The 57,671-nt window shown below is 72.0% G+C and carries 52 protein-coding genes (1 of these 52 running past the window's edge); 30 read left to right on the top strand and 22 right to left on the bottom strand.

From position 1 onward, the window contains the following. Both FHN55_RS12495 and FHN55_RS12490 read left to right on the top strand, forming a co-directional pair. Nucleotides 1-201, top strand: the end of a protein-coding gene (locus FHN55_RS12495; RefSeq protein ID WP_139712656.1) for a universal stress protein. It extends 210 nt beyond the left edge of the window; 201 of the gene's 411 nt are visible here — the last part of the coding sequence; its start codon lies beyond the left edge, outside the window; the stop codon is at nt 199-201. 124 nt (nt 202-325) lie between these two features. Continuing rightward, nucleotides 326-1,768 carry a sugar porter family MFS transporter gene (locus FHN55_RS12490; protein WP_257570926.1) on the top strand — a complete coding sequence of 481 codons (1,443 nt, stop codon included), beginning with the start codon at nt 326-328 and terminating at the stop codon, nt 1,766-1,768. On the opposite strand, the gene FHN55_RS12485 is transcribed toward FHN55_RS12490, so the two are convergent. Next, a complete protein-coding gene (locus tag FHN55_RS12485) occupies nt 1,758-2,543 on the bottom strand; it encodes a TIM barrel protein (RefSeq protein ID WP_139712655.1) in 786 nt (261 codons plus the stop codon). The two genes, FHN55_RS12490 and FHN55_RS12485, sit on opposite strands and share 11 nt — an antisense overlap. Further along, entirely contained in the window at nt 2,540-3,562 is a 1,023-nt protein-coding gene (locus FHN55_RS12480; RefSeq protein WP_257570925.1) for a LacI family DNA-binding transcriptional regulator, read from the bottom strand. Before FHN55_RS12480 ends, FHN55_RS12485 begins: the two co-directional genes overlap by 4 nt. 97 nt (nt 3,563-3,659) lie before the next feature. Between FHN55_RS12480 and FHN55_RS12475 the strand changes: the two genes are divergently transcribed. Further along, complete coding sequence (locus FHN55_RS12475) at nt 3,660-4,859, top strand: Gfo/Idh/MocA family protein (protein WP_139712653.1); 1,200 nt, start codon at nt 3,660-3,662, stop codon at nt 4,857-4,859. A gap of 29 nt (nt 4,860-4,888) precedes the next feature. Continuing rightward, on the top strand, nt 4,889-5,902 hold the full coding sequence (locus tag FHN55_RS12470; RefSeq protein ID WP_139712652.1) for a sugar phosphate isomerase/epimerase: 1,014 nt from the start codon (nt 4,889-4,891) through the stop codon (nt 5,900-5,902). Nucleotides 5,903-5,956: 54 nt separating this feature from the next. Here FHN55_RS12470 and FHN55_RS12465 read toward each other — a convergent pair whose 3' ends face one another. Next, the gene (locus FHN55_RS12465) at nt 5,957-6,997 is read right to left on the bottom strand and encodes a LacI family DNA-binding transcriptional regulator (protein WP_139712651.1); all 1,041 of its coding nucleotides are present in this window, start codon (nt 6,995-6,997) and stop codon (nt 5,957-5,959) included. Between the two features lie 143 nt (nt 6,998-7,140). On the opposite strand from FHN55_RS12465, the gene FHN55_RS12460 reads away from it, so the two are divergent. The 7 genes from FHN55_RS12460 to FHN55_RS12430 all read left to right on the top strand — a co-directional run bounded on the left by FHN55_RS12460 (nt 7,141) and on the right by FHN55_RS12430 (nt 14,951). Further along, nucleotides 7,141-8,355 carry a phytanoyl-CoA dioxygenase family protein gene (locus tag FHN55_RS12460; RefSeq protein WP_139712650.1) on the top strand — a complete coding sequence of 405 codons (1,215 nt, stop codon included), beginning with the start codon at nt 7,141-7,143 and terminating at the stop codon, nt 8,353-8,355. Nucleotides 8,356-8,509: 154 nt separating this feature from the next. Beyond that, nucleotides 8,510-9,553, top strand: a complete 1,044-nt coding sequence (locus FHN55_RS12455; RefSeq protein WP_139712649.1) for a Gfo/Idh/MocA family oxidoreductase — start codon at nt 8,510-8,512, stop codon at nt 9,551-9,553. A 5-nt stretch (nt 9,554-9,558) separates the two neighbouring features. Beyond that, on the top strand, nt 9,559-10,464 hold the full coding sequence (locus FHN55_RS12450) for a sugar phosphate isomerase/epimerase (RefSeq protein WP_139712648.1): 906 nt from the start codon (nt 9,559-9,561) through the stop codon (nt 10,462-10,464). Nucleotides 10,465-10,586: 122 nt separating this feature from the next. Next, nucleotides 10,587-11,597: a LacI family DNA-binding transcriptional regulator gene (locus FHN55_RS12445; protein WP_257570924.1), complete on the top strand. Its 1,011-nt coding sequence runs from the start codon at nt 10,587-10,589 to the stop codon at nt 11,595-11,597. 71 nt (nt 11,598-11,668) lie between these two features. Continuing rightward, on the top strand, nt 11,669-12,874 hold the full coding sequence (locus FHN55_RS12440) for a Gfo/Idh/MocA family protein (RefSeq protein WP_373995730.1): 1,206 nt from the start codon (nt 11,669-11,671) through the stop codon (nt 12,872-12,874). Continuing rightward, a complete protein-coding gene (locus FHN55_RS12435; protein ID WP_257570923.1) occupies nt 12,871-13,902 on the top strand; it encodes a Gfo/Idh/MocA family protein in 1,032 nt (343 codons plus the stop codon). The genes FHN55_RS12440 and FHN55_RS12435 overlap by 4 nt, the downstream gene beginning before the upstream one ends. Further along, nucleotides 13,899-14,951 carry a Gfo/Idh/MocA family protein gene (locus FHN55_RS12430; protein ID WP_257570922.1) on the top strand — a complete coding sequence of 351 codons (1,053 nt, stop codon included), beginning with the start codon at nt 13,899-13,901 and terminating at the stop codon, nt 14,949-14,951. The genes FHN55_RS12435 and FHN55_RS12430 overlap by 4 nt, the downstream gene beginning before the upstream one ends. Before the next feature lie 263 nt (nt 14,952-15,214). On the opposite strand, the gene FHN55_RS12425 is transcribed toward FHN55_RS12430, so the two are convergent. The 5 genes from FHN55_RS12425 to FHN55_RS12405 form a co-directional block, all read right to left on the bottom strand. After that, a complete protein-coding gene (locus tag FHN55_RS12425) occupies nt 15,215-15,448 on the bottom strand; it encodes a hypothetical protein (protein WP_139712645.1) in 234 nt (77 codons plus the stop codon). Between the two features lie 571 nt (nt 15,449-16,019). Further along, nucleotides 16,020-16,322: a hypothetical protein gene (locus FHN55_RS12420; RefSeq protein WP_139712644.1), complete on the bottom strand. Its 303-nt coding sequence runs from the start codon at nt 16,320-16,322 to the stop codon at nt 16,020-16,022. Nucleotides 16,323-16,372: 50 nt separating this feature from the next. After that, entirely contained in the window at nt 16,373-17,770 is a 1,398-nt protein-coding gene (locus tag FHN55_RS12415) for a hypothetical protein (RefSeq protein ID WP_139712643.1), read from the bottom strand. Nucleotides 17,771-17,855: 85 nt separating this feature from the next. Further along, complete coding sequence (locus tag FHN55_RS12410; protein ID WP_139712642.1) at nt 17,856-19,157, bottom strand: hypothetical protein; 1,302 nt, start codon at nt 19,155-19,157, stop codon at nt 17,856-17,858. A 119-nt stretch (nt 19,158-19,276) separates the two neighbouring features. Continuing rightward, nucleotides 19,277-19,651 carry a hypothetical protein gene (locus FHN55_RS12405; RefSeq protein ID WP_139712641.1) on the bottom strand — a complete coding sequence of 125 codons (375 nt, stop codon included), beginning with the start codon at nt 19,649-19,651 and terminating at the stop codon, nt 19,277-19,279. A gap of 446 nt (nt 19,652-20,097) precedes the next feature. Here FHN55_RS12405 and FHN55_RS22735 point away from each other — a divergent pair, with 446 nt between their 5' ends. The 4 genes from FHN55_RS22735 to FHN55_RS12385 all read left to right on the top strand — a co-directional run bounded on the left by FHN55_RS22735 (nt 20,098) and on the right by FHN55_RS12385 (nt 24,217). Then, nucleotides 20,098-20,439 carry a hypothetical protein gene (locus FHN55_RS22735; RefSeq protein WP_180357810.1) on the top strand — a complete coding sequence of 114 codons (342 nt, stop codon included), beginning with the start codon at nt 20,098-20,100 and terminating at the stop codon, nt 20,437-20,439. Nucleotides 20,440-20,581: 142 nt separating this feature from the next. Next, entirely contained in the window at nt 20,582-21,859 is a 1,278-nt protein-coding gene (locus FHN55_RS12395) for a relaxase/mobilization nuclease domain-containing protein (protein WP_139712640.1), read from the top strand. Continuing rightward, the gene (locus FHN55_RS12390; RefSeq protein WP_139712639.1) at nt 21,856-23,286 is read left to right on the top strand and encodes a toprim domain-containing protein; all 1,431 of its coding nucleotides are present in this window, start codon (nt 21,856-21,858) and stop codon (nt 23,284-23,286) included. The genes FHN55_RS12395 and FHN55_RS12390 overlap by 4 nt, the downstream gene beginning before the upstream one ends. A gap of 70 nt (nt 23,287-23,356) precedes the next feature. Then, complete coding sequence (locus tag FHN55_RS12385; protein WP_139712638.1) at nt 23,357-24,217, top strand: PIN domain-containing protein; 861 nt, start codon at nt 23,357-23,359, stop codon at nt 24,215-24,217. A 5-nt stretch (nt 24,218-24,222) separates the two neighbouring features. Here the strand turns inward: FHN55_RS12385 and FHN55_RS22730 are convergent, their stop codons facing one another. The 6 genes from FHN55_RS22730 to FHN55_RS23765 all read right to left on the bottom strand — a co-directional run bounded on the left by FHN55_RS22730 (nt 24,223) and on the right by FHN55_RS23765 (nt 31,029). Then, on the bottom strand, nt 24,223-24,498 hold the full coding sequence (locus FHN55_RS22730) for a DUF4913 domain-containing protein (RefSeq protein WP_180357809.1): 276 nt from the start codon (nt 24,496-24,498) through the stop codon (nt 24,223-24,225). Nucleotides 24,499-24,625: 127 nt separating this feature from the next. Beyond that, complete coding sequence (locus FHN55_RS12375) at nt 24,626-26,515, bottom strand: type IV secretory system conjugative DNA transfer family protein (RefSeq protein WP_139712636.1); 1,890 nt, start codon at nt 26,513-26,515, stop codon at nt 24,626-24,628. After that, a complete protein-coding gene (locus FHN55_RS12370; RefSeq protein ID WP_218974618.1) occupies nt 26,512-27,888 on the bottom strand; it encodes a hypothetical protein in 1,377 nt (458 codons plus the stop codon). Before FHN55_RS12370 ends, FHN55_RS12375 begins: the two co-directional genes overlap by 4 nt. Nucleotides 27,889-27,950: 62 nt before the next feature. Then, nucleotides 27,951-29,501 carry an SCO6880 family protein gene (locus FHN55_RS12365; protein WP_218974617.1) on the bottom strand — a complete coding sequence of 517 codons (1,551 nt, stop codon included), beginning with the start codon at nt 29,499-29,501 and terminating at the stop codon, nt 27,951-27,953. After that, on the bottom strand, nt 29,498-30,742 hold the full coding sequence (locus FHN55_RS12360; RefSeq protein WP_139712634.1) for a hypothetical protein: 1,245 nt from the start codon (nt 30,740-30,742) through the stop codon (nt 29,498-29,500). The genes FHN55_RS12365 and FHN55_RS12360 overlap by 4 nt, the downstream gene beginning before the upstream one ends. Then, nucleotides 30,739-31,029 carry a hypothetical protein gene (locus FHN55_RS23765; RefSeq protein WP_139712633.1) on the bottom strand — a complete coding sequence of 97 codons (291 nt, stop codon included), beginning with the start codon at nt 31,027-31,029 and terminating at the stop codon, nt 30,739-30,741. The genes FHN55_RS12360 and FHN55_RS23765 overlap by 4 nt, the downstream gene beginning before the upstream one ends. 419 nt (nt 31,030-31,448) lie before the next feature. Between FHN55_RS23765 and FHN55_RS12350 the strand changes: the two genes are divergently transcribed. The 13 genes from FHN55_RS12350 to FHN55_RS12290 all read left to right on the top strand — a co-directional run bounded on the left by FHN55_RS12350 (nt 31,449) and on the right by FHN55_RS12290 (nt 43,526). Further along, entirely contained in the window at nt 31,449-32,150 is a 702-nt protein-coding gene (locus FHN55_RS12350; protein ID WP_139712632.1) for an SAF domain-containing protein, read from the top strand. After that, entirely contained in the window at nt 32,150-32,959 is an 810-nt protein-coding gene (locus tag FHN55_RS12345; RefSeq protein WP_139712631.1) for a CpsD/CapB family tyrosine-protein kinase, read from the top strand. Before FHN55_RS12350 ends, FHN55_RS12345 begins: the two co-directional genes overlap by 1 nt. Continuing rightward, entirely contained in the window at nt 32,952-34,601 is a 1,650-nt protein-coding gene (locus tag FHN55_RS12340; RefSeq protein ID WP_139712630.1) for a CpaF family protein, read from the top strand. Before FHN55_RS12345 ends, FHN55_RS12340 begins: the two co-directional genes overlap by 8 nt. A 110-nt stretch (nt 34,602-34,711) precedes the next feature. Continuing rightward, on the top strand, nt 34,712-35,524 hold the full coding sequence (locus FHN55_RS12335) for a type II secretion system F family protein (protein ID WP_139712629.1): 813 nt from the start codon (nt 34,712-34,714) through the stop codon (nt 35,522-35,524). Next, a complete protein-coding gene (locus FHN55_RS12330) occupies nt 35,525-36,403 on the top strand; it encodes a type II secretion system F family protein (protein WP_139712628.1) in 879 nt (292 codons plus the stop codon). It begins immediately after the preceding gene. A gap of 103 nt (nt 36,404-36,506) precedes the next feature. Beyond that, nucleotides 36,507-36,719 carry a hypothetical protein gene (locus FHN55_RS12325; protein WP_139712627.1) on the top strand — a complete coding sequence of 71 codons (213 nt, stop codon included), beginning with the start codon at nt 36,507-36,509 and terminating at the stop codon, nt 36,717-36,719. An 88-nt stretch (nt 36,720-36,807) separates the two neighbouring features. Further along, the gene (locus FHN55_RS12320) at nt 36,808-37,194 is read left to right on the top strand and encodes a TadE family protein (protein ID WP_257570932.1); all 387 of its coding nucleotides are present in this window, start codon (nt 36,808-36,810) and stop codon (nt 37,192-37,194) included. After that, on the top strand, nt 37,191-37,673 hold the full coding sequence (locus FHN55_RS12315; RefSeq protein ID WP_139712625.1) for a TadE/TadG family type IV pilus assembly protein: 483 nt from the start codon (nt 37,191-37,193) through the stop codon (nt 37,671-37,673). The genes FHN55_RS12320 and FHN55_RS12315 overlap by 4 nt, the downstream gene beginning before the upstream one ends. A gap of 74 nt (nt 37,674-37,747) precedes the next feature. Continuing rightward, on the top strand, nt 37,748-38,131 hold the full coding sequence (locus tag FHN55_RS12310; protein WP_180357807.1) for a pilus assembly protein TadG-related protein: 384 nt from the start codon (nt 37,748-37,750) through the stop codon (nt 38,129-38,131). Nucleotides 38,132-39,309: 1,178 nt separating this feature from the next. After that, entirely contained in the window at nt 39,310-41,208 is a 1,899-nt protein-coding gene (locus FHN55_RS22725) for a bacterial transcriptional activator domain-containing protein (protein WP_180357806.1), read from the top strand. Further along, complete coding sequence (locus FHN55_RS12300; RefSeq protein ID WP_139712622.1) at nt 41,195-41,788, top strand: hypothetical protein; 594 nt, start codon at nt 41,195-41,197, stop codon at nt 41,786-41,788. Before FHN55_RS22725 ends, FHN55_RS12300 begins: the two co-directional genes overlap by 14 nt. Continuing rightward, nucleotides 41,785-42,723 carry a hypothetical protein gene (locus FHN55_RS12295; protein WP_139712621.1) on the top strand — a complete coding sequence of 313 codons (939 nt, stop codon included), beginning with the start codon at nt 41,785-41,787 and terminating at the stop codon, nt 42,721-42,723. The genes FHN55_RS12300 and FHN55_RS12295 overlap by 4 nt, the downstream gene beginning before the upstream one ends. A 254-nt stretch (nt 42,724-42,977) precedes the next feature. After that, complete coding sequence (locus FHN55_RS12290; protein ID WP_139712620.1) at nt 42,978-43,526, top strand: hypothetical protein; 549 nt, start codon at nt 42,978-42,980, stop codon at nt 43,524-43,526. Between the two features lie 120 nt (nt 43,527-43,646). Here FHN55_RS12290 and FHN55_RS12285 read toward each other — a convergent pair whose 3' ends face one another. From FHN55_RS12285 to ychF, 8 genes are all read right to left on the bottom strand, one after another. Next, complete coding sequence (locus FHN55_RS12285) at nt 43,647-44,786, bottom strand: exonuclease domain-containing protein (RefSeq protein ID WP_180357805.1); 1,140 nt, start codon at nt 44,784-44,786, stop codon at nt 43,647-43,649. Further along, complete coding sequence (locus FHN55_RS12280) at nt 44,786-45,433, bottom strand: hypothetical protein (RefSeq protein ID WP_139712618.1); 648 nt, start codon at nt 45,431-45,433, stop codon at nt 44,786-44,788. The genes FHN55_RS12285 and FHN55_RS12280 overlap by 1 nt, the downstream gene beginning before the upstream one ends. Before the next feature lie 159 nt (nt 45,434-45,592). After that, a complete protein-coding gene (locus FHN55_RS12275) occupies nt 45,593-47,899 on the bottom strand; it encodes a DEAD/DEAH box helicase (RefSeq protein ID WP_139712617.1) in 2,307 nt (768 codons plus the stop codon). 4 nt (nt 47,900-47,903) lie between these two features. After that, on the bottom strand, nt 47,904-49,316 hold the full coding sequence (locus tag FHN55_RS12270; protein WP_139712616.1) for an ATP-binding protein: 1,413 nt from the start codon (nt 49,314-49,316) through the stop codon (nt 47,904-47,906). Beyond that, nucleotides 49,313-51,607: a TerB N-terminal domain-containing protein gene (locus FHN55_RS12265; RefSeq protein WP_257570931.1), complete on the bottom strand. Its 2,295-nt coding sequence runs from the start codon at nt 51,605-51,607 to the stop codon at nt 49,313-49,315. Before FHN55_RS12265 ends, FHN55_RS12270 begins: the two co-directional genes overlap by 4 nt. A 373-nt stretch (nt 51,608-51,980) precedes the next feature. Continuing rightward, nucleotides 51,981-52,481 carry a hypothetical protein gene (locus FHN55_RS12260; RefSeq protein WP_139712614.1) on the bottom strand — a complete coding sequence of 167 codons (501 nt, stop codon included), beginning with the start codon at nt 52,479-52,481 and terminating at the stop codon, nt 51,981-51,983. Further along, the gene (locus FHN55_RS12255) at nt 52,481-52,924 is read right to left on the bottom strand and encodes a Panacea domain-containing protein (RefSeq protein ID WP_139712613.1); all 444 of its coding nucleotides are present in this window, start codon (nt 52,922-52,924) and stop codon (nt 52,481-52,483) included. The genes FHN55_RS12260 and FHN55_RS12255 overlap by 1 nt, the downstream gene beginning before the upstream one ends. Before the next feature lie 328 nt (nt 52,925-53,252). Further along, nucleotides 53,253-54,338, bottom strand: coding sequence for a redox-regulated ATPase YchF (gene ychF, locus FHN55_RS12250; protein WP_139712612.1), 1,086 nt, complete (start codon nt 54,336-54,338; stop codon nt 53,253-53,255). Between the two features lie 127 nt (nt 54,339-54,465). On the opposite strand from ychF, the gene FHN55_RS12245 reads away from it, so the two are divergent. Then, nucleotides 54,466-55,701, top strand: a complete 1,236-nt coding sequence (locus FHN55_RS12245; RefSeq protein WP_139712611.1) for a DNA recombination protein RmuC — start codon at nt 54,466-54,468, stop codon at nt 55,699-55,701. Between the two features lie 69 nt (nt 55,702-55,770). Continuing rightward, nucleotides 55,771-57,585: a glycoside hydrolase family 15 protein gene (locus tag FHN55_RS12240; protein ID WP_139712610.1), complete on the top strand. Its 1,815-nt coding sequence runs from the start codon at nt 55,771-55,773 to the stop codon at nt 57,583-57,585. Nucleotides 57,586-57,671: the final 86 nt, after the last annotated feature.

The raw sequence follows: 57,671 nt of genomic DNA, 5'->3' as shown, positions 1-57,671 counted from the left end.
GAGGTGCGGCAGGAACCGCGCCACGAGCCCGCGGAAGCGCTCCTGGACGTGGCGGCGGAGGTGGGGGCGCGGTGCATCGTCATCGGGCTGCGACCGCGGTCAATGGTCTCCAAGCTGCTGCTCGGCAGCACCGCGCAGCAGGTCCTGCTCCACGCCCCCTGCCCCGTGGTCGTGGTCAAGGCCGAGGCCGAGCCGTCCTGACCCTGGTCCACTTTGACGGGTTGACCTGACAAATACGGCGACGTACGGTCCCTCTTGCCGCTGGCGCCCCGGGCCCGGCGGCGCCGGGGCGCCCAGCGCCCGAGCCGATGCGCGAGGGAGCGCCATGACGACGATGTCCGCCCGACGGGGCCCGCAGGGGCCCGGCACCGGTCACGGCGCCTTCCTGGTGCGCCTGACCGCCATCGCCACCCTCGGTGGCCTGCTGTTCGGCTACGACACCGGCGTCATCGCCGGTGCGCTGCTGACCATGCCTGACGACCTGGGGCTCACCACCGTGCAGACGGCGACGGTGGTCACCGTCCTGCTGCTGCCGGGTGCTGCGCTCGGCGCGCTGTTCGCCGGCCGGATCGCGGACCGCATCGGGCGGCGCACCACCCTGCTGCTCTGCGGGGTCGTCTTCCTGCTGGGGGCCCTGGGCTGCGCCCTCGCCCCGGGGTTCGGCGTGCTGGTGGCCTCCCGCCTGGTGCTGGGCCTCGGCGTCGGCGCCGCCGCGGTGATCTGCCCGGTCTACCTGGCCGAGATGGCCCCCGCCGAGAAGCGCGCCCGCATCGTCACCATCAACGAGCTGATGATCGTCACCGGACAGCTCCTCGCGTTCGCCACCAACGCCGCCATCGGCGCCCTCGTGGACCACCCCGGCAACTGGCGCGTGATGCTCGGCGTCGCCGCCGTGCCGGCGGTGGGGCTGCTCGTGGGCATGCTGGTGCTGCCGGAGTCGCCGCGCTGGCTGGCCCTGCGCGGGCGCACCGACGAGGCGCACGCCGTGCTGCTCCGCAGCCGCCCGGCCGCCGAGGCTGACCGCGAGCTCACGGAGATCGCGCACCTGGCCACCGAGGACAGGGCGGCGGCGCGGACGACCATCAGGGCCGTGCTGCGCGAGAACCCGTGGATGCGCCGGCTCCTGTGGATTGGCGTCGGGCTCGCCGCCGTCCAGCAGGCCACCGGCATCAACACCGTCAACTACTACGGGACGCAGATCCTCGCCGACACCGGCCTGGGCGACCAGGTCGCCCTGGTCTCCACCATCGCCATCGGCGTGACCTCGGTGACCATGACGCTGCTCGGCATCTGGCTGCTCGGCTTCGTCAGCCGCCGGCGCATGCTGCTCACCGGCTTCGCCGGCGTCGTCGGGTCGCAGGTGGTGCTCGCCCTCGTCTTCCTGCTGCCCCAGTCGACCGCGCGCAGCTTCGTCATCCTCGGCGCGATGCTGGTCTTCGTCGCCTTCGTCCAGTGCTTCATCGGCACCGGCATCTGGCTCATGCTCTCGGAGATCTTCCCGCTGGCCGTCCGCGGCTTCGCCATGGGCCTGTCCGTGTTCGTGCTGTGGGTCGTCAACGGGGCCATCTCCTTCGCCTTCGAGCCGACCACCGAGGCCCTGGGCACGACCACGACGTTCCTGCTCTTCGCCGCGGTCAACGTCGCGTCCCTGTTCTTCGTCCTCCGGTGCGCCCCTGAGACGAGGGGGCACACGCTGGAGTCGCTGGAAGAGCACCTGCGCACACCGGCGGGCGGCCTGCCCGCGGTCCAGCCGCCGGTCAGGGGGTGAACGCCCGGCGGAAGTCCTCCAGCGCGGCCTCGTCATCCCCACGGGCGAACGCCTCCAGCGCCACGACCCCGTCGTAGCCCAGGCGGTGCAGCGCCGCAGCCACAGCCGGGTAGTGCACCTCACCGGTGCCCGGTTGACACCGACCGGGCACGTCGGCCACCTGCACCTCGCCGACGAGCGGCAGGGCGCGCTCCACGAGCTGGACGAGGTTCCCCTCACCAATCTGGGCGTGGTAGAGGTCGAGGTTCAGGCGCAGGAAGGGCGAAGCCACCGCCTCCACCAGGGCGATCGTGTCCGCGGCCCTGGCGAAGGGCACACCAGGGTGGTCGACGGCGGTGTTGAGGTTCTCCAGCACGAAGACCCGCCCGTGCTCCTCCCCCAGCGCCGCGAGCGCCTCGAGGGTGCGCACGGCGCGCAGCCACATGGTGGGCGTCGCCCCACCGGGGCCGACGGGGACGACGGGCAGCCCGTCACCGTCGAGCCCGGTGCCGTGCACGTTGAGCCTCTCGACGCCCAGTTGCTCGGCGGCCCTGAGCGACTGGCGCGCGGTGGCGAGCAGCCGCGCGGCACCGTCGTCGTCGGCCAGGGCGCCCTCGAGGTAGCCGGTCATCGACGAGTACCACGCACCCCTCTCGCGCAGGGCCGCCAGCGCGCCCAGGTCCTTGCCGCACCAGTCCCACAGCACGGTGCCGAACCCGAGCTCCGTGATGCGTCGCACCCGCTGCTCGAACGGCACGTCGAGCATGACCATCTCCGCGCAGACCGCCAGCCTCATCGTCCTCGTTCCTCGTCGTCCCGGGTGGCAGTGGTGGCGCGCACGCGCAGGCGCGGCTCGACGATGACGTCGACCGGCTGCTCCCGCCCCCCGTCGAGGCGCTCCACCGCGAGGCGCACGGCTGCGGCTGCGAGCGCCGGAGGGTCCTGGCCCACCGACGTCAGCCCCACGTGGCCCAGTCGGGCGAGCGGGCTGTCGTCGTAGCCGACCACCGAGAGCGCACCCGGCACGTCAGTGCCCGTCCGGCGCAGCGCGTCGAGCAGGCCGAGCGCCACGCGGTCGTTGGCGGCGAGCACGCCGCTCGCCCCGCTGGCGAGGACGGCGGGCGCCGCTGCGGCGCCCGCGTCCTCGCTGAAGGCGCCGTCCACCACGGTGGTGCCGATCCCCCGCCGCAGGGCCGCTGCGAGGAAGCCCTCGCGGCGCTCCCCGGCCACCTCACCGGACCCGCCGGTGACGTGCGCGAGCCGGGTGTGCCCGAGGTTGGCGAGGTGCGCGACGGCGAGCTCGGTGCCGTCCGCCTCGTCGACCCTGACGACGTCGAGCCCGGGCGCCCGCCGGCCGACGAGCACCACCGGCGTCCGGGCGTCCAGGGCCGTGAGCTGGTCGGCGGGCAGCTCGGTGCCGAGCAGGAGCAGCGCCTCGCAGCGGGAGTCGAGCAGGACGTCGACAGCGCCTGACTCCCCGGCCCGCTCCGTGGCCGGGTGCAGCAGCACCTGGTAGCCGGCGTCGTCGGCGGCGTCCTGCAGGGCCTCGGCGAGCTCGGCGTGGAAGGTGTTGCGGATCGTCAGGACAACCCCGAGCAGGCGCGTGCGACGAGCGGCCAGGCGGCTGGCGGCCCGGTCCGCGCGGTAGCCGAGGTCCGCCGCCGCAGCGCGGACCCGCTGCACGGAGGCGGCGCTCGGGCCAGCGGCGCCGCGCAGCGCCAGCGACGCCGTGCCGGGGGACACCCCGGCACGGGCGGCGACGTCGGCCAGCGTGGGGCGGCGCGACTGGTCTCCGGGTCCTGAGCTGCTCGACACACCCACCCCCTTGACGGATGACGGCGACGGTGGTGATGCTAGCCGAGTCTTAAAGCGTTTTAAACGCTGGCTCAGTCCGGTGCAGAGAGGCACGCCCATGACCACTCCCCCCTCCTCGATCGGTGTCGCCGTCATCGGCGCCGGCATGGCCGGCCGCGCCCACGTCGCGGGCTACCGCGCCGCTGGCTCCCTCTACGGCGGCGGCCTGCCCGAGGTGCGCCTCGTGGCGGTCGCCGACGCCCACGCCCCCTTCGCGGAGTCCGTCGCCCGCCGCTGGGGGTACGCGAAGGCCGTCACCAGCTGGCAGGAGGTGGCTGAGGACCCCGAGGTCGACGCCGTCAGCGTGGTGGTGGCGAACTCCCTGCACCGCGAGGTGGTCGAGGGGCTTCTCGCTGCTGGGAAGCACGTGCTGTGCGAGAAGCCCCTCGCGCCCTCCGTCGAGGACGCCGAGGCGATGGTCGCCGCCGCCGAGCGCGCGGCCGCTGAGCACGGGTCGGTCTCCGGCGTGGGCTTCACCTTCCGCCGCTCCCCCGCCATCAGCGCCGTCCAGCGACTCGTGTCCAGCGGCTCGATCGGTGCGCTGCGGCACGTCGACGGCCATTACTGGTGCGACTACGCCGTCGACCCCGACGCCCCCATGAGCTGGCGCTACCGCGGCGGCCCGGGCACCGGGGCGCTGGCGGACATCGGCAGCCATCTGGTCGACCTCGCCGAGTTCCTCGGCGGCCCGGTCACCTCGGTGCGGGGCACGACGTTCACCACGGTCACCACCTCGCGGCCGACGCCCCTCGGCGTCGTCGTCGGGCACGCGAGGGGCGCCGTCTCCGACGAGCGCGCACCCGTGGAGAATGAGGACCTCGTGAGCTTCACCGCCACGCTCGCCTCTGGCGCCACCGCCACGCTGACCGCCTCGCGCATCTCCCACGGGCACGCCAACGGCCTCGGCTTCTCGGTGTTCTGCGACCGCGGGGCTGCGGTCTTCGACCTCGAGCGCCCCGCCGAGCTGCTCGTCTCCGACGACTCCGCCCTGCAGGGCCTGGGCGGCTACCGCCAGGTGCTGGTCGGACCTGAGCACCCCTACGTCGCGGGCGGGCTCGCGATGGACTTCCCGAGCGTCGGCCACGGGCAGAACGACTTCTTCACGTTCCAGTGCCGCGCGTTCCTGGAGCAGGTCGCCGGGACCGGCGAGACACCACCCCTGCTGCCGCTCTCCCACGGCCTGCACAACCTGCGCGTCCTCGACGCGGTCACCCGCGCTGCGCAGCAGCCGGGCACCACCGTCGACGTCGACGCCTGACACCCACCACCCACGAGAGGACCGGACCCATGGAGATCGGCGTCTACACCGCCGTCCTGCACGACCTCGACCTGCGCTCCGCGCTGGCCACCGCCAAGGAGCTCGGCCTGGAGGGCGTGGAGGTGAACGCCGGTGGCTTCGTCGGCACGCCGCACCTGCCGGTCGACGCGGTCCTGTCCTCGGACACCGCGCGTGACGAGTACCTGGGCCTCTTCGAGGAGGCCGGCGTCCACCTGAACGGGCTCAACGTCAACGGCAACGCACTGCACGTGAACCCCGCTGTGCGCGCCAAGCACGCGGGCGACCTGGTGCGCTCGGTCGAGTTGGCCCGGCGGCTCGGTCAGCAGCGCGTGGTCTGCATGTCGGGGCTGCCTGGGGGTGCACCGGGAGCCGTGGCACCCACGTGGATCGTTAACCCCTGGGACTCCTCCTGGCTCGACGCCCTCGAGCACCAGTGGTCGGTCGCGGTGCCCTTCTGGCGGGAGCTCGACCGGCGCGCTGCCGACGCGGACGTGCACCTGTGCATCGAGATGCACCCGCAGAACCTCGTCTTCAACCCCTCCACGCTGGAGCGGCTGGTCGAGCAGACCGGGGCCACGCACGTCGGCGCCGAGATGGACCCCTCGCACCTGTTCTGGCAGCAGATCGACCCGGTCGCCGCGATCCGCCACCTCGGCCCGCTCGTGCGCCACGCGGCGGCCAAGGACGTGCGGACCAACCCGGCCGCAGCCATCCACGGGGTGCTCGACGACAGGTTCCGGCGGTTGCGGCCCGACGAGGCGCGCGTCGGGCTGGGCACCGGCCCGCTCACCGACGGCGACCACTACGTCAACGAGTGGCCGTCCGACTCCGCCTGGGACTTCGTGGCGGTCGGCAACGGCCACGGCGTCGAGTTCTGGACCGAGTTCCTGCGGGCGCTGCACGAGGTCGACCCGGAGATGAAGGTGAACATCGAGCACGAGGACACCGCGCTCGAACGGATCGAGGGCCTGCAGGTGGCCGCCACCACCCTGGCGGAGGCACGCAGCGCCGCGGGGGTCTGATGGCCGCGGGCGGGCACGAGCCAGCGGTCCCTGCGGCGGCACCTGGCTCGTGCATCACCGCAGCGGGACGTTGAAGCGCGTCACCACCTGCACGGGCGCCGCCCACGAGCGCACCGGTCCTGGCAGGCCCCCGCGCGACTGCAGCAGCACGCGCGCTGCCCGCCGCAGGTGCGTGCGGAGGTCGTGGTGGAGCACCACGGAGACCCGTCCGCTGCGCAGGAGAGCGAGGTGCTCGGCCGCCAGGTCGTGCACGACGACCGCGAGCGGCTCGTGGCCGTGCTGCACGAGCGTGTCGAGCACGGCGGTGACGCCGCCGGCCCCGGCGTACATCGCGTAGACGGCTCGAACGCCACCGCCGTCTCCCTCGTGGAGGGTCGTGCGCAGGTCCTCGACGACGGCGTGGGCGCGGGTCTCGTCGTCGCGGACCTCGAGCACGCGGCGCGACCCCAGCACCTCGGCGAAGCCCGCGGCGCGCTCGTCCTCGCCGAGGTCCGCACCGCTGCTGCGCACCACCAGGACCGCCGGCGCCCTGGCCCGGGCGGCGGCCGGGCCGAGCCACTGGTCGACCAGGTGGGCAGCGGTCCGACCGGCACCGCGGTTGTCCGGGCCGACGTAGGCCGTGCGCGGCGAGCCCGGTAGGTCGGTCACCAGCGTCACCACCGGGACACCGGCTGCTTTGAGCGCGGCCACGGCTCCGACGACACCGGGGTGCTGCGGCGCCTTGAGCACCACGCCGTCGGAGCGGGCGCCCGCGGCCTTGCGGAGCGCCGCCAGCACGGGTGCAGGACCAGCGCCCTGGAGGAGGTGGAAGCGGGCGCGGACGACGGCGGGCCGCAGACCCGGCAGCTCCGCCTCGAGCGCGGTGCGCACCTCCACCGAGAAGCGCAGCGGGGCCTGGACCACCACGTCGAGCACCCACGTGCGCCCGCCGAGCTGCAGCTGGTCGGCCTGTCGCTGCAGGTCCGCGATGGCCCGCTCCACCTGCCGGGCGGTCGAGGGCCGCACGCCGTCACGGCCGTGCAGGACCCTGTCGACGGTGGCCTCCGACAGGCCCGCCTGGGCGGCGATCTCGCGCACGCGGAAGGGGTGGCGCACCCGCACAGCACACCACGTCGGCTGAGGGGTTCTTGAGGGGTCCGCCCCTCCGGGTGGGCGTCTGCCGGGCCTAGCGTCGCTGTCAGCGGCGGACCTCCCCGCGCACCACGCCCCACAGCTCGACGACGAGAAGAGGCACCCCCGTGACCGCCACCCCGCTCCGCCCCAGCGCCCCGGCGCGCACCACCGTCGCCACGGGCTGGTACTCCCCCGCCGACTGCTCCCTGGACGACTTCCGCGCGGTCGTGGAGGCCGGCCTGGCCGAGACGTCACTCGACGACTACCCGTACGCCGACGCCCTGGAGCAGGGGGTGCTGGTCTACGGCGCGCGGCTGCGCGAGCACACCACCACTCCCGAGGGCCGCCGCGACGTGCAGGCCGAGCTGGCGCGGGCGCTGGCCGACGGCCCCGGCATCGTCGTCGTCAAGAAGGCCTTCGACACCGGCGTCGTCGACCGCGCCACGGACGTGTTCCGCGCGATGATCGAGGAGCAGGAGGCAGCCGGTGCGGTCGTCGGCGACCACTTCGCCAAGCCCGGCGCCAACGACAGGATCTGGGGTGCGCTGGACAAGTTCGCCGTCCGCGACCCCGGGGCCTTCGCCGCCTACTACGCCAACGACGTGCTGGCGCTGGTCAGCGAGGCGTGGCTCGGCCGCGGCTACCAGGTCACCTCGCAGGTCAACGTGGTCAACCCCGGCGGGCAGGCGCAGACGGCGCACCGCGACTACCACCTGGGCTTCATGGACCAGGACCAGGCGGCGGGCTTCCCTGCCCAGGTGCACGTCCTCTCGCCGGTCCTGACGCTGCAGGGCGCCGTGGCGCACGTCGACATGCCCGTCGAGACCGGTCCGACGCTGTACCTGCCCCACTCCCACAAGTACCCGGCCGGCTACATCGCCTTCCACCAGCCCGAGTTCACCGCGCACTTCCTCGAGCACTCCGTCCAGCTGCCGCTGGCCAAGGGCGACGCCGCGTTCTTCAACCCGGCGCTCTTCCACGGGGCCGGCAGCAACGCCAGCACCGACGTGCGCCGCATGGCCAACCTCCTGCAGGTCTCCTCCGGCTTCGGCCGGGCGATGGAGGTCGTCGACAGGTCGGCGATGGTCGCGGCGCTCTTCGAGACCTTGCGCGGGCTGAAGGCGGCGGGCGCCGACGAGCGGTCGCTGCGCAACGTCGTGGCGGCCTCCGCGGAGGGCTACGCCTTCCCGACCAACCTCGACCGCGACCAGCCGATCGGCGGCCTGGCCCCTCAGACCCAGGCCGAGCTGGTCTGGCAGGCGCTGTCGCAGGGTTGGGAGCGCGCGGCGCTGGTCGAGGCGCTCGACGCCGCCGGGGAGCGTCGAAGTTCCGCTGTCTGAGGCACGCCCGACTGCGGTCGTGGGCGTCGCGAGCGCCAGCCGACGCCGCGCCCGCGACAACGACCGGCGATGCTTGACGGTATGACCTGACAACTCGCTAGCATCACGGCGCGGCGTCGTGCCGCCCGGATCTCGACGACGAGGAGCACCACCGGTGACCAGCCCCAGCACTCCCACCAGCTCGGCGGTCGACCGGCCGGTTCGGATCGCGCTGATCGGCAGCGGCCGCATCGGCCAGGTGCACGCCCTGGGCGTGCACCGCTCGGAGGGCGCCGCGCTCCAAGTCGTCGCCGACCCGTTCATCGCGGGAGCGGAGTCGCTGGTGGCCAGGTTCGGCGGACGAGCGACCGCCGACGCCCTCGCGGCCATCACCGCAGACGACGTCGACGCCGTCGTGGTCGCCTCCCCCACGTCCACGCACGTCGACCTCATCGCCGCCTGCCTCGACGCCGGCAAGCCGGTGCTGTGCGAGAAGCCGATCGACCTCGACATCGCCCGCGTCGACGGCCTGCGCGAGCGCGCCGCACAGGCGTCGGTGCCGGTGGCGCTCGGCTTCAACCGCCGCTTCGACCCGCACTTCGCCGAGCTGCACCGCCGCGTGCAGGCCGGGGAGATCGGTCCCCTCGAGCAGCTGACCATCACCAGCCGCGACCCGGCGCCAGCTCCCGAGGACTACATCAGGGCGTCCGGCGGCATCTTCCGCGACATGACCATCCACGACTTCGACACCGCCCGCTGGTTCGTGCCGGACGTCGTGGCGGTCACCGCGGTGGGCCTGCGGCAGTTCTCCGACGTCACCGCGAGGCACGACGACTACGACGGCGCCGTCGTCACGCTGGTCGGCGCCGGCGGTCAGTCGGTGAGCATCACCAACTCCCGCCACTGCGCCGCCGGCTACGACCAGCGGCTGGAGGCCACTGGTCCGCTGGGCACCCTCACCGTCGGCAACGCCACCGACACCCTCGTCAGATCCTCCACCGGGGCCTCGGGAGACTCCAGCGCCCCGTTCCAGACCTTCTTCCTCGAGCGCTACAGCCAGGCGTACTCCGCGGAGCTGGAGGCGTTCCTCTCCGCGGTGCGGGGAGGACCGATGACCAGCCCGGGCTTCGAGGACGGACGCGCCGCGCTGGTGCTCGCCGACGCCGCGGGCGCCTCGGCCCGCGAGGGCCGCACCGTGCGCGTCGACCTGTCGGCCTGACGCCGGTGGGCTCCACGACCCGCCACGAGCTGGTCGCCACCTGCTGGACGAGCGCCGGCGACGTGGTGCCGGCCGCGCCCGATGAACGCAGTCCCCTGCCGCTCGCCGAGCGCGTCCGCGCCGTCGCCGACACCGGGTGGGTCGGCCTGGGACTGCTGCACGCCGACCTCGAGGCCCTCGGCGCCAGCTGCCTCGGCGAGCTGGCAGACCTCCTGCGCCGCGAGGGCCTGGGCCACGTGGAGGTCGAGCTGCTCGACGGCTGGTGGGCCGGCGAGGACGACCACGGGTGGCGGACCCGCTGGGAGCTGCTGCTTGCGGCGGCGGGCGCGCTCGGGGCAGCGCACGTCAAGGTGACCCCACCGCCCGTGGAGCACACCGACGACCTCGTGCCGCGCCTGCGGGAGCTCGCCGAGGAGGCCGGGGCGGTCGGCACGCGGCTCGCCCTCGAGCCGCTGCCGTGGACCGCGGTGGCGAGCGTCCCCGCCGGGGTGGAGCTCGCCCTCGCCGTCGACCGCCCGGCGCTGGGCGTGTGCGTGGACGCCTGGCACGTCTTCCGCGCCGGCACCTCGCTGGAGGAGCTGGCCGCGGCCCTGGAGCGGGGCGGGCGGGCGGTGGTCGTCGCCGTGGAGCTCGACGACGCCGACCCCGGCGTCGTGGGGACCCTCTTCGAGGACACCCGCGACCGCCGCCGCTACTGCGGTGAGGGCTCCTTCGACCTGGCCGGCTTCGTCCGCGTGCTCCGCGCGGCGGGCTTCGACGGCCCGTGGGGCGTCGAGGCGCTCTCCGCCGAGCACCGCGCCCAGCCCCTGAGGGAGGGGCTCGTGCGAGCCCGCGACACCGCGCTCGCCGTGCTGGCGGGCTCCACCGACGTCGAGCCTGCGCCCGCCCCTCCCACCACGGGGCCCCGATGACCGACCTCGAGACCCCTGGCGCGCCGACCGCAAGGGGCACGGGGGACGCGGTCCGGAGCAGTCGCATCCGAGCGGCTGACCGGCGCAGCGGCGTCGCTGGGTCTCCGGCACACTCGTCGTCCGTGCCGAGACCACCGACGATTCGCGACGTCGCCGCGCGCGCCGGGGTGTCGAAGTCGCTGGTGTCGCTGGTCATCAACGGCTCGCCCCTGGTGCGGGAGGAGAAGCGCGCTGCGGTCCTGGCCGCCGTCGAGGAGCTCGGCTTCCGACCGAGCGCGACCGCCCGCAACCTCAGCTCGCGGCGCACCGGTGTCGTCGGCGTGCTCGTGCACGACCTGCGCAACCCGTGGTACGCGGAGGCGCTGGAGGCCGTCAACGCCCGGCTGCACACGGCTGGGGCGACCATGCTCCTGGGCGACGCCCGCCTGGACGCCGCCGCTGACGAGCGGGTGCTGCACACCTTCGTCGACCTGCGCCTCGACGGGCTGGTGCTCGTGGGCTCCCTCGACCCCACTCCCGCGGTGCTCGAGGCGGCGAAGCGGCTCCCGACCGTGGTCGCGGGAGCCCGCGACGTCGACCTCCCCGACGTCGACGTGAGCGTGCAGGACGACCTCGCCGGTGGCGGGTTGGCCGCGGAGCACCTACTGGCGCTGGGCCACCGGCGACTGGCCCACCTGGCCGGCAGCACCGGCGCGGTGATGCGCCTGCGCGAGAAGGGCTTCACCGACGTCATCAACGGGACCGCAGTCGACCTCGAGGTGGTGCGCACCGCCATGACCGAGGACTCCGGCTACCTGGCCGCGCTGGAGCTGCTGGGCCGCCCCGCCGACGAGCGGCCCACGGCCGTCTTCGCCGCTGCCGACGTCGCGGCGCTGGGCGTCCTGCGCGCAGCCGCCCAGCACCGGTTGCGGGTACCTGAGGACGTCTCCGTGGTCGGCTTCGACGACGTCGCGCTCGCTCGCCTGCCCGGCACGTCCCTCACCACCGTGGACGCCAGCAGCGCCACCGTCGGCGCCACGGCGGTCGACCTGCTCCTCGACCGGGTCGCGGACCGGTCGCGGGAGCGCCGCACCGTCGTGGCACCCGTCTCGCTGACGCCGCGCCACACGACTGCGCCGCCGCCGAGCCGTTGACGCCACTACTGCTGGTCCGCCAGGATCAGCAATGTTTGGACCGGTCCAAGTCTTGAGCTGAGGAGTCGATGGTGACGAGCGCAGCGCCGCGCCCGCTGGGGGTGGCCGTGGTGGGCTTCGGGTGGATGGGCAGGGTGCACGCCCAGTCCTACGCGCGGGTGACCCACCACTTCCCCGACCTGGGCGTGCGCCCGGAGCTGGTGGTCGTGGCCGACGAGGTGCCCGGCCGCGCCGAAGCCGCCGCGGCCCAGTACGGGTTCGCCTCCGCCGTGCAGGACTGGCACGAGGTGCTCACCGAGCCACGCGTCGAGGCCGTCAGCGTGACGGCGCCGAACTTCTTCCACCGCGAGATCGGCGCCGCGGTGGCCGCCGCGGGCAAGCACCTGTGGATCGAGAAGCCGGTCGGGGTGGGCGCGGCCGACGCCACAGCCGTCCGGGACGCCGTGGGTTCCGCGGGGGTGCGGGCGGCCGTTGGCTTCAACTACCGCTGGGCGCCCGCGGTGCAGGAGGCGCGAGCGAGGATCGCCGCGGGCGCGATCGGCGAGGTGGAGGGCGTGCGCATCCGCCTGCTCTCGGACTACGCCGCCGACCCGGCGGGCGCGCTGAGCTGGCGCTACTCCCGGGAGCGAGGGGGCGCCGGGGTGCTGGGAGACCTGGCCTCCCACGGCGTCGACCTGGCCCGCTACCTGGTCGGTGAGATCAACGCCGTGGTCGCCGACACCGCGGTCTTCATCCCCCGGCGGGCGGTGCCGTCGGCGGCGACCTCCGGGCACCAGCGCGTGGTCCTGGGCGAGAGCACCGCGATGGGCGACGTGGAGAACGAGGACGCCGTGACGGCCCTGCTGCGGTTCGCCTCCGGTGCGCGCGGCGTGCTCGAGGCCAGCCGCGTCGCCGTCGGTGAGCAGAACACCTACGGCTTCGAGGTGGCGGGCAACCACGGCGTGCTCCGCTGGGACTTCCGCCGGATGGGTGAGCTTAGCGTGAGCGGCGGCCGGGCCGGCGACGGCTCGGTGCTCTACCAGGACGCGCCCACCCAGACGCTCTTCGTCGGCCCCGGGCACGGCGACCACGCCGCCTTTCAGCCGGGTGCCGCGATCGCCATGGGCTACGACGACCTCAAGGTCGTCGAGGCCGCGCGCTTCCTGCGCGCCGTCGCCGACCCGGCGCTCCCCGCCGAGCGCGGGCCCGCGACGCTGGACGACGCCGTCGCCAGCGCCCGCGCCCTGGACGCGATGAGCCGCTCGGTGACCAGCGGAGCGTGGGAGCCGCTCGCGTGAGCGCAGGCACCAGGCCCCTGCGGGTGGGCGTCGTCGGGTGCGGCGTCATGGGGACCGATCACGCCCGTCTGCTGGCGCGGCAGGTGTCGGGTGCGGTGCTCACCCGGCTCACCGACCTCGACGCCGGGCGTGCCCGCTCGCTCGCCACCGAGCTGGGCGCTCGGACGAGCGCGGACGGCCCTTCGCTCATCGCTGAGGACGACGTCGACGCCGTCGTCGTCGCGTCCGCGGACGCCACCCACTCCGCGCTGGTGCTGGCTGCTGCGGCGGCCGGCAAGCCGGTGCTGTGCGAGAAGCCCCTGGCGCCGTCGCTCCAAGAGGCGGCACGGGTGGTCCGCTCGCTGGAGGCGGACGGCGCCGAGCGGCTCGTCACGCTGGGGTTCATGCGCCGGGTCGACCCAGCGCACGTCGAGCTGCGCGACGCGCTGCGCAGCGGCGCCGTAGGGACCCCGCTGCTCGTCCACGGCACCAGCCGCGGCGTCAGCGCCGGTCCGGGCGCCACGAGCGAGGGCCTCATCACCGGGTCCTTCGTCCACGAGGCCGACTCGGTGCCATGGCTTCTCGGCTCTCCGGTCACCCACGTGTGCTGGCAGGCACCGCGCCGCAGCGCAGGAGGCCCAGAGCTGCAGGACCCGCAGCTGCTGCTCCTGCGCACCGCCGACGGCGTGCTCACCACTGTGGACGTGCTCCTGGGGGCCCGCTACGGGTACGACATCTGCTGCGAAGTGGTCGGCGACGCCGGTGCCGTCGCGCTGTCCGGGGCCACGCACGCCACCTCCCTGACCACCCGGTCAGCGGACCTGCTGCGGACCAGCGCCTACGCCGCCGACTGGCGCCCTCGGTTCGCTGAGGCGTACCGGCGCGAGCTGCAGGCGTGGGTGGACGGTGTGCACGGCCTCCCGGCGCCTGCCCTCGCCACCGCCCGGGACGGGTTGGTGGCGGCCGCTGTCTGCGACGCAGCCGTCGGCTCGATGCGCGCTGCCGTCGACGGCGCGGGTCCGTGGGTGCCCGTGGTGGTGCCCGCGTGAGCGCGCTCGGCACTGCCCTGCCCACCGCGCTGCCCGAACCGCGCACTCCCGACCCGGTGATGGCCCCGGCACTGCGCTGGGGCGTCATGGGGACCGGGTGGATCGTCGAGAGGTTCGTTGCGGCGGTGCGGGCGGGAACGCGCCAGCGGGTCACCGCCATCGGGTCCCGCAGCGGCGACCGCGCCCGGGCCGCCGCGCAGCGGCTGGGGGTCGAGCGCACCTGGGGCAGCCGGGCTGAGCTGGTCGCCGACCCGGCCGTCGACGTCGTCTACGTGGCCACCGGCCACGCGGACCACCTCGCCGGTGCGCTCGCCGCCCTGGAAGCGGGCAAGCCGGTGCTGGTCGAGAAGCCCCTGGCCCTGGACGCCGCGCAGGGGCAGCGGATCGCCGACGCCGCCCGCTCCGCGGGCGTCTTCTGCGCCGAAGCGCTGTGGAGCTCCTACCTCCCGCGGTGGGACGTGGTGCGCCAGCTGCTCGACGACGGCACCCTCGGAGCGGTGAGCGCCGTCGACGCCGACCTCGGCGAGCACTTCGACCCCGGGCACCGCGTCTTCGATTCGGAGCAGCACGGCGGACCCCTGCTCGACCTGGCCACCTACCCGCTCGCGCTGGCCACGTGGGTGCTCGGCGAGGTCACTGCCGCCACCGCCACGGGGGTGCCCCACGCCAGTGGCGTGTTGGGGCAGGTAGGCGCCGTTCTGCAGCACGGCGAAGCGCTCTCGTCGGTGCACACCACGCTGCTGGGAGACACCCCGACGACGGCGCACGTGGTCGGCGAGCGCGCCACGCTGCGCCTGCCGGGTCCCTTCTACGCCTCCGGCGACGTCGTCCTCGTCCCCGCCGGTGGGTCAGGGGCGCGCCCGACCCCGGTGGTCCGCCGTGAGCCTGAGACCGGGCACGCCGGCCTGCACTGGCAGGCGGCTGAGGTCGCGCGGTGCGTGGACGCCGGGCTCACCGAGACACCCCTGCGCTCGCTCGACGCCTCGCTGGCCACGCTGCGCGCCCTCGACGCCGTGCAGGCAGCCGTCCACGGCGTCGCCGCCCAGTGACCTGTGGCGGGGTCTGGGCGTCCACTCGGCTCCGGGTGACCGGAGCGCCGTCGATGCGGTCCTCAGCGCCTCCGCGCCGTGCCCGTGGCCAACGAGCCGCAGGGTCCTCGTGGGGGCGGCGCCGACACCGTGCCTGCGGCAGTGCGAGCTCGAAGTGCAGGTGCCAGGCGTCATCGACTACCAACTTTTTCTCATCTCACGTCTCGAGGCCACCATCCCGAGTACCGATTGACGATCGCCATCTCCGGCAGATGGACCTGCGGCTAGCGAGGTGGAAGGAGCACGCCTCCGGCGTTCATTTGATCCCACTCGAACTCCAGGCCACCCAGTGTGCGCGCTGCCGCAAAGGTGCATATCGCTGCGAGGACCATCACGGAGATCACCGGAACGGCCACCCGGGCGGGCTGCCGGCCGCGCAAGATCGCATAGACCGTGAGCACGGCAGCCAGGTTGACCACCACGATGCCCATCAAGAGCATCGACATGCCAGCGACCATGGTGTGGTCCTCCTGTTCTCGGCTCGCTCGTCACTGCGTCAGCGAGTAGTCAACGCCGCAGAAACTGATCATCCCTCCTGCCCTTATGCGCGTGGTGCACCAGGGCGGGACGGGTCATCCAGGCAGTACACCTGGCCGTCTCGTCGTCGTACCAGTGATGGCCACCAGACGCCTCGACGAGGCCGTTGAGGTGCCGAGTCGTCTCGGTGGCCGACTCCTCTCCGGACGGCTCATCGGCGCCAGGCCCGCTGTCTTCACGGCTTGTGTTCAAGTCGCGTTTGACCCGTTCGGTGGCCCGTCTCACTTTGCTGCGTCGAATGACACAGCGCGAAGCGCCCGGGCCGCTCTCGTGACGGCGCCAGCCACGGACCGACGTGCCGCTCCCAACCAACGCCGGCCAGCCACCACTCCCCCGTCCACGGCCGCTCTTCGGTGAGGGAACACCGCCGGTGAGGCGCCTCGACCGTCGTAGGGACGCGCCCCGAGTCTCGCGCGGCGAACTGCTCCGCGGACCTCGCCGACGACGCAGCAGGCGCCGACTCTGACGGGCTGGCGCCTGCTGCGGGGGTCGCTACGGCTGTGGCTCGGGTCCGAGGCGCTCATAGGGGAGGAGCTGCTCGGCGACCAGCCACTGCTGCAGCAGCTCATGCCGAGGCGAGGTATGAGCGACGTAGATCTGCCAGCCCGCGCCCACCCGGCGGCGGTCGATGACGATGCCGGGGTAGTCCGCCTCGGAGCCGACGACCCACACGAACGGGTTGCCCGCCGGGCGGCGCTGGCGCATCGCCTCCTCCGCGGCAAGGCGCTGCTCGGTGTTGGCGGCGACCAGCCACGCGGGCAGCGGTGCCCCCTTCTTCGCCATCCCTCCGGCCACGGCTGTGATGCTGGTCTTCGCCACCGACACCGGGAGGCCGCGCGGGTGAGTCAGCCTTGCTGGAGCCTGGCGATGAGCGCATCGAGCCGCGCGACCAGCTCGTCGATGTCTGCCTGCTCGACGGCCGGCGTCGCACCGGCCGGCGGGACCGTCTCCGGAGCGGTGGCGGGCCGTGAAGCCGTTGCAGACGCGGTGGCCTCGTCCTCGTCCTCGGCCTCGTCCTGGGTCGCGGCCGGCTCCTCGGCGGGACGGCTGGGCTCGGCTGCGCGGTCGCCGGAGGTCGCGTCGACGGCCTCGACGTAGGCCTGCGCGGACTCGGGCATCCGCGTGGCGTCGGAGAAGAGCTGGAAGTTGCCGTCGTCCTGGGGTGCGTTGAAGAGGATCTCGTAGGCCAGCTGCCCCGGGCCGTTGCCGGCGTTCGCGGCGAACCAGTCGACCATCCCGGTGACGTAGGCGCTCTCATCGCCCATCTCCGCGCGGCCGGACCACTCCGGCACGGCCAGCGGCACGCCCCACTCGGCGGCCTGCTCGCTGTAGGCGTCCAGCCCGACCGGGATGCCGTCGTCGCCGCGGGCGTCGAGCTGGGCCTCGAAGTCGGCTGCGGAGGTGATGGTCGGCCAGCCGTTGTAGGTGTCCACACCGAGCACGTCGGCCTGGCCGTCGCCGGGCCAGGTGGTGCGCCAGTCGAGGTCGGTGCCCGAGCTGGTGACGTTGACGCCGTAGACGAGTTGCGCCTGCGGGAAGACGTCTTGCTGGATGGCGCGGTAGCGCGTCCAGGCGGTCTTGAAGGCCTCGGCCTCGCCAGGGCTGACCGTCCAGTCCCACCCGGCGAGGTTGAACTCGTGGAAGGGGCGGATGTAGGTGGTTCCCTTGCCGGCGCGCAGCTCGGCCATGCGGGTCAGGGACTTTCGCCAGCGGTCGTCGTAGGCGCCGTCGGCAGCCGTGGCCCAGGTGTCGCCGTCCTGCAGGCCGCCGGGGGCGATGTCGATGGCGCCGTCGAAGTCGGCGACCTCTCCGCCGGGGGCGATGGAGTACAGCTCGGTCTGATTGTCGCCCTCGTCGGCCCAGGTGCCGACGATGTCGACCGGATCTCCGCGCCACTGGCCCAGCGCCCCGTCCGCGGCTCCGTCGCCGGAGGCTCCGGACAGCCATGCCTGGCCGTCGCTGACCGGTGGCGACGGAGTGGCTTCCGCGTCGGCGTCGCGAGCCGTCGGGTCGCTGGTCGCCGTCGCCGTCGGCGCTGCGGTGGGCTGCTTCGTCGTGTCGGACGTCGGGGCGGTGGTCGCCGACTCCATCGCCGATGAGGCAGCCGGTGACGGCTCGGCCGCGGGGTTCGTGGCGGCCAGGGCGACGCCGGTGGCGGTGCACAGGAGCGTCAGCGCTCCAGCGGTGACCAGGGCAGGGCGCGCACGACGCGCGGCGGGAGTGGGCTGGCGGTGCTTGGGCATGGTGATGACTCCTCTTGTCGGGTCTGTTGGTGGTTCTGGCAGGTGGATGGAGGTGGGCCTCTCGCCGGGCTGCTGACGTTCCGGTTCAGCGGCCCGGCCGGAGCCGTAGTTCGGACGCGCGCATGGCCATCGGCGCTGCCTGTCGCTCCGCCGACAACAGGGCGGCGCCGAGCCGCTTGTCCGCAGGAGGGCGGGAGCGCCCCGCTGCCGCGGCCACCGTCTGTGGCAGCTCGGTCGTCAGGCGGTCAGCCACGACCTCACCGAGCCGACGTGCGTCGAGCCCGGCGGCGAGCAGCGGCGGTGCATCCGGGTTGACGGCATCAGCCTGGTGCGGCCACGACGGCACCCACGTCAGCTCGGCTGCACCCCCGAAGCCGGCTGGCACGAGCCACTTCCTGTCCTCCAGGCATCGGACGGTCACCTCGGAGAGCGCGTCTGCGGTGCTGGTCGAGGCCCTCAGCAGTTCCATGGCGGCCTGCCTTGCTCGCCCTGGCGTACCCCTGGCCCACAGGAGCCCTCGCGCAGACGGCTCCGCGGCGCTCAGGGTGGCGATGAGCTGCAGCTGCACCAGGACCGCGGAGTCGGAGGCCTCCACGGTGCTGGCACGGCCGGGTTGGCGTCCGGCCCGGTGCAGGGCTCGGCTGAACTCGACGGCGACGTCCCCGAGCGTCGCCGCCGAGCTGGAAGCGCCGGACGGCGTCGTGGCGGGCAAGGTCAGCTGCTCTGTGCTCGACAGAGCAGTGCAGGCGTCCCCGCTGACCCGCCCGAGCAGGCGGTAGGCGAACTGGACGTGGGCGGGGCTGACCTGCTCGGCCGTCCGCACCAGGTGCGTCAGGCGCTCGAGCGCAGCCGGGAGGTGCTCGGGACGGCGGATGATGAGCGCGGCCCGAGCGACCGGTGGCGTGCGCGTCCGGAGCACGGGCAGCGGTCCGCTGCCGGCGAGGGCGACAACGGGGACTGCGGCTCCGCGCAATCGGGGAGCCGCGTCGAGGAGCGCGGCAGCGTCGTCGTGCCGCCCTGCGGTGTGACAGCAGACGGCGAGCCCCTCGTCGAGGAGTGACAGCGCGTGGGTGAACTGCGCGACCTCGTGCACCGCGGTCCACGCTTCGCTGCCGAGACGCTGGTCGAGTGCGTCGAGGCGGCTCCACTCGTGGTGGGCGAGGACCGCATCGGTGGCCGCCCTCCGCCAGACCTGCCCACCGGGTCCCGATCCCTTCTGGGCCAGGCACTCCGCCAGAGAGATCTTCGGCAGCGGCTGGTGCTGTGTCTGCAGCACGCGTCCGAGGTACTCGACAGGGTGCATCTCACGCTCGCTCTTGTCCCAGCGACGAGGGGTGTGACGGGGAACCTGGCTGACGACGAAGAGGACGTCCGTCGCCAGGGTCATCACGGCCCGTCGCGCGTGCAGGGCTGCATCGAGGTCGTTCACGGCTGGCTCGGATCCGAGCTTGACGAGGTGCGCCAGCCGGACGGTCAGGTCCTCGCTGTGCCCGCGCCAGTCACCACTCACTGCCGCCACCTGCCGATGACCGCCCGCAGCCGACGGGCTGCGATGGCCGTACGGAGCCTCTCCGACGCGTCAGCACTGACCTCCACCGCTGTCTCCAGGTCGGCGATGGCGCTGCAGACCAGCTCCAGCGCGTGCTCATCCCCCCAAGCCCCGCGTTCGGGGTAGGTCAGAGGGGGCAGCGGAGGGTCGACGTCGATAAGGTCGGTCACGACGTCCGCGACCTCGTCGACGAGGTCGAGGGCCACGGGCGACGCCTCAGGATCCGCGAGTACCCGGAGCAGGGAGCGCAGTGCATTGCGCACCGCCGGGTGTGGGACGTGGGTGGTCCTCGTCTCGCGGGAGCCGAGTAGACGGGAGGTGCGGTCATCCATGAAGCGGACGTTGATCCATCTTCGGTACTCGACGAGGTCGGCCGCCCTACGCCTGTGGACAACTGCGCCAGTCGTCCACAGGACGCGTGGGCGTGGACACGTCGACCGACAGGCGCTGGGGTGTGGCGTTCGAGGAGCGGGCAGCACGAAGACCTCCTGGACGGTGCGGGAGGCTGGCGAGGCTGCTCAGGTGCGGTTGCCCGTGCGGTGCAGTGGTGGCCCCGAGAACACGGAGCACTGAGCGGGCAACCAGCTGCGGCGACCGTCGTGGTGTGATGAAGGACGACGACTCCGTCGAGCGCTGCAGACCTCTCAGGCTCCCGGAGGGCGACAGCTCCCGTGCCGCGGGCGGCGACGCCTCCTGCGGCTCGCACGGGAGGGATTGCGCTGCGCGACGCGCCTCAGCCCGGCGACGTGACCGGGACCACCGCGGACCGCGGCGCTCGGTGCGCGTGCTCCTGCGCCTCACCGAGGAGCAGGCGGTCGCCGTGGAGGAGGCCGCTCGCGCGGCGGGGCTGACGCTCTCGGGCTACGCCGCGGAGGCGACCGTCGCCGCTGTTGCCGGCAGCCGACCACCGATTTCTGAGCCCCTGCGGGCTGCGCTCGGCGATCTCATCGACGCACGGGCTCAGCTGCGGCGGCTAGAGACGAACGTCCACCTCGCGGGCAAGGTCCTCCACCGCACGGGAGAGCCGCCGTCGTGGCTGCGCGCTGCGATCGCGGACGCAGCGCAGGCCGTCGTCCACGTGGACGAAGCAGCCCACGCCATCACCCAGAAGCTGAGGTGAGGCCGTCATGATCGGTAAAGTGGTCCGCGGTCAACGGGTGGCTGGACTGCTGCACTACCTCTTCGGGCCCGGCCGGGTGAACGAGCACATGGACCCGCACGTCGCAGCCGCATGGGATCCGCGGTCGGTGCACCAACCTGCCATGGTGGACGGCAAGCACGACCTCCGTGCGCTCACCACGATGCTCCAGCAGCCCCTCCTGGCGGACTTCCGCAAGCCGTCCAAGTCGGTGTGGCACTGCGCTCTGCGCACTGCCCCGGCGGACCGCCGCCTGAGCGATGCGGAGTGGGAAGTCGTCGTCAGGGAGGTGCTCGACCGGACAGGTCTCGCCTCCAAGGACGACGAGGGCGGCTGCCGCTGGGTGGCGGTGCGTCACGCGGCAGACCATGTGCATGTGGTGGTCACGCTGGCCCGGCAGGACGGACGCAGGGTCTCAACGTCCAACGACTTCTACCGCGTGGGCGAGGCCTGCCGCTCGATGGAGGCGCAGCTGGGACTGCAGCTGACCGGCGCGACCGACCGCACAGCCGGCAAGCAGGCCTCCCGCGGCGAGGTGGAGAAGGCGCTGCGCCACGAGAGGACCGAAGCGCCGCGAGTACTCCTGCGTCGGGCCGTGCTGAGCGCTGCAGCGGTGGCCAACTCTCCTGCCGCCTTCGTCACCGAGCTGCGCGCGGCTGGAGTGCTCGTGCGCGAGCGGCGCAGCGAGCAGGACCCCGACGTCATCACGGGGTACGCCGTCGCGTGGCCCGGAGACCACAACGCCGAGGGCCAGCCGGTGTGGTTCGGTGGCAGCAAGCTCGCACCCGACCTGTCCTGGGGTCGTCTCGCCGCTCGCTGGGAGACGCCGTCGGGCCCCCTGCCTCCGCAGCTGACCACCGACCCCGCCCTGCGTCAGGACGCCTACCGACAAGCGACCCAGACCGTCCGCGCCGCTGCCCGAGCGCTCGGAGACCATCAGCGCATCACCGAGGCCGATGACGTCGCCACCGCGGGTGGAGACGTCATCGCGGCCGCGGGGCGATTGGTCGAGGGACGCCAGGAGGGGACGGTCCATCGAGTCACGGACCGGTACCAGCGCGCTGCACGAGCTTCCTGGGGCAGGGTGCCCCCCGCCTCCCCTCTAGGGGCCTACCTGCGCCGCGCAGCTCGCGACCTGGCCCGTCTGGCCCGCGCGAAGCGCGGAGAGGGACAGGAGGTCGCCGACCTCCTGATGGCGACGGGCGCCTTGGCCGCGGCGCTCGCCGACCTCCGCGCGACTCAGCACCGTCGGGAACAGGAAGCGGCAGCCAGGGAAGCCGCCACGGCGCTGCGAGGCGCAGCGCACCTTCTGCACCGCGCTGCGCCGGCCCCGAGTGCCGGAACCGCCACCGCGCACCCGACGGTGACGGCAGCCCCTCGGCAGGGACGGGGCCACGCGTGAGCGCCGACAACTCCGACCCGCACGAAGAAGGCGTGCAGCGTCTGGCCCAGCTGGGCAGCCTGCTGACCTCGGCGGCCGAGGCAGCGGTGCGGATCTCCTCCATCCGACGCCGGCTGCGGCCTGGCCGGCCCGCCGCCCGCGAGCCCGAGACCCAGGCCGCGATCGAGCGCGCACCCGACGCGGTGAGCAGCTCGACGTCGCCGTGGAGCCACCCAGCCGACGTGGACGCTGGCGGCACCCTTGGAGCGCCGACACGAGCGGTCTCGACAAGAGTCCTCCTCGCCAGCGCCGCCGATCACGGTCCCACCCCAGCAGGTCCGACGACGAGACCACTGCGCCGGCCCGAGGAAGACCTGTACGCGGTGCACCACGAGGCGCTGGCCTTCTTCCGGAGCCACCTGCCGCGCAGCTGGGTGCCCGAGTACCTCGCTGCGCGTCGGCTCGACATCGCCCTCGAGGACCCGTGGTCGGCCGGGTACGCGCCGGCCGGGTGGACCGCGCTGACCGACCACCTGCGCCAGCGCGGGTGGGGAGACGAGGTGCTCGTCGCCTCAGGGCTGAGCAGGCGTGCGTCCACGGGCAACCTGATCGATCACTTCCGCGACCGCCTGGTCCTTCCCGTCAGGGTGCGCGACGACGTCGTGGCCTTCGTCGGCCGCTGCGCCGAAGGTGCAGACAGCCGCACGCCGAAGTACCTCAACAGCCCCGCGTCGGCCATCTACGACAAGTCCGCCACGCTCTACGCAGCGAGAGACCCTCGCGACGTGCGGTGGTGGGGGGCGACACCTGTCCTGGTGGAGGGGCCTCTCGACGCCATCGCCGTCTCCTCCTGCCAGGGCACCCGATGGGCCGGTATGGCCCTGTGCGGTACCGCGATGTCAGAGCGCCACGTCGCGACTCTCGTGGGAGCGCCGCGCGGGGAGCACCCCACCGTGATCGTCGCCACCGATCACGACCGTGCAGGCGAAGCGGCGGCGGAGACGGCGTTCAGGCACCTCGCCCCCCGCGGCGCCAGCCTCCACCGCCTCCAGCTCCCCCAGGGACAGGACCCTGCCGACGTCCTGCGGCAGGAGGGAGCCGGCCACCTGGCCTTTCTCATCAGCAACGAGCGGGTGCCTCTGCTCACCTCCGTCATCAACGCCCGTCTCGACGCTTGGAGGGACGAGCTGCAATGGGTCGAGGGCCGGGTGAGAGCTGCACGACACGTCGCGCCGCTCGTCGCGGTCCTTCCCGAAGAGGCGCGAACAGTTGCGAGCCGCCAGCTCGCGGAGCGGCTTGACCTGCTGGCAAGCACGGTCGACGCGGCGGTCCGCGCCGCAACCCCCACTGCTGGCAGCACCTTCGCCGCACGGCCCGGGACAGCCCGCCCGCCCCAGCATGACCGAGTCCCCAGCGAGCAGTCGCCGTCCCGGAGCCGAGGGCGATGAGTCGGCCCGGCGATGCAGGCGGCGCAGCTGGAGTGGTGCACCACCCGGCATCGGTGGCTGACTGTCGGATGTGGACGTCCATCTCGTTCCCGGTGTCCGCATCGACCACATCCAGAGGGTCCTGAAGGAGGCGCAGGAGGCTCTCGCGTCCGTTCGGAACGTCGGCTCGAACCAGGCGGTCGACACCTTCAACGCCTATGTCAGGTGGGCCGGCTCGCGCCTGCCGGTGCTCTCGAGCGTCGTCACCGGTCCAACATTGGACGGTCTCGTCACCTCCCGCGGCTACTACCTGGTCCACGGAGTGGATCCACGCGCACTCGGACAACAGCTGACGCACCTGGTGCTGAGCGAGGTCGAGCTGCGCCTCAGGGCCTTCGAGGAGACCCTCGTCGAGATCGCCTCTCGACAGCGGATGTGGGAGTCAGCGGGGACGCTGCTCGTTCCCGACACCAGCGTCCTCATGGGCCAGGAGCCGTACCTGCCCGAGGCAGCCTGGGAGTCGTACGTCGCAGACCGGGGCGACAGCGTCGAGGTGGTCGTCCTCCACCAGGTGCTGGTCGAGCTGGATCGCCTCAAGGACCGCGGCGACGCTTTGCGGAAGCCAAAGACCGAAGCAGCGAGTGCGACCGATGCCAACACCCGGACTCGGGCGCTCAGAGTGCTCGCCTGGTTGGAGGTGAACGTCGCCGAATCGAAAGAGCGCTTCGTCATCCGTCCCGACGTCAGCGCCGGAGGGTGCCGAGTGTGGGGACGGCTACTCCTCGACGGGCCGCACCATGTGCCGCTGCCGGTAGGAGACTCGGAGATCATCACTCAGGCACTGCAGATCCAGCAGATGGCTGACCGGCCGGTGACCCTGATCAGCTACGACAGGCACATGCTCTTCTCAGCTAGGCACCTGGGTCTGGCGGCCGTCCGTCCGACCACTTGACACCGTCACGCCACATGCCGCTCGACCGTGCAGCGGGCGAAGGGACCGGTGCGTCCCGTCAGGACGGTGAAGCTGGGGTCGAAGTGGCTCAGCAGCCAGCGGGAGAGGCCGAGCCCGTCGTCCTGGTGCAGCACTTCCCACGCGCGCCACATCGCCTCCAGGCGCAGGACGGCCTCGGGGTGGTCCTGCCAGCTCGCGCACCAGCGCACCTCTCCCCCGAAGGGCCGCTGGAAGACCTCGAAGACGAATTCGCGCACCCAGACCTCGGCAGACGTGTACACGGGAGGCACGGGAAAGCCGGGCGACTCCGGCTGTGACGCGGCGTCCGCAGCAGCTGGCGCGTCCGCCCTGGTGAGGGAAGCGAGGTCTTCGACGTCGCTGGTCAGGCGCGTCAACCGAGCGTCGAGGTCAGCGAGGACGGCGTCGTGGTCGCGGGGTGAGGGCCGGTTCACAGGGTGATCTCCTCTGGGGCTCAGTTGCGTCGACGCCGAAGGCCCGGCCGGCACGTGTGGTGAGCAGCTGCTCAGCGACGTGCATCTCCCGCCGGACTGCGGTGGCCCGCTTGCTCTCGTACCAGGGCGTCAACCCGACGTAGGCGGCGCGGCACCCGGTAGCGAGCAGCACCGCGCTTCCCCGCGGGAGGGCTCGCACGGCGTCTGCGGCGAGGATGCGCTGGCTCCTCGTGCTGGTGGAGGTGCTCACCTGGCCCCGGGTGCGACTGGTCGAGCGGACGACGACGTCGTGGTCTCCGATGAGGCGTGAGATGTCCTCAGCGACCTTGGCGTCGTCGAGCCCCGAGCCAATGACCTTGCAGGTGGCAGCCGACCACAGGGCGTCCATCCCGTGCTCACCCCACACGCGCGTCCCCTGCCGGTAGGACTGGAGGATCGTGAGCGGCACGACGCCTCTGGACCCGAGGTGCGAGTAGAGGTCGGGCAGATCGCTGATGCGGCAGACGTTGGCTGCCTCATCGAGCACGACGAGCATCGGTGGGTCGAGCCTTCCCCCGCGACGCTCGGCGGCTCGTACCGCCTCGCGCATGACCCGGTCCGTGATCGCCGCCACGAGCGGGGCCGCAGCGCCGGCACCGTCTCGCGAGAGCAGGTAGAGGGACTGCCGGGAGACGGCGAAGTGGACCGCGTCGAACTCCTCGGCTGTCGTCCCTGAGACGCCCCCAGCGCCAGCTCCACCGCCAGGCGGAGCGGTGACCCACGACATGATCGCCTCGTCGCGAAGGCACTGGGCAGCCGTACGCGCCGTCTCGAAGACACCGTCGCGGGTCTCGGGGGCACCGAGCTGGCGACCACGAAGGCTCGCGGAGGCGGCGGCACGCCCGTGCCGGGCCAGCAGCTCAGCCGGTTCCGGCGTGGTCGGGTCGTTGAGCCAGCTGTAGACGTCGTGCAGGTCCTTGCCGGCGTCCGCGGCAGCCAATAGGAGGCCGGTGAGGAGGTCGTGAGCGGCCGACGTCCAGAAGTCGCGGTTCCGGGAGCCCCTCACCTCTTGGACGAAGTGGCCCGCCAGCCGGTGCGCCTCCTCAATGTTCGTGACTCCTCTGAGCGGATTCCACCACCAGGTCTGGGGAGCGAAGACGATCTGCTGCGGGTCGAAGACCCAGACGACCTCCTGGGTCTCCTGCGCCCGCAGCTGGGCGGTCGCCGTCCAGAGGTCCGCCTTGTTGCTCGTCGCGACGACGGCCCCCGGAGCGTCGAGCACCGCAGGGACGCCGAGCGCCGTGGTCTTCCCCGCTCGAGGGGCCATGACCGCGAGCAGCACGTCCTCCCACGAGGCGCGCAGCTCACACTCCCGCCGTCGCTCGCCGTTCAGGTGTCCCAGCGCAACCCCCTTCTCCGACGGCGGGATCCGGCGGGACGAGGTGCTCGCCAACGAGGGGCGGAGAGCAAGAGCGCGACGCCCAACGCCCGCCGGTGCCAGCACCGCGACGTCGGACGCCCGCGCCAGTGAGCTGAGCGGCACGGACCGACCCAGCACCGGGCGCCTCACCACGACGACGCCTCCTGCGGCGGCGATGGCCAGCAGCTCCAGGAGGAAGACGACAGCCACGACCGTCGAGGAGACGCCGGGCCAGACGCTGGACGGACCGTCGAGCAGCTGAGCCCGCACGAAGGGCAGGCCGAGCGACGGTCCGACCCCTCCACGACCGCTGAGCCACGAGGCGGTCCATCCAGCGGTCCACCACAGGCCCGCGACGGCGACGGGCGTCCACAGCGCCACCAGCAGCAGCCAGGGCCCGGATCCGCCAGCTGCTTCGAGACCGCCACCGCTGTCCGCGCGCCTCACGACGTCGGCCTCGGACCGGCGCGGTGGTCGGTCTCGTACAGGCCGGGTTCGTCACCCACAAGCTGCATCTCGACCGGGATGCCGATCCTCTGTCCCGTCTTGATCAGGTACTTGCCGCGTCCAGGATGGCGTCCGCCGGAGTGCCAGGTCTCGGGTGAGGACCACGAGGCGACGAGCTGCCGCTCCGCGGTGGTCAGGTGCACGATCCGGCTGAGCTCGTCCAGCTCCCGCATCGGCAGCCCAGCGAGGACGGTGATGGCGCAGCGGTCGACGAACCCCCTGGCCTTGGCGCGGTCAGCCTCGCTGGGGAGGGCGCTGAGGTCGTCCAGGGAGTGGGTGACCATCAGGTGGGCCACGTCGCGACCGCGGTAGACCCGCGTCAGCGCATCGGCGTGGTCGACGAGCCCCGGGGCGCCGCGCAGGGCTCGCCAGAGCTCGTCCAGCACGGCCACGAACCGCCGGCGCGGCGCCAGACCGGCGTCGGCGAGGGCTGCGGCCGCGTCGATGACGGCGAAGCCGTAGGACCACGTGGACAGCATCGCCGCGGCGAGAAGCGTGTCCCCGGCTGAGGCGACCGCTGAGATGTCCACGCTAATGGCTGACGCACTGAGGTCCAGGGGCGTGCTGGTCGGCCCGTCGAAGACGCCGCGCAGGGAGCCGTCGCACAGGGTGCGCAACGTCTGCCGCAGGCGACGGGTCTCGAGGTCGTACTGCTCTGCTGACGTGACCTCCGCCGCGGACATGACCTGGTCCGGCGCCTGGCGCAGCAGGCTGAGGACGTCCGGCACCGTCGGTTCACCACCCCGTCCGGCGTGGGGGTCCGTGAGGAGGTCGATGGCCGCGCCGATCACGGCCTCCTCGCCGTTGGTGACGGGGGCGGAGATGCGGACCAGCGCCGCCAGCGCGAGCACCGCCGAGATCCTGCGCCCCCTCACCTCGGCACGGACGGTGGCTGCGGCCTGACCGGACAGGTGCGTCAGGGCAGCGCCGAGCGGGCCGCTGTCGAGGGGGTTGATGCGGTCCAGACCTCGACCGACGCGGACGACCTGTCCGCCTGCCGAGCCGACGACCGGCGAGTAGTCCGGTTTCGCATCGCCGAGGAACAGCGGCGTCACGCCGAAGGCCATCCCGCCACGGGTGAGGCGCTTGGCGATGGCGCTCTTGCCGGTCCCCGGCTGGCCGAGAACGAAGATCCCGCGGTTGGTGACCAGCCCCTGCTCGAGCCACGCGAAAGGATCGAGGCAGACGACCTCGCCCCACAGCAGGTGCCGCCCGACGGGGACGCCGGAGGCGGGTGAGCCCGACCCGGCGGTGAAGGGGAACAGGCCCGCGGCCTGCACCGTGGTGGCTTGGTACTCCGGGGCGGCCTCCACGTGGATGGGACGCTCGACTGCCGTGCCGCGTGACCGAGGGGCTGACGCTGGTTGCTCCCGCCTCATCCTCGGCTCCTCTGTCCGCGACGAGGCCGGCTCGTCATCGCCACGGGGTGCAGGCCCAGCGGCAGCGTGGCGGCGAACCCGACCGCCTGGCCGCCGTACAAGCGGCGCAGCCGGATGCGCGACTGGTCTGCGCGCGCCTCGACCTCGGCGACCGCGTCAGGGAGCTGCGCCGGGTCGGTGACGGTGCTCGTCACGTAGATGCTGACGAGGACGACGCCGGCTCCGCTGGCCTCCTCGCGTGCGGCCTTGCGGGCCTGTTCCCGGTCGGCGACGTCCCGAGCGGTCTCGTCGCGGCGCTGGGCGCGGCGCATGGCCTCGCGGAAGTCCGCGGCGTTGACCTCCGCTTCCAGCAGTCGAGCGGCGTCCGCCGCTGGCAGCGGTCGGTACAGCACGGCGACGCGTCGAGGATGGCGGCCGGGTGAGTGCAATCGCGAGAGCACATCACTGGTCACCTGGGCGCGGGGCGCCTCACGCCAGCCCCAGCTCACGGAGCAGCCCGAGTCGTGACGCAGATGGTCCCAGGCCTCCTCCACGGCGACCGGTGAGCCGTCGTCCCAGGTGCGCAGGCGGCTCGCGGTGCGGCGCGTGGCCGGCAGCACAACGGAACGCCGACCACGCGTGACGGGGTCGTAGGCGTCGGACACCGCGCCGAGGAGCTGGGTGGCATCTGCTCGACCCAGCACCGTCACGCCGCACCCGGCCAGCGAAGACTCCAAACCGGAGATGAGCCTGTCCAGCTCAGGCAGGTCCCCGGCGGCACCGGCCTCCGTGCCCGCCCTGCGAGGTCGCCTGCGGCGGTCCACGCCCGTGGGGTCGACCGTCACGCAGACCCACGTGCTGACGTGAGCGGCGGCCGCCGGCGAACGCCGGACCAGCTCCTTCAGCAGGCTGCGGGCGTCTCGTGGCGACGAGGGGGCTTCGCGGGCAGCGACCTCGTCGCGCAGGGCGGTCCCGGACTCCGGTGCCGTCTCGACGACGACGCTCACCCACCTCACCGACGGCGCATAGCCCAGAGACGCCAGCCAGGCGTGCCACGCACCGACCCAGCCGTCGGCCTGATCGCGCTCGACGAGCCACGCCGAGGACGCCGCGCACCTGATCGACACCGTGAGCAGTCCGAGGTCGAGGTCACGCACCACCGCGTAGGCACCTCTCGTCCCCTGCGCCTCGATGAGTTGCAGCTTGCCGAGCGGCGCCGGCCAGGCGGCGGCGGTGCTCGCAGCATTTGGTCCGTACCGGCGCGAGCTGCGCCCGGCCCTGCGGGAGCGGCCCCACGTCACGCGTCGCTGGACGTGGACGCCGAGTGGGACGCCTCCGACACGGACCGCCGTCACGCTCGCCACTAGCAGTGCCGGCGCCGCGCTGATGGCACCGACGCGCGGGTCGATCGCGGCCAGGACGAGGGGCACGAGGGCGCAGGCCAGGACGACCGTCGTGGAGGCGGCGTCAAGACCCCACAGCCCGATGCCGCGTCGCAGGCGCCACCCGCCGTACATACGCACCTGGTCGTCCGCCGTCGTCGCGGTGGCCCCGTCGCGGGCGCTCACGACCGTGCTTCACCGATGAGCTCGTCGGCCGCGGAGGACGCGACCTGCCTCACGCCCTCGAGGGCCGCCTGACCGACGGCGACAACCGCGAGAGCTGCGCCGACGGGAACAGCGCCGGTGGCGGTGGCCCCGGCTGCGGTGGTCGCCGTCCCGGCCGCCGTTGACGCTGACCCGGCGCCCGCGGCGGCGCCACTCGCCGGAGCGGCAGCAGCACCGGCGGCGACGGGGGTGGGGGGTGGGGGGCCGGCAGGTGCAGGAGGTGCACCTGCCGGTGCGCCTGACGGCGGCTCAGGACCGGCACTGGGACCGAGGTCGTCCCGCAACCGCGACGCCTGGGCGGATGCGCCCGGTCCCGCTGACGCCCGAGACGCATGGACCGCCGCTGCGGTTGACACCGCCGAGGCCGTCATCCCGACGACCGCCATCCCGCCTCCGCCGGAGGCGATGCCCGAAGTGGTCCAGCTGAAGAACCGCATCAACGCGGGGAGGGCGATGATCGCGAGAAGCATCATGGTCAGACCGACCAGGACCGTCCGAGGGTCCTGGTCGTCACCCATCAGGGCGACGGCTGTGGCGTAGACGAGCGCGGCAACAGGCTTGTAAGCGATCAGCGCGAGCATCCAGCTGAGCACTCGCGGCAGCCAGCTGCGCGTGCCTGCCGTCAGCGAGCCAGCTGCCGCCAGGACGACGACTCCGGCGAGGACGACGACGGCTCCTTCCCGGAAGACCATGACGACGGCCTGAGCGAGTCCCGCGAGCATGAGCAGCAGGCCGAGGACGATGACGGCCCCGCTCGAGTCGACACCGGTCAGCTGCGCCAGGGACATCAGGCGGGCGGAGGGGTCGCCGTCCGCCGCTCGCAGGAGCACCCACGTCGAGAAGGCGTCGCCGGCGCGCAGCGCCGCGGCGGGGGCGGCGATCCCGATCGCCGCCCACAACACGAGGGCGAAGAGACCGCGCCCGATGTCCAGGAGCGGGTCGGGACGCCGCGAGACCATGAGGAGGATCGCCTGCCACGTCACTCCCCCGGTGGCCACTGCCAGCGCCAGCCACGCGACGTACCCGCGGATGACGACGGCAGGCGAGGTCGCGACGTCCACGGACGGCACCGCGACCCACCACCCGAGCGTGGCCGCCATCACCCACGCCGCCCCTTCGCGCATGGCGTCTGCGAAGGGGTCGCCCAGCAGCCCGGTGACGCCGACGGCGAGCACCGGTGCCTGCGCGGTGACCCCGCTCACGAGACCAGGACGCCGACGATGCCGGCCGCCAGAGTCAGCGTCGACAGCCCGCCCAGGACCCAGGGAAGTCCGGCGGCGCCGTCCACGGCCATCGAGGACCGGTTCCGCCTGCCGAGGATCATCATCAGTGCGCACATCCCGAAGCCGAACAACCCGGCGATGATGCCGATCCACTTCATCCAGCTGATGAAGAGCGAGACCGGCCCCTCCAGTCCCGGCGGTGCGGCCGGTGCGGGGTTGGGCACCGCGGCCAGCAGGACGCTGGTCAGCGTCAGGGTGTCTGTCATCGATCGTCCTCACCTTCAGTCACTTGCAGCGAGCCGGTCCTCGGTCTGTCGCCTTCGAGACGACGCACGGCACGCACGCGAACGACCATTGACGGCGCTGGTTGCCTGGCCGCTCCAGCCGGCAGGGCCTCCGCCGACCGGGCGTCTCTAGAGGGAACGGACGTCACCTGCCGGTTGCTCGGATGGTTGCCCGGTCCAGGTCAGAGGCCCTTCAAGATCGTCAAGCGCGCCGCGGCCTTCGCCGGTGATCGACCGTGAGTGACCGTGAGTCACCGGTAAGCACGCACCGTGAGGCAAGCGCTCAAGCAAGCGGCCACCGCAAGGGTGACGCGGCTCGCGTCCCCAGAAGATCGGGATCGCGGCTACTTACGGTCACCACCGCGGGATCACCGCCCTACGACGACGAGAACGGACCGAGCATGTTTCAAGCCCTCCGCCTCGCCCGCGGCGCCGGCGTTCCCCGCCAGGGACGACGTGACCGCGGCGCGCTCGACGAGGCGCCGCGCGTCGCCCGGCCAGCCCCCGTGCGCTCTCGCCGGCGGCCCGCGCTCGTGGTGGCTGGCGTCCTGCTGGTGGGCTTCGGCGGACTGGGCAGCGCGTACCTGGTCACCTCGGCGAGCGACACCGAACCCGTCCTGGCTCTGGCCCACGACGTCCAGCAGGGGGAGGTGCTCACCGTCGACGACCTCGTCGTCGTCCGCCTCACCCCGAGCCCCGAGCTCTCGACGGTCGCCGCGGGCGACATCGACGGAGTCGTGGGCCAGCGCGCCGCCGCATCGATGAGCGCCGGCTCGCTGATCACCCGCGCAGCGACGACGCAGGCGCTCGTTCCGGGTGCAGGGCAGTCCGTGGTGGGCGTCTCGCTGACCCCGGCGCAGATGCCTGCCGAGCCGCTCACCGCCGGGGACCCCGTCCGCATCGTCTCCACCCCGCTCGCGCAGGCCGACCCACCCGCTGACGCCCCTGACGTCGTGACCGCCGAGGTCGTCTCGGTCTCCGAGCCGGACGCTGCGGGGGCGCGCACGGTCGACGTCGTCGTCCCTGGTCTGCAAGCGGCCGATCTGGCAGCCAAGGCCGCGACGGGGCGAGTCGCCCTCGTCCTCGACTCCAGGAGCGCCTGATGGCCGTCATCGCCCTTACGAGCGCCAGTGGAGCCCCTGGCGTCACCACCACGGCCCTGGGTCTCGCCCTCGTGTGGCCCAAGCCCGCCCTGCTCGTGGAAGCGGACCCCTCTCACGGCTCGTCCGTGCTCGCCGGGTACCTCCGTGGGGCTGTTCCTCCCCGCGGCGCATCGCTGCTCGGGCTGGTCAAGGCGCACCGCGTCGGGCGACTCGCGGAGGCCATCGACGACCAGACCGTGCCTCTCGACGACGAGCGACGCCACCGGCTGATCCCAGCGCTGCCTGCTCCCGAGCAGGCGCCCGTGCTCGACTCGGTCTGGGACGCACTCGCTGGGGTCTTCACCGACCTGGACGGCCACGGCGTCGACGTCATCGTCGACGCTGGCCGGCTGGGTACGGCGCACGGCCCTCACCAGCTCCTGCGAGCCGCCGACGTGTGCGCCCTGGTCACCCGCACCCAGCTGCCGGCCGTCGCGGCAGCGCATGCGCGGGTCCGGTCGATGGCGGAGCTCACCGACTCCGCCGGGGGACGGTCAGCCCAGCTCCTCGTCGTCGGTGACGGACGTCCTTACACGGGCGCGGAGATCGCAGAGGTGACGGGTCTGCCGGTCCTGGCCCCGCTCGCCTGGGACCCGGTCGGCGCGGACGTGCTCTCGCTCGGCGCCACGCGTCCCCGCCGCTGGGAGCAGAGCCGCTTCGTGCGCGACCTCGTCGGTGCCGCCGACGTCATCGCGCGCACGGTGGAAGAGCGCCGAGCACCAGTCGCAGCTGGTGTCGTGACCGCCCAGGGGCGGTGGGCACGTGCTTGAGCAGTCGGCGAGCATCCCCGGTGACGGTCCAGCAGCGCGCCTCCTCGACCTCCCGCTGTTCAGCGTCGGGACCGGTGACGACTTCCGCTGGCCGGCTGACGGGCGCGTCGTGCCGCGCCCTTCTACCGGCTCACAGCAGGCGCAGCACCCGAAGCCTGACACAGGTCGCGCGGACACGAGCGCAGGCGCCCTGCCGATGGCTGCCCAGCGCACCACCCCACCAGGGACGGGCGCCGGGCGTGGCGACGAGCGGTCCGTCGACTCCGTCGACTGGTCCCTCGTGCGCGCACTCCGGCAGAAGGTCGCCGACCAGCTCGCAGCAGAGGCGGAGAAGCACCAGCTGGGATCGCAGGACGCCCAACGCGACCTGGGGCGCCGCCTCATCGCCCAGGCGCTGACCGACCACGCCGACGCTCTCCTGTCGCGCGGTGCGCCGGCTCCCGACCTCCTCGCCGAGCAGGAACTCGCCAAGGCCGTCTTCGACGCCATGTTCGGCCTGGGGCGGCTCCAGCCGCTCGTCGACAACCCGGACGTCGAGAACATCGAGATCACCGGCTGCGACAACGTCTGGCTCCAGTACGCCGACGGCCGCCTCGTGCCCGGCCCGGACGTCGCTGACACCGATGAGGAGCTCATCGCCGACCTGCAGTTCCTCGCGGCCCACGGCGGCAACGGCGAGCGGCCGTTCTCGTCGGCGCACCCGACCCTGGACCTGCAGCTGCACGACGGGTCGCGGCTGGCGGCGATGGCGTGGACGTCCCACCGTCCGACGATCACGATCCGTCGTCACCGCTACACGGACATCGACCTCGCCGGGCTGCGGGACCTCGGGATGCTGGACGAGGTCCTCCGGCAGTTCCTCGCCGCCGCGGTCAGGTCGGGCCGCTCCATCGTCGTCGCGGGGCTACCCGGTGCCGGGAAAACCACTCTCACCCGCGCGCTGGCCAACGCGCTCGACCCACTGGAGCGGGTCTGCACGATCGAGACCGAGTACGAGCTGCTGCTCCACCACCTGCCGGAGCGGCACCCGCGCATCGTCCCGATGCAGGCACGTCCAGGGTCTGGCGAGCGGACGGCCGACGGCGCCGAGGTCGGGGCGATCACGCTGGACAAGCTCGTCTACGACTCCCTGCGCCACAACGTCAGCCGGATCGTGGTCGGCGAGGTCCGCGGTAAAGAGATCCTGCCGATGTTCAAGGCCATGCAGGCCGGGCGCGGATCGCTCTCCACCACCCACGCCGAGTCCGCACGGGACGCCATCGAGCGCCTGGCGACCTGTGCGCTGGAGGCTGGACCCCACATCTCCGAGGGGTACGCCTACCGGCAGATCGCCCAGCACATCGACCTCATCGTGCAGGTCACGGTCACCGACAACACCCCGCGCGGTGGTCGCAAGCACCGCTACGTCGCCGAGGTGGTCCACCTCGAGCGCGGCGAGGGCCCCAACGGCATCTCCCTCACCGACCTCTTCGCCCCGGGCCTCGACGGGCGGGCGGTGCCCACCGGAGTGCGGCCACCGTGGATGACCGAACTCGTCGAGGACGGCTTCGAGCCGAGCTTGCTCGACGATCCGCACGGCACCTGGACCGACGGCGCTTCCATCGGAGTCGGCGCACACGACCAGGTCGGAGCCCTGCCGTGACGGGCCTGGCCTTCGCCGCGGCAGCAACGGGGTGCTTGGCCGCAGCCGGCGCCTGGTTGGTCGTCGCGGGCCTCCACCAGGCCCCGGTACAGGACGGACGACCGCGGCGCATGTGGCTGCAGCGCGGTTCCGGCGGCAGCTCAGCCACCCCCCTCGGGGCAGCGTTGCGAGAGGCGCGCCTCCGCCTGCTCGTCGGTCTGGGCCTCGGGACAGCGGTGTGGCTCATCAGCGGGTGGCTGGTCGCCGTCGTCGTCCTACCCGCCGCTGCGGCAGGCCTTCCGGTGCTGCTGGCACGGACCGACACCGACGCCGGCGTGAGACGTCTTGAAGCGCTGGAGGAGTGGACGCGGCACCTCGCCGGGGTCCTCGACGTCGGCGTGGGCCTGGAGCAGGCAATCATGGTCAACCTCAAGTCCACCCCGGCAGCCATCCGGCCGCAGGTGCAGACCCTGGTCGCGCGGCTGTCCTCGCGCTGGCCCACCGAGCAGGCACTGCGGGCCTTCGCGGACGACCTCGACGACGCCACCGGAGACCTCGTGGCCGCGTCGCTCATCCTCGGGGCTCGCCGTCGGGGCGCGGGGCTGACCCGCGTCCTGCAGGGGTTGGCGGAGACCGTGGCGGAAGAGGTGCGGATGCGCCGGGCCGTCGAGGCGGACAGGGCCAAGCCCCGCACGACGGCACGCGCCGTCACCATCATCACCCTGGCCGTGCTGGGCCTGTTGGCCTTCAACACCACGTACATCGCTCCATACGGCACTCCGATGGGTCAGATGGCGCTCGCCCTGCTGCTCGGCGCCTACGCGGCGGCCCTCGTGTGGATGCGACACATCACGCGTGGCCGTGCCGTACCCCGCTTCCTGCCAGCTGGCGCTGCCCCGCGCCAGCCCGCGGACGAGGCGAGCCGGCTCGCGGAGGTGGTGTGAGTGCTGCAGCTCTCGCTGGTCGCCGGACTCATCGGTGGGCTGGGCATCCTGCTCCTTCTCCGCGAGGTGGTCCCCGGTACTCCGCACCTGAGGTCGACGATCGCTCGCCTGACCGCTGAGCCCGTCGCTGCTCGCGAAGAGCCAGCCGTCGGGTTGGAGGCGCGACTGGGCCGCATCGTCGCCGACCGGGTCCAGGAGCAGCGCTGGGCGCGCGTGCCCCGGCGGGACCTGGCCGTGCTGCAGGTGGCTCCCGCGGCGTGGTTCGGGCAGAAGGCGCTCTTCGCCGTCGTGGGGCTGCTGTTCCCACCGCTGATGGGGGTTGCTGTCGCGCTCGCAGGCCTCGACCTGCCGTTCGCGCTACCCGCCGCAGGCAGCGTGGCGCTCGCCACCGCGCTCTGGTTCGTCCCCGACGTCGAGGTGAGGAGCAAGGCGACGTCCGCCCGAGCCGAGTTCGCTCGGGCCGTCACCGCCTACATCGACCTCACGGCGCTGGAGCGCGCTGGAGGTACGGGCACGACGCAGTCGCTGGAGAACGCTGCCGCCATCGCCGACTCCTGGGTCTTCCAGCGGATCCGCGAAGCGCTCCACCGAGCCCGCTGGAGCGGCGAACCACCGTGGCGAGCGCTCTCCGAGCTGGCCGAGGAGCTCGGCGTGCCCGAGCTGGACGACATGGCCGACATCATGCGTCTGTCCGGCGAGGAGGGCGTCGCGGTGCAGGGCAACCTGCGCGCCCGTTCCCGCAGCATGCGCACCGCGATGCTCTCCCGGGAGCAGGCACGCGCCAACGCCGACAGCGAGCGGATGGTCATCCCCGTGGCGCTGCTGGGCCTGCTGTTCCTGTGCCTCCTCGCCTTCCCCGCGCTGGCACGGGTGCTGTGAACCCGCGCACCGCCCACCGAGCTCCCTTGCCGCGCCGCTACCGGCTCCCCGCCTGTGGCGCTTCCCTGCACCACCTCGCCACCCCCTCACCAAGGAGATCACCATGAGCCACCTCGCCGTCGCCCTCACCTTCGTGCGTGCCTTCGCTGCTGACGTCCGGCAGCGCGCAGCAGGGCAGTCCTCGTCGTCAGCGCGTGACGTCGGCGCCTCGACGCTGGAGATCGTCGTCATCGCGCTCGGCCTCTTCCTGGTCGCCGGTGTGCTGGTCGCAGCCATCACCGCAGCCGTCAACACCCGTCTCGCTCAGATCAACTGACGTGCGTCACGGTCGAGCCCGCGACGGCGGGCAGGCGTGCCAGCGCCCCGTCGTGGCGCGCCTCGTCCGCCTTCGCCGCACAGTCCGCATGGTCAGCGGGGATGAGCGAGGTTCGACGAGCCTGGAGCTGGTGGTCGTCTTCCCCGCGGTCCTACTGATCATCTTCGGCTTGGTGCAGGGCGCGCTCTGGTACCACGCCCGAGACGTCGCCAGGGCGGCGGCGGCCGGTGGTGCCGCTGCCGCTCGCGCTGAGGGCTCATCCGCCGACGACGGCCGCCTCGAAGCCACCTCGTTCCTGTCCGCGAACGGTGACGCCGTCCTGAACGCCCAGGTCGATGCTCGGCGCGACGCGACGCGCGTGGAGGTCGTCGTGATCGGACACAGCGTGAGCCTGCTCCCCGGCGTGCCGGGACCCGCCGTGCGGGAGTCGGTCACCGGCCCCGTTGAACGCTTCACGTCGAGGAGTGCGCCGTGAATCGCGGCAAGGGCCTCCGGCGCCCCGCCAGCGGCCTCCTCCGGACGGTCACGCGCCGCAGAACGGCAGGGGACCGAGGCTCGTTGACGCTCGAACTGGTCGTCATCGCTCCCGGCCTGCTGCTCCTGGTTTCTCTCCTCGTCGTCGGAGGACGCATGGCCGTGGCCCACAACGCCGTGCAGAGCGCCGCTGGAGACGCCGCACGAAGCGCCTCCCTGGCCCGCACCGGACCAGCAGCACAGGAGCTCGCCGAGCAGACGGCCCGGGTGGCGCTGGCGCAGGAAGGACTCCAGTGCAGTGCCTCAGAAGTGCATGCCGACACCAGCGGGTTCTCCGTGCCGGTCGGCCAACCCGCGCAGGTGACGGTCTCCGTCGCCTGCACCGTGCGGCTGTCCGACATCGCCATCCCGGGGCTCAACGGCGACCGGCTCGTCACGGCCGAGGTCACCAGCCCCCTCGACCGCTACAGGGAACGCTGATGTCACCCGTCAGCCCATCGCCCACCGGGTCATGGCGCGCCACGGTGGACTCCCGGGACGAGGGGTCAGCCTCCTTGTTCGTCCTCATCGCCGTCGTCGCACTCATGCTGGCCATCGGCCTCGTCGTCGACGGCGGGCGCAAGGTTGAGGCCCTCCAGCGCGCCGACGCCCTCGCGCAAGAGGCCGCGCGCACGGCAAGCCAGCAACTGATCGCTCACCGTTCGGTCCGCGGGCTCAGCCCCCAGATCGACACCGCCACCGCGCAACAGGCAGCTGGCGCCTACCTCGCTGCAGCGGGAGTTCGAGGCAGCGCCACCGCCACCGCCACGACGGTCACGGTCACGGCCACGGTGACCGAACCGACCACCTTCCTGGCCGCCATCGGCATCGCCGACGTGAGCGCCACCGCCACCGCCACCGCCCGCATCGTGCGCGGCCTCGACCAGGAGATCCCATGAGCGTCACCGCTCCCCCGCGGCCGTCAGGCAGCCCCTCTGCGGGGCACCGCCGGTCTCCCGTCGCAAGCCATCGGGATCCGGCCACAGGCCGCAGGCGGGCCGTCCGCCGAGCAGGAGACGTGCTCCGCGGCCTCGGCGCGGCGGGGGCGCTCGTCACGCTGCTCATCGGTCCGCCGCTCCTGCTCGGGCAGATGGCTCCCCTGCTGGTGCCGACGAGCTTCCCCGACACCGCAGACCTCGTCGCGGCCTTCACGACGCCCGACGACGGCACCCTCTTCCTCCGAGCGCTCGCCCTCGTCGCCAGCGTGGCCTGGCTCTCCTTCGCAGGCGCCGTCGTCCTCGAAGTGCTGGCTGCGGTCCGAGGCTGGCGCCTGCCTCCCCTGCCCCTCCTGAGCCTGCAGCAGCGCATCGCTGGCGGTCTGGTCGCCTCGGTCGCGGTGCTCTTCGTGGCGCCAGCAGCTGTGGCCGCCCCGCCGGCCATGACAGCTGCTGCCACCTCGCCGCCGACCCCTGCGACGTCGCTGGCACCCGGGCAGGCGCCCCAGGCCCCTCCGCTGACCGTTCAGGTCGCGGTGCACGGCGGCGACACGCTGTGGGGCATCGCTGCGCACCACCTCGGTGACGGGGCGCTCTACCCCGAGCTCGTGGACGCGACCCGCGACGTCACCCAGCCCGACGGACGCCACCTGCAGGACGCAGACCAGATCTATCCCGGCTGGATCGTCATGGTCCCCTCGGGCTCGACGGTGCCCACGCAGAGACCTCTCGACTCGAATGCGGACGCCGAGGAGAGCACCGAGACGCCAGGGGCGTCGGGGTCAGGTGCCCGTGGTGGGACACGGGCACCTGACGTCGGAGCGGTCGAGCCTGCAGCTCCGCGCGCTTCCGCGCCGAACCGGGCCACGTCACCGTCCTCGAGGGCGGTCTCCACCGAGAGGGGTGGCGCGGCCGGCGACTCCGGTGATGATGCGGTCGACGACGCTGTCGCCATCAACCTGTGGGTGCTCGGCGCAGGAGTCGCTCTGAGCGGCCTGACGGCTGCTGGGATCACCGGGCTCATCCGCCGCCGGCGCCGCCGCCAGCAGCGCCACCGCCGTCAGGGTCAGCGGCTTCCGACAGCCCCACCAGCGACGCAGACGGTGCAGCGGCAGGTGCACGCTGCGCAGGACCCGTACACCGTGGAGCAGCTCGACGCGGCGCTGCGGGCGCTCAGCGCTCGGTGCCACCGCGATGGCACTGCCCTGCCCGATGTGAGGTCGATCCGGCTCACCGGTGAACGCATCGAGCTGCAGCTGGGCACGCCGGCGCTCCCCCTCCTGCCCTTCACGGCCGCTGGTGGGGACGACTCCCTGTGGCAGTTCGACCGCCACGCCGCGCTCGACGAGCCGGCTCCTGGCCCCGACGCTCCGACCCCCTTCCCGACCCTGGTCGTGCTGGGCCGGGACCTCGACGGCGGGCTCGTCCTGGTCGACCTCGAGGCCGTCGGTGAGCTGTGTGTGGAGACGAGGATCGCGTCGGCTCGGGGAGGCTCAGCAGACGAGGTCGAGGCGGTGCTGAGCGCCCTCGTCATCGACCTGGCCACGTCACCGTGGGGCGCGGAGGCCGACGTCGTCGTCACCGGCTCCTTCGACGGGCTCGTCACCACTCTCGAGGTGCCTCACGTCGAGCAGACCGATGACGTCGATGGGGTGCTGGACCAGGTCGAGCGGTGGGCCGCCGACCTGCAGGAGGCCGTGGCGCTCACCCATCAGGCTCGTCCCGCCGCGGGGCGAGCCTCAGGGGACTGCGGTGACGCGCTGAGGCCCCGAGTCCTCGTGATCGGCTCCGCGCTCCGCGAAGACCAGAGGGCTCGCCTCGCACGCCTGATGACCGGTGCTCAGTCCGTTCCCCTCGCTGTCATCAGCACGACCGCCATCACAGCGACGGCATGGACGCTGGCCGTGGACGAGTACGCAGACCTTGCACTCCTGCAGCCGTTGAGCCTGCGGCTCAGCCCGCAGCAGCTGGGGGCTGAGGCACGGGCGCTGCTCGCAACGGCGGTCCACACGGCCACCGTTCCCACCTCCGGCTCGCCTCGGAACCTCGAAGAGCCGCCTTCCGCGTTGTCTGCGGAGGAGGTCGAGGCGGGCGCGGTCGCCCCGGCCCTGGTCGCCTGCTCGGAGGACTGTGCTGCGCCGGTGCCTCAGACATCCGGCGACGACGCTGCGAGAACGGACCCCGTTGCGCCGCCGGGGGACGCGGCGGCTGAGGACGGCCGCACCCGGCGAGCCCGGTCGTACAGCGGCGACCGCACCACAGCGCCTGCGCCGCCCCGCGTCCTGGTCCTTGGTCCGGTGGAGGTGCACGGCCCACGGCCCGGGACCGCCCCGAGCAACAACCTGTCGACCATGACCGAGCTCGTCGCGCTGCTCGCCCTGTACCCGAACAGCCAGCCTCACCTCGTCGACGGACTCCTGTGGCCAGGTGAGCGCGTGCCTCGCACTCGTCGCAACCAGCTCATCTCGCGGACGCGAGCATGGCTGGGCAGCGATGCAGACGGAGCTCGCTACCTCCCACTCGCGAAGTCCGAGGGGTACCAGCTGGCGCCGGCCGTGCGGAGCGATTGGGACGACTTCCGCGAACTCGTGGGCGACGATCCGTCGTCGGTCGCGACCAGCCAGCTCCTCGATGCGCTCGACCTCGTCCGCGGTCAGCCCTTCGCCGGCGTCCACCCGTTCCGCTACGCGTGGGCCGATGTTCCGAAGCAGACCATGATCGAGCTCATCGTCGACGTGGCCGTCGAGCTGGCAGAACGGGCACTCGGCGATGGCGACGGGGCGCAGGCTCGGCGGGCCGCAGCCGTCGGGCTGCAAGCCGAACCCGGTTCCGAACAGCTGTGGCGAGCCGCCATGCGTGCGGAACACCTCGCGGGCAACCGAGGGGCCCTAGAGGCCCTCGCGCAGCGGTTCACGGGCCTGGCCGAGGAGCTCGGGGACGACCTGGAAGAGGAGACCCACGAGCTCATCTCCCGGCTGCTTCCTCGAACTGCGCGCACCCGCGACGATCTCTCGGAAGGCTCTCGTCATGTCTCGTCGTGACCTGCTGGCGCGCGCACGGCGCGCATCCGTCGTCGTCTGCCTGAGCGGACTCTCCATCGGGTTGACGGGGTGCATGACGAGCCCCGGCGCAACTCCCGCCGCTAGCACTGAGGCAGCCACCACGGCGTCTCCGTCACCGTCTTCCACGGCGGTCGCCGAGACGGATGCAGCTGTCGCAGCCGCCACAGAGGCGGTGCGTTCGTACTACGCGGTCACCGACCGGCTGCTCAGCGATCCGCAGACGTCCGTGGACGAGGCCGCTTCCGTGGCCAGCGGCGAGGAGCTGGACCTCCTCCGTCGGCAGGTCCAGGAGCAGCGCGTCAGGGGCCTGCGCCAGACGGGCAGCGTCGTGCTGGCCGATCTCACCGCGACAGGCGCGGATCTGCAGGCTCCGCCAACGGTCACGATCGACGCGTGCGTGGACGTCTCCGCGCTGGACGTCGTCGACAACGCAGGTGCTTCTGCACTCGCGCCGGACCGGACCACCTCGTCGGTCGTCCACCTCACCGTGGTGGCCGCAGGAGATGCTCGCTGGACGGTCGACCGGACCTCGGCGCAGGGCGAGCCATGCGCTGGATGACGATGCGAGCGGCCTTCGTGCTCGCAGTCGCCCTGGTGGTCATCGGCGTCCCCAGCGCCCACGTGGCGGCAGCGGCTCCCCCTGTGGCTGCAGGCGTGACGACGACCTGCCAGCAGCTCGACGTGCGCACGGGCTACTGCAGACTGGGAGCCAGCGCACCGGGCCGGACGCAGAACGCCAGCGCGTCAGGCGGCACGTCCGGGAGGTCGTCCTCGGCAGCCTCCTGTTACAGCGACTGGTCCGCCAAAGTCGTCCCGTGCTCCGGCGCCATGGGCTCCTGGTCCAACTCACGCGACTGCTACGTGCAGCCCTCCGCGGAGAACCCGCTCCCCGGCAGCATCCTCTTCGAGGGCCACACCGACGGAGCGGTCTACAGCTGCACCCCCGACATCGGCAACCAGTTCCAGACCGCCTACTCGTTCTGGGCGGCTGCGCCACCCGCTGGCCCGGACCCGGCACAGCTGGCGCAAGAGGCCATCGCCACCATGGGGCTGCAGGCGATCACCATCGGGATGGTCCCCGAGGCCGGCGCGGACAGCGTCGGCCTGGTCGGCCTGCCGGCGTGGATGTGGGTCGCTGAACCGACGGCGACAACGTTCGGGCCGACGACCAGGACTGCCGCCGCAGGTGGGGTCACCGTCACGGCCACCGCGAAGGTCGAGCACGTGACCTGGGACCTCGGTGACGGGACGACGGTCATCTGCGGTCGAGGCACTCCGTACACAGACGCCGCAGGGGCGAGTCGCTCCCCTGACTGCGGCCACGTCTACTCGCGGTCGTCCGTCGGCCAGCCCGGCAACTCCTACACGGTGACCGCCACCAGCCACTGGGCCATCACCTGGACCGGCGGAGGGCAGACCGGGCAGGAGGAGATGGACCTGACGTCCGACGCGGCTGTGCAGATCGGCGAGGCGCAGGCCGTCGTCGTGAGCTGAGCTGCTCCGGCGGGCGAGCTTGCCTTGCTGTGGGTGGGCGCCTGACGCCGCGCGAAGAGCGATCATGCAACCGCCGCCGTCTTGGCTCGCGGGGCCGGTGTGCCTCCGCCCGCCGGTCCCCGGCGACCGCGGAAGGCCATGACACGACTCCCCAGCCTCGTACGGGCGCCGTGCCGACGCTCTGGACCCTCAGGCCACTCTCGCCGACCCCTCGAGGTCAGAGGGTCCTTATGAGGGGAAGCGCGGTGGCGGGCGTGGGCACGCTCTTCGTGGTCGTGCTGGTCCTCGGAGGGGGCTTCTACGGCTTCGCGCCGACCCTGCCTGTAGGCGGTGATGCCACGGGCACGGTCGCGGGCGTTCCTCCGGTCACGGCCTCCAGCGGTTCCTCGACGGGCTGCACCGAACCCGACCCCACCAGAGGGGACAGTTGCCTGACCCCTGCGATGGCGTGGCTCTACCAGCAGACGCTGCTGCACTTCGGACAACTTCCGTCGTCGTGCTGGGACGCCCACGCCTGGAACCCCACGAGCGACCATCCCCGAGGCAAGGCGTGCGACTTCACCATCGGAACGGCAGGTCAGTTCCCCGACGCGGCGGATCGCGCGTACGGCTGGGAGATCGCCGACTGGCTCACGGACAACGCTGCGGCCCTCGACGTCGCCTACGTCATCTGGGACGGGCGCATCTGGTCCGCTAACCGGGCGCGCGAGGGCTGGCGGACCTATGAAGGGGGCGGGGTCTATGACGTCAGCACGCCGACCGGCGGCCACTTCGACCACGTCCACGTCTCGACCCTGCGATGAGGTCGGGAGGCCTGCATCTGGCGAAGCCGGCAAGTTGTAGCTGCTGACCGCTGATGTCGACACACGACTGAGCAGGACACGGGTGCCGACCGGGTGAGGGTCGCCTGTGGGTGCGGAGCGTCAGCGAGGTGCTGGACGACGGAGTCTGCGTCCGCCGGTGGTGGTCTCGTTCAGCAGCGACAGCAGATCGGTCTCGGACAGCACCTCGATGTCTTGCCCCTTCGCGCGCTTGGCGGCAGCCCGGGCGGCCTTGCCGGTCGCGAAATCGGCTGGGTCGCTGCCGGTGAAGCCACCTCCGATGACCAACAGGTTCGTCCGCTTGGTGACGTCGCTCTCGGGGATGGCGCCCAGCGCTGCGACCTGTGCCCAGGCGTCTTCACGACGCAGGGACAGCGCCCCGGTGAAGACCATCACCTGACCGAAGAGGTAGTGGTGGGGATCGGCTTCAGGGTTGGCTTGAGGCGGCAACGGCTTGCCGCCAGAGCCTGAGGTGTAGGTGCGGTGACACCCCCGCCATGCATCGGGTTCGACCTGGCCCAGCAAGACGAGGAGCTGGGTCGCCAGGGCATCCAGCGAGGTCACTCTTCGCTGCGCACCGATAGCCAGCACGATCCGTGCAGCGGCTTCGGCATCGGCGGCAGCGTCGTGATGGCTGAGCAGGTCCACCCCGAGGGCACCGGCGACCATGGGGAGTCGATAGCTGATGAGGGGTAGAGCCCTGCGCGCCATGACGAGGGAGCAGGCGTACGTCAGCGAGGGCCACGCCAGGTCTGCTGCGTCACAGGCGTCACGCAACGCCCCGATGTCGAACGCTGCGTTGTGCGCCACCACTGGGAGTTCACCGACCACGGTGACCAGGCGCTGCAGGCTGGCAGCGAAGCTAGGGGCGGCGACGACGTCAGCGGGTCCGATGCCGTGCAGGGAGGTGTTGTAGGAGTCGAACCAGTCCAACGCGGGCGCGGGCCTCACCAGCCAGGCGTGGCGCTCGGTGATCTGCCCCCCGCGCACGATGACCAGGCCGATCGCGCAGATCGACCCGCGGCGGTAGTTGGCGGTCTCGACGTCCAGAGCGACGAAGTCCAGCCCCTGGCCGGCCCCACTGAGGCCGACGGGGCCGGCCTCGGAGCCCACGACGGACTTTGCCCCGGACGTTGCATCGAGGTCTCCGGCCGGAAGCGCAGTGGACACCGCCTTGAGCGCCTTCGTGAACGCCTGAGAAAGAAGCTCGTCATCATGGGTGCGCGGTCGCGGAGGGTGCATCACACGGCCTCCGGCCCACCATGACGGATGGGGAAGGGGCGCGGGTCGTGGTCCCGGGCGGCGCGCAGGTGCTTGCGGGAGATCCGCACTGCCTCGAGCTCCTCCCAACAGACACCGAGCCGTTTGACCCACTGCGCCACCCTCAGGGTCGACTGCGCCAGCGGATCACTCTCGATGCCCACCTCAGGCTCCTTCTCGGCGGGCGCGGCGATGGTCTGCGCGGTCTTGGCGCCACCGGGTTGCCCCGAGCTACCCGGAACTCGCCCCCGCGCCATGTGCTCCAGCGGGTTGATGACCACCGGCCACTGCGGCTCCGTGAGGGTCCTGGCGCGCGCGGCGGAGATACCTGCCAGGAACTCCGCGTGCACCTGCTCCAGCGAGCGCCGCTCGTCCAGGACGGCAGTCCTGGAGCCGTTGGCGTCGAACCACGGCTGCGTCTCCAGTCCCGACGTGCGCGCCAGCGCCAAAGCGCCGGGGCAGATCAGCAGGTGGCGCTGGGCGACCAGCGACACCAGCCTGTCGGGGTCTGCTGGAACCACCCAGGCGCCCGCGAGGCGGCTCGAGTCGGAGCCGGTCGCCCCGTCCAGGGCCACCCACCACACGGCCATCCGCTCGCCCTCGGAGTCGATGACTGCGACTACTGGCAAGCGCCCGTCTTCGGGCTGTTCCCCCATCGCTTCAGGCTGCCACTAGGTCGGGCTGGCCGAAGGGAGTTCGCGTCAACGACTCATCAGAAGCACCTTGTGTGAATTCTCCGCCCCTGTCCCGCGCCAGTGGCGTGGCTGAGCCGTCACCTCCCCCAGAGATCAGTGATCTCTCAACTGCTCGACCGGGATTTCCTTGAGGAGTGTCTCGAGTGCAGCCCACGCGCCGGGAACGTCGAGGGAACGGGCAGCGAACCCCGCGTTCTGCAACTCCTCGGTGAGGTAGTCGTCGTACTTCTCGGCCACCTTGGTGCCAGCCATGGCCGCAAGGGCCAGAGGGTCCGGCGGGCCGGCATCCAGAAGCTCGGTCATCCGGTCGATCGCCTGCCCCCGAGTCGTCTTCGTCATGGTCAAGCAGACGCCGTCCTGCGCTACTTCGGCGCCAGCTCCAGTCAGGGCAAGAGCGAGCGTCGACATGATCCGGTCCCCCCGCCAGGGAAAGAGCAAGGTGTCGGCTCCCCACGCAATCACCGGGTCGGCCGCGAGCCCGAGTCGCTGGAAACTCAGCCGACCTTCGGCCAGCAGATCCACGGCCCCCACGTTCAAGTAGGTCGGCACGTCAGCGCCGGCCAGGACAGACCGCATTCGACGCCTGACCTCATCGGCGACCTCTCCACCGGAGCCGCTGAACGTGGGAGGGCGTCCTCCGGTCGACCGGATGAGTTCGACGACCTTGTTGCGCGTGTCGACGGTGATGACCTTCCACCGGCGCCCTCCGAAGATGAGCAGCGACCCCGACATCAACGGGTAGTCGAGCGGCAACGTTCCCAAGCTGCGCCCGTTGGCGATGAGGCGGTACTCCTGGGCGGTCGCAAAGGCCGCGTAGAAGCTGTAGTGGTTGACGATCCGCTCGCCCGCCAGTCCCAGGAGGAGCAGCCCATCGGTGCTCTGGGTGATGAGGTCAGCGGCCCCCAAGCCCCTGAGAAGACCCACGAACATCTTCGCGTCGACACCAGCGAACGGTCCCTGGCTGCAGAGCGCACGGTGGCCATGCACTGCGGTGACGCCCCCGTGCTGTGCGATCAACGACAGGAGCTGCTGGACCAGCGTGGACAGGTGCAGGCCTCCCGCGCCGGGTGACTCGTTCCACTTCCCCAGGAGCAGCTCGATCATGGCGATGCTCTGCACCAGCTCGACGCGCAGCGCATCCGGAGGAGGCGTCTGCGGGCTGATGCTGTCTTCGGTCACGTAGAGGCGCAGGGTGGCTGCGCCTCCGCGGCGCCCTGAGCGTCCGAGTCGTTGGCGGAGGCTGGCGACGGTGTGCGGCGCCCCGAGCTGCGCGATGGAGTTGACGCTGCCGATGTCGATGCCCATCTCCAAGGTGGACGTGCAGACGGCGTTGACGGGCACAGACCTGTCCTTCAACCGCGACTCCGCGTCCTCGCGGAGGTCCTTCGACAGGCTCCCGTGATGCGGTACGAACTCGTTGGGCACGCGCGCTTGGGCAGAGCGCCTCGCCAGGAGGTCGGCGTACGTCTCCACCTCTCGACGAGAGTTCGCGAAGATCAGGTTGTCCGAGCCCCGCAGCGTGGTGAAGAGGTGCTCGGCGATCGCCAACCGGTCCCCGGTGGTCACGTCCTCAGGCTCTACGACCTTGCCTGCGCTCTCGAGCGCCATCGCCTCCGACTCGCTCAGCAGGGGAGGTTCTGCTTCATAGCCTCGGAGCTGAAACTGGAGCTCCTGCCCGTCGTCCTCGGCCACGACCTCCAGCACTCGCTCCCCGTCAGCTGGCCGCAGGAACTCACGGGCGCCGCTCGCATCTCCCAGGGTTGCGGACAGGCCGATGCGCGGAATGCGCCGTCGTAGGACCAGCTCGATGCGGTGGAGCAAGGACTGCAGCTGAGCACCGCGCTCCGTTCCCAGGAACGAGTGCATCTCGTCGATCACCACGTATCGCAGGCCGCCGAAGATGCGGCCGACCTTGGGACCGTGGATGACGAGCAGCGCTTCCAAGGACTCCGGGGTAATCAGGAGCAGCCCGGAAGGGTCTTTGATCACCTTGGCCTTGCGTGAGCCCGCCACGTCGCCGTGCCACCGGTGGACCGGCAGCTCGAGGTGCTCGCACAGCGCTTCCAGGCGCCCGAACTGGTCGTTGATCAGTGCCTTGAGCGGAGCCAGGTACAGCACCTGAACCCCGTCGGCACCGGCGGCATCATCAGCCGTGGAAGGCGGAGACTCCTGAGCCGTGAGCAGCGCTGTGCAGATCGGCAGGAAGGCAGCCTCCGTCTTCCCGGAGGCCGTGGCGGCCGAGATGATCAGATCGCAGTCACCGGCGAGGATGGGAGCGACCGCACGTTCTTGGGCGTCGCGCAGGTCGTCCCAGCGCTGCTGCCAAATCCAGTGCTGGATGCGGGGGTGCAACCGCGCGAAGCCGGTAGACGTCCGTCCGTCCTCCTCGCCGGCAGTCATGCGTTCACAGCCTGAACGAGGTGAGTTCGTCGTCGTCCCGCGCCTGGGGGGCGTGGGGAACATCGCCGTGGCGGACGCTGGCGGGCTCCGCGGGAGACGTTGCGCCAGCGCTCAGGGGTGAGGCGATCGGGGACTCCTCCTGCGCTGCCGTGGGGAGGGGCTCGAGATCCGGGTTCGTCTCCGGTGTCAGGCGGACGGCGCCGAGGAGGTCCGTCCAGTCAGCGCCCGGGTTCTGCTCGAGCACCGCGAGGAGGTTGACGAACTCCTTGATGGTCGTGCGCGGGGTGCGGAAGTAGGCGTCTCCCACGCGAGACGAACAGTGCTCCATGAAGGCGGTGATGGCCTCATCCGGCACGAGGTGGGCTGAGGGGTCACCACTGGCGAAGACGTTCCGCAGTCTTGTGAGGAGGAGGTAGAAGTCCTCCTGGCTGAGGTTCGCCAGGCGCAGGACGGGGCCGGAGTAGTCCACCAGACCGTTCGTGGCGTAGCTGTTCTCGGCTAACCGCGACTGCAGGGCGGCGTAGCTGTACAGCCCTCGACGGGTGTCGAGGAGGAAGTCCGGGGTCCCGCCGAGCACGAACCCGAGGTGACCTGCGCTGCCCTGCAAGCTGTCGTTCAAGATGCGGAGGATCTGCTCGTAGTTCGCGTTGCGCGCCTGGGAGTTCGCGAGCTTGTAGAGGTTGACGAGCTCGTCGAGGCACACCAGGAGGCCGGAGAAGCCTGCCATCACGACGAAGCGGGACATGAGCTTGAGCTGGTCGTAGAAGTTGGCGTCGTCGATGATCGTGCGGACGCCCAGTGCGGCCCGTGCGTCGGTGCGGGTGGAGTACTCCCCCCGCAACCAGCGCACGGCGTCGCTCTTGAGCTGCTCATCCCCGTTGTCATGGCCTCGCCAGTACGCCGCGATGACCTCGGCGAAGTCGTAGCCGCCGACCATCTCCGAGAGCTCGCTGAGCCTCGAGCGGATGACGGACTCCGTAGAGGATCCGCTGTCGCGGGCCGCTGTCATCGCTTGGCTGACGAAGCGCTCCACGATGCTGCCCATGGCTCCGCCGTCTGGCTTCGCGCGCGTGGAGATGTTGCGCATCAGCTCGGTGAACAGCGAGCGCGCCTGACCGCCGGTGGCGTGCAGGCGTCGGTCAGGAGAGAGGTCCGCCTGGACCGTAACGAGCTTGCGCTCCATCGCGATCGACCGCACCAGGTGCAGGAAGAAGGTCTTCCCGGATCCGTACTCCCCGATGGCGAAGCGGATCGCCGAGCCACCGTCGGCGATCCGGTCGACGTCGTCGACGAGCGCCTTGACCTCGGAGGCGCGCCCCACCTGGATGTGCTGCTGGCCGAGTCGCGGAACGACTCCGGCGCGCAGGGCAAGAAGGATCGCGTCGCGTTCGCGAGGCCGGATGGTGGTAGCAGTCATGTCAGCATCTCCGCAGCGACGTCGGTGTTGATGTCGATCAGGTTGTCGCCCTCGACCACAGGGTCGCCGGTCACGTCGTAGGCCGCTTCGTTCAGCGTGTCGAGTGCTCCGTCGGGGAGGAGGGAGAGGTTCGCGCACTCCGCTTCCAGGTCCGCGCGGCTCCAGCGTGCACGTGTGACGAGGACGCGCAGGAGTGCCGAGTGCGCGGTGTCGAGCCCGGCGACGGGGGGTGGTGCGTCTGCGGCCTTCGGGGCTGGGGTCGCGACGACGTCGTCCGGCTCCTCCGTGAAGATGCTTCCCAGCAGCATCGACACAGCGTGGGTCTCAGCGAGCTTGGCCTCGATCGCGGCGGAGTCCAACCGCACCTGAGATCGGCCCGGGGTGCCGCTCGGTTTCACTTCGTCGACGCGCGGCGGCGCAGGGATGGCGTAGCCGGTCTTGCGACTGGAGGCAGCACGCACGACCACCGGCCCCTGGGCGGCGGGTGGTCCGGCTGTCGTCGAGGTGTGCAGGCGGCTGTAGACCGAGGCGGTGTCAAGTCCCAGCAGCTTGAAGATCTTGGTGAGGATGTCGACCTCACTGGGGGTGACCTCACGATCGGCTGCGGCAACGGTCGCGAGGAAGTCGCCGAGTGACTCGCGTTGGGTCACGCCGAGGGTTGCGAGCCGCTTGGAAAGTCCGGTGAGCTTGATCTGGCCGCTGAGCAACCACGTCATGTGGGCCTGAAGCCGCGCGCGTTCACCGGCGCTGAGGTCCATGGAGGACTCGAGGTGCGCTTGAAGGTGAGCCGTCTCAGCGCCCGAGGACCGTCCGTCGGCCGCGCACACCGCGGCCGCGAGGTGGAGCATCGTGGCGGCTGCGGTGTAGCTCGGGCTGGCCGTGGTCGGCGCCCGACGGCCGGTGGTGAAGAGCACCGCACTGCCTGGGCCCAGGATGGGTCCGCCGAAGCGAAGGTCAGGCTCGATGCCCACCCCCTGGCTGCCGAGGAGCTGGATCAGGCCCACGGCTTCGGCCTTCGTCAGCTGACCTGGTATCTCCGCGGGCCAGAAGGCGAGCAGTTCTTGAGCGTCGACGGGCACTGGAGCCCCGCTGTCGGTCCGCGCCGTCACCCAAGCTCGCAGTCGGGCGAGGTCCCCCGTGGTGTCCGTGATGAGCTCGGGCGGCAGGAGTGCCGACGCTGCGAGGGTGCCTCGCGCTTCTGGTCGCCGTCCGAGCAACCGGCTGTAGGCGTCGAGCGCGTCCGTGCAGTCGGTCACCAGTCGTTCGAGCTTGGTGGTCGGAGCCGCCAGCTCAAGCACGTCTGGGACAGCCGCGGAGAGCTCGACGGAGCCGAGTCCTGAGCTGGCGGAGTGGTACTGGTGCTTGACCAGGGTCTTGTTGGGCTTCACCACCATGCCGGGGCCGTACTTCGCGCTGTAGCGGCTGAGGAAGAGCTGCTCGAACTCCTCGGGGCAGCGCTGGGCAGGGGTCCGCAAGTGGATGTTCATGTTGAAATGCACCCATGCGAGTGCCCACTCAGCCGGAACGGGGGTTCCCGCGTTCGCCAGCTCACCGAGCTTGAGACGAAGCGTGTGGGGAACGGGCCACCGCTCCGCGACCCGCTCCGGGGGTACGGCGTCCTCGTGGGTCAATCCGTCGGCGAGGTCGATGACGGAGAGGAACTCCGTGGCGTACCGGCGGAACGAGTGGTTGGTGCCGTAGAGGCCGAGCAGTCGCTCGACCTCCGTGCGGATCGCCGGCAGGTCTGCCCGCGCCGGGGTCCCCGCTCTGGTCGCATCAACGATGACCCGCCGTTCCAGCCCGTAGAAGAACAGGAACACCCAGCTGATCGGGACAGGCCCGACCCTGCCCGCAGCGAGCCAGCTCAGGTAGGCGCCGCGTGCACGCGGGGAGATGTCCGAGAAGGACGGCCAGTAGCCGACGGTCTCCCCCGCCCAGTCGGGTCTGCGGTGGTCGACGTCCAGGTGCGGGTTGATCAGAGCAGGCTCTATGCCGTAGCCGTTCCCAGCCTGAAGACGCTGGCCGACGTAGAGCATCCCGCCGGGTAGCAGTAGAGGACCGATGCGTACTTCTGCACCGGGAGCAATCCACAAGCTCTTTGGTCCGCTCTGGCGCGGTGCGCGGGCCGGAGGAGCTGACGTTGGTCGCGGCGCCGTCTGGCTGGGGGGTCGTTGGACCACCCGGGGACTGTGCTGTTGGGGCGTCGACTCAGGCGCTCGTGACAGAACACGGCTCGGCGTGATGAACGACTGACCGTCATGATCTTGGGGAGGCGGGGGCGGAGGCGCCATCGCCTTCCGCTTGAAGAGGCCGAACAGTCCCATCGTGCCGCCCCCCGGCCTCTCGAACGTGGCTCATCGCGGTCACCGACTACTCCAGCTGACCTACGTCGCTGAAACGCTACATAGAGACGCATCGCCCCGGAGGGCAAACCGCTGCTGGGATCTGCTCGGCAAGGCCGTGCACGAAGCAGCGGCGGTAACGCCGCTCCCGCCGGCTACGTGTGTGACGCCGTTGATCGCGTCGCGCACAGCACGAACCACAGGCCGGCCGCTCTGGCACGCCGCTTCCTCGTCGCCGGCGCGATGACGCAAGCTCGCGCGGTCACTGCGCCGAGTGGAAAACCGCGAACCTCTTGCGAGGTCCCCGCATGATCAGCCGACCTCACCTGCTCGTCGGGTAGATCTCGTGCCTTGGATCCCACCAGAGGAACCAGAAGTCGCTCTCGCGCAGGAAGCCATAGACGCGTCCCGGGCCGTCGATGCGAAGACGGGCGATGAGCGTCTCATCGTCGAGGTCCAACTCGGTGAGACGGTCGCGTGCCTCCTTTACGAGGTCGTCAACGCTGTAGTGCTTTCCGGGTTCTTCCCCGGTGTAGAAAACCTCGCGCACCGTCATGGTCTCGAAGCTGCTGAGCCGGTCCAGGACTGCCCTCAACTCCGTAGGGGCCATTTTCAGAAAGCCCCAGGGTCCATCCAAGTCGACCTGACCGAGACGCCACCCCAACTTGCGGTTCATCACCTCCTCGCGGTCGGGCTCGACTGAGGAAGGGATCTTCTGGCCGAATGGTGGCGGACTGGCCGCTGCGGCCTGCTTGCCGGTCGGCCAGCCACCGGGAGGCGCTGTGCGGGGAGGCTTCTTCTCACCCCGGCCCTTCTTGGCCACTAGGCCCCGGAGCGGGTGAGTCCGTCGTAGTACTCGAACATGGACTCGTCCGTGATCGGCGCACTGCTTCGCACGCCGGCTCCAAGACCGGCACGAGCCCGCTTCCACGGGTCCTCACTGTGGGTGAGCTCACTGAGGTCATGCGCCGAGCGCTTGCCGTAGTACTCGAGAACGGCCTCGATCGACTCGCGCTCGTCGTGGTCCAGGCGTTCGGGCTCACCGGAAGGCCAGTCGGCGACCTGGAAGTTGCCTCGGTGCTGGTCGTACAGATGCCGAACGACCGGCCCGTTGGCCCAGGCTTCGATGGTGTCCGGGAATAGAGGCGCCTCCTCCCAGACCAGGTGCCACGCGTGCGAGTAGTAGACGAGCTTTTGCAGCTTCATGGCAGTCATGGGGCCCTTGCGCTCGATGATGTAGGCCGCCACGTCATCGACCTTGCTCATGTCGCACCCCCTGTCCGCAGTAGTCACGTGTCGTACTTGAGACAACGTACAGACCGGCTAGGACACTCCCAATGAGCCATGCGGCAAGGAGGCGACCGAAGGGATGACAGCACCGCCGGTAGGCAACGCAGCGCTACCGCCGCACCTGCCATGAGTGCCCACCACGGGGCAACTGGGGAGGTGCTCGCAGCACCTCCCCAGTCCGCATGAAGTCCGCACCAGGTCCGCAGGACAGCCGAAGACAGCCAACGCCGCCCAACGCCAGTCAGCGACATTCGCCCAGGTCAGCGGCCTGCAAGACTCCAAGACTGCTGGTCGGAGAAGCGGCCTAGACGTTGAAGCGGAACTCCACCACGTCGCCGTCGGCCATGACGTACTCCTTGCCCTCGATGCGGGCCTTGCCGCTCTTGCGGGCCTCCGCCACCGAGCCGGCCGCCACCAGGTCCTCGAAGCCGATGACCTCGGCCTTGATGAAGCCCTTCTGGAAGTCGGTGTGGATGACGCCGGCCGCCTCGGGCGCGGTCGCGCCGCGACGGATGGTCCACGCGCGCGACTCCTTGGGACCGGCCGTGAGGTAGGTCTGCAGGCCGAGGGTCTCGAAGCCGGCGCGCGCCAGGATGTCCAGGCCGGGCTCGTCCTGGCCGACGCTGGCCAGCAGCTCCGCGGCCTCGTCGTCGTCGAGCTCGGCGAGGTCGGCCTCGAGCTGGGCGTCCAGGAACACCGCCTGGGCTGGCGCCACGAGGGCGGCCAGCTCGGAGCGGCGGGCCTCGTCGACCAGGCCGGCCTCGTCGACGTTGAAGACGAAGAGGAACGGCTTGGTGGTGAGCAGGCCGAGCGTGCGCAGCTGCTCGACGTCCACGCCGGCGGCCGCGGCGCCCGCGAACAGCGTGGTGCCCTGGTCGAGCACCGCCTGGGCCCCGACCGCGGCGGCGAGCACCGCGGGGTCGGCCTTCTTGCCCTTGACCTCCTTCTCCAGGCGCGGCACCGCGCGCTCGAGGGTCTGCAGGTCGGCGAGCACCAGCTCGGTGGCGATGGTCTCGATGTCGGCCTTCGGGTCCACGCGGCCGTCGACGTGGACGACGTCGGGGTCGGCGAAGGCGCGGACCACCTGGCAGATGGCGTCGGCCTCGCGGATGTTGGCGAGGAACTTGTTGCCCAGGCCCTCGCCCTCCGACGCGCCGCGGACGATGCCGGCGATGTCGACGAAGGTCACGGTGGCGGGCACCGTGCGCTCGCTGCTGAAGACCTCGGCGAGCCGGTCCAGGCGCGGGTCGGGCAGCGGGACCACGCCGGTGTTCGGCTCGATCGTCGCGAAGGGGTAGTTGGCCGCCAGCACCGAGTTCTTCGTGAGGGCGTTGAAGAGGGTGGACTTGCCGACGTTGGGCAGGCCGACGATGCCGATGGTGAGCGCCACGGGCAGGTGAGCCTACGCGAGCGCGGGCGCCTCCCCCGACCGAGCGGCTGCGGGAGGCGGCCCGGCGACGCGCCGGGCCGGGCCGTTCGGGCACCGGCTGTCGGTGGTGCGTGGCACCTTCGGGACCGTGGACGCCCTCTCGCTGCTGGTGATGCTCCTCGCCCTGCTCGCCGGCACGGCGGTCGGCGCTGCCGGTGCGTGGCAGGTGGTGTCGGGGCGCGAGCGCCTGGCCTCGGCGCAGGTGGCCGCCGAGCGCGACCTGCTGGCGGCGCGGGTGGCGACGCTCGAGGCGCAGCTGACCGCCGAGCACGAGGAGGAGCGCGAGCTCGCCGCCGTGCTGGCCCCCGTGAGCAGCTCGGTGGCGCGCATCGAGCGGCAGGTGCAGCAGCTCGAGCGCGAGCGCGCCGAGCAGTACGGGCGCCTGGGGGCCCAGCTGCAGCAGGTGGCGGCCTCCGGGGAGGCGCTGCGCCACCAGACGGAGTCGCTGGCCGGGGCGCTGCGCTCCCCCAACGTGCGCGGCGCGTGGGGCGAGGTGCAGCTGCGGCGCGTCGTGGAGCACGCCGGGATGCTGGAGCGGGTCGACTTCGACGTGCAGGCGGTGGGCGTCAACGCCGACGGGGACGCGGTGCGCCCCGACGCCGTCGTCCACCTGCCGGGCGGCAAGCACGTCGTGGTGGACGCGAAGGCGCCGCTGGCGGCCTTCCTCGCCGCGCGCGACGGCCTCGCGCCGGGCGCGGCGCTCGGGGAGCGGCGCGCCGCGGCGGCCGCCACCGAGCACGCCCGCGCCCTGCGCGGCCACGTCGAGGCGCTGGCCGGCAAGCAGTACTGGACGGCCTTCCAGCCCGCCCCGGAGATCGTCATCTGCTTCGTGCCCGGGGAGGCGTTCCTCGCCTCGGCGTGCGAGGCCGACCCGGCGCTGCTGGAGCACGCCATGGCGCGCAAGGTGGTGCTGGCCACGCCCACCACGCTGCTGGCGCTGCTGCGCACGGTCGCCATCACGTGGCAGCAGGCGGCCCTGTCCGACGGCGCCCGGGAGCTGTTCACCATCGGCCGGGAGCTGCACGGCCGCCTGGCCACCCTGGGCGAGCACACCGGCAAGCTCGGCCGCACCCTCGCCCGCGCCGTGGACGACTACAACAAGGTCGTCGGGACGCTGGAGACGCGCGTGCTGGTCTCGGCGCGACGGATGGGTGCGCTCGACCTCACCGACGTCACCGTGCCCGACGTGCCGGTGGTGGAGACCCTCCCGCGCCCGCTCACCGCCCCCGAGCTCGTGGTGCCGCTGCCCGCCCACGAGCCCCGCGGGGAGGAGCCCGTCACCGACCTCACCGGGTGGTCGCTGCACGCCCAGCGGAGCCTGTGAGCGGAGCCGGCGCCCCGGTCGCGGGCGCTGACCCCCGCGACCGCTGGTCCCTCAGTAAGGTCATCGGTCGTGCCTGAGCGCGATCGCTACCTCCCCGTCGAGGAGCACGGGATCATCGGTGACCTGCGCACCACCGCGCTGGTGGGCACCGACGGGACCGTCGACTGGTACTGCCCCGCGCGCTTCGACGCACCCTCGCTGTTCGCCTCGCTGCTCGACGCCGACCGCGGCGGCTCGTTCCGCCTCAGCGCCCGCACGGCGTCCCGGCCCAAGCAGCTGTACCTGCCGGACACGAACATCCTCCTCACCCGGTTCCTGGGCAAGGACGCCGTCGGCGAGGTCATCGACTTCATGGTCCCCGAGACCTCCAGCGTGGCCTCACCGCGGGACCTGCTGGTCCGCCGGGCCCGGGCCGTGCGCGGGCGGGCGGTCTTCACCCTCGACTGCTCCCCCGCCTTCGACTACGGCCGCGCCCGTCACGAGGTGCGGCTGGTCGACGGCGTGGGCGCCGTCTTCACCTCCCCCGCCGGCCGGTTCGTGCTGCGCGTCAAGCCGCCCGTGCAGCTGCGGCTGACCGACGGCGGCGCGGGGGGTCCCGGCGTCGTCGCGGAGTTCGCCCTGGAGGACGGGGAGCAGGTCGACGTCGTCCTGGAGTGGCGCGGCGAGGTGCGTCCGCTCACGGACGGCGAGGTCGACGAGCTCTTCGACACCACCAGCGACTACTGGCAGAAGTGGTCGGCGAAGTCGCGCTACCGCGGCCGGTGGCGCGAGGTCGTGCAGCGCTCCGCGCTCACGCTCAAGCTGCTCGTGTACCACCCCACGGGCGCGCTGGTCGCGGCGCCGACCACCTCGCTGCCCGAGGCCCTGGGCGGCTCGCGCAACTGGGACTACCGCTACGCGTGGCTGCGGGACGCCGCCTTCACCACCTACGGCCTCATGCGGCTGGGGTACCTCGACGAGGCCTCGGCGTTCATGGACTGGGTGCAGCGGCGCTGCGAGGACGCCGACGCCGAGCGCGACGTCATGATCATGTACGCGGTGGACGGCAGCGAGCACATCCCCGAGCTGGTGCTCGACCACCTCGAGGGCTACCGCGGCTCGCGTCCCGTGCGGATCGGCAACAACGCCGTCGGGCAGCGGCAGCTCGACGTCTACGGCGAGCTCATGGACTCGGTCTACCTCTTCAACCGCGAGGTCCCCATCTCCTGGGACCTGTGGTCGACGCTGTCGCGCCGGCTCGACTGGCTGGCCGACAACTGGGACACCCCCGACGAGGGCGTGTGGGAGGTCCGCGGCCCGCGGCAGCGCTTCACGTACTCGGCGCTCATGACGTGGGTCGCCTACGACCGCGCGGTCCGCCTGGCACGCTCCCGCGGGCTGCCCGCACCCACCGAGCGCTGGCGCCGGCTCGGCGCGAAGGCGTACCGGTTCGTGCAGGAGGAGTGCTGGGACCCCGAGATGGGGGCCTACACGATGTACCCCGGCAGCCGCACGCTCGACGCGTCGCTGCTGGTCATGCCGCTGGTGAAGTTCTCCGGTCCCACCGACCCGCGCTTCCTGTCCACGCTGGACAGGATCGCCGACACGCTCGTGGCCGACAGCCTCGTCTCCCGCTACGCCATCGACGGCCACGACGGTCTCGACGACGACGAGGGCACCTTCAACCTCTGCTCGTTCTGGTACGTGGAGGCGCTGACCCGGGCCGGACGGCTGCGGGAGGCTCGGCTGACGTTCGAGAAGATGCTCACCTACGCCAACCACCTGGGGCTCTACGCCGAGGAGATCGGCCCGGCCGGCGAGGCGCTGGGCAACTTCCCGCAGGCGTTCACGCACCTGGCGCTCATCAGCGCCGCGGTCAACCTCGACCGCGCCCTCGGCGGCTGACCCCCGCGCCGTCCCGCGACCCCGTCCGCACTCGCGCACCCCAGTGCGCCTCCGGCGAGGTCCCTCCCTGCACTCGCGCACCCCAG

Origin of the sequence: Streptomyces sp. NP160 (assembly GCF_006335115.1) — a bacterium.
Lineage (GTDB): Bacteria > Actinomycetota > Actinomycetes > Actinomycetales > Quadrisphaeraceae > Quadrisphaera.
Note: the sequence above shows the minus strand (reverse complement) of the source record. Positions and strands in the feature narration are given on the sequence as shown.

Coding starts and splice junctions, on each gene's coding strand:
- FHN55_RS12490 (WP_257570926.1), top strand. CDS start 326: ATGACGACGATGTCCGCCCGACGGGGCCCGCAGGGGCCCGGCACCGGT.
- FHN55_RS12485 (WP_139712655.1), bottom strand. CDS start 2,543: ATGAGGCTGGCGGTCTGCGCGGAGATGGTCATGCTCGACGTGCCGTTC.
- FHN55_RS12475 (WP_139712653.1), top strand. CDS start 3,660: ATGACCACTCCCCCCTCCTCGATCGGTGTCGCCGTCATCGGCGCCGGC.
- FHN55_RS12470 (WP_139712652.1), top strand. CDS start 4,889: ATGGAGATCGGCGTCTACACCGCCGTCCTGCACGACCTCGACCTGCGC.
- FHN55_RS12425 (WP_139712645.1), bottom strand. CDS start 15,448: ATGGTCGCTGGCATGTCGATGCTCTTGATGGGCATCGTGGTGGTCAAC.
- FHN55_RS12415 (WP_139712643.1), bottom strand. CDS start 17,770: ATGCCCAAGCACCGCCAGCCCACTCCCGCCGCGCGTCGTGCGCGCCCT.
- FHN55_RS12410 (WP_139712642.1), bottom strand. CDS start 19,157: ATGACCCTGGCGACGGACGTCCTCTTCGTCGTCAGCCAGGTTCCCCGT.
- FHN55_RS12405 (WP_139712641.1), bottom strand. CDS start 19,651: ATGGATGACCGCACCTCCCGTCTACTCGGCTCCCGCGAGACGAGGACC.
- FHN55_RS12395 (WP_139712640.1), top strand. CDS start 20,582: ATGGTGGACGGCAAGCACGACCTCCGTGCGCTCACCACGATGCTCCAG.
- FHN55_RS23765 (WP_139712633.1), bottom strand. CDS start 31,029: ATGACAGACACCCTGACGCTGACCAGCGTCCTGCTGGCCGCGGTGCCC.
- FHN55_RS12350 (WP_139712632.1), top strand. CDS start 31,449: ATGTTTCAAGCCCTCCGCCTCGCCCGCGGCGCCGGCGTTCCCCGCCAG.
- FHN55_RS12345 (WP_139712631.1), top strand. CDS start 32,150: ATGGCCGTCATCGCCCTTACGAGCGCCAGTGGAGCCCCTGGCGTCACC.
- FHN55_RS12335 (WP_139712629.1), top strand. CDS start 34,712: ATGTGGCTGCAGCGCGGTTCCGGCGGCAGCTCAGCCACCCCCCTCGGG.
- FHN55_RS12325 (WP_139712627.1), top strand. CDS start 36,507: ATGAGCCACCTCGCCGTCGCCCTCACCTTCGTGCGTGCCTTCGCTGCT.
- FHN55_RS12320 (WP_257570932.1), top strand. CDS start 36,808: ATGGTCAGCGGGGATGAGCGAGGTTCGACGAGCCTGGAGCTGGTGGTC.
- FHN55_RS12300 (WP_139712622.1), top strand. CDS start 41,195: ATGTCTCGTCGTGACCTGCTGGCGCGCGCACGGCGCGCATCCGTCGTC.
- FHN55_RS12295 (WP_139712621.1), top strand. CDS start 41,785: ATGACGATGCGAGCGGCCTTCGTGCTCGCAGTCGCCCTGGTGGTCATC.
- FHN55_RS12285 (WP_180357805.1), bottom strand. CDS start 44,786: ATGCACCCTCCGCGACCGCGCACCCATGATGACGAGCTTCTTTCTCAG.
- FHN55_RS12275 (WP_139712617.1), bottom strand. CDS start 47,899: ATGACTGCCGGCGAGGAGGACGGACGGACGTCTACCGGCTTCGCGCGG.
- FHN55_RS12270 (WP_139712616.1), bottom strand. CDS start 49,316: ATGACTGCTACCACCATCCGGCCTCGCGAACGCGACGCGATCCTTCTT.
- FHN55_RS12265 (WP_257570931.1), bottom strand. CDS start 51,607: ATGGCGCCTCCGCCCCCGCCTCCCCAAGATCATGACGGTCAGTCGTTC.
- FHN55_RS12255 (WP_139712613.1), bottom strand. CDS start 52,924: ATGAGCAAGGTCGATGACGTGGCGGCCTACATCATCGAGCGCAAGGGC.